50 protein-coding genes (2 of these 50 running past the window's edge) are annotated in these 57,671 nt (G+C 68.1%); 25 read left to right on the forward strand and 25 right to left on the reverse strand.

The window, feature by feature from the left end:
* From IBJ82_RS28870 to ileS, 3 genes are all read left to right on the forward strand, one after another.
* Positions 1 to 189, forward strand: partial view of a DivIVA domain-containing protein gene (locus IBJ82_RS28870; protein ID WP_194829123.1) — the 3' end only. 669 nt of this gene lie to the left of the window's left edge; the window shows 189 of its 858 coding nt (coding positions 670-858); its start codon lies off the left edge, out of view; the stop codon is at positions 187 to 189.
* A gap of 89 nt (positions 190 to 278) precedes the next feature.
* A complete protein-coding gene (locus tag IBJ82_RS28875) occupies positions 279 to 479 on the forward strand; it encodes a hypothetical protein (RefSeq protein ID WP_194829124.1) in 201 nt (66 codons plus the stop codon).
* Positions 480 to 761: 282 nt separating this feature from the next.
* Entirely contained in the window at positions 762 to 3,896 is a 3,135-nt protein-coding gene (gene ileS / locus IBJ82_RS28880; RefSeq protein WP_194829125.1) for an isoleucine--tRNA ligase, read from the forward strand.
* 60 nt (positions 3,897 to 3,956) lie between these two features.
* Here ileS and IBJ82_RS28885 read toward each other — a convergent pair whose 3' ends face one another.
* On the reverse strand, positions 3,957 to 4,370 hold the full coding sequence (locus tag IBJ82_RS28885; RefSeq protein ID WP_194829126.1) for an organic hydroperoxide resistance protein: 414 nt from the start codon (positions 4,368 to 4,370) through the stop codon (positions 3,957 to 3,959).
* A 109-nt stretch (positions 4,371 to 4,479) separates the two neighbouring features.
* Between IBJ82_RS28885 and IBJ82_RS28890 the strand changes: the two genes are divergently transcribed.
* Both IBJ82_RS28890 and IBJ82_RS28895 read left to right on the forward strand, forming a co-directional pair.
* Positions 4,480 to 5,013, forward strand: coding sequence for a TetR/AcrR family transcriptional regulator (locus IBJ82_RS28890; RefSeq protein WP_194829127.1), 534 nt, complete (start codon positions 4,480 to 4,482; stop codon positions 5,011 to 5,013).
* Between the two features lie 273 nt (positions 5,014 to 5,286).
* Entirely contained in the window at positions 5,287 to 5,817 is a 531-nt protein-coding gene (locus tag IBJ82_RS28895; protein ID WP_228537827.1) for an NlpC/P60 family protein, read from the forward strand.
* On the opposite strand, the gene IBJ82_RS28900 is transcribed toward IBJ82_RS28895, so the two are convergent.
* Positions 5,814 to 6,695, reverse strand: a complete 882-nt coding sequence (locus IBJ82_RS28900) for a UTP--glucose-1-phosphate uridylyltransferase (protein ID WP_056816413.1) — start codon at positions 6,693 to 6,695, stop codon at positions 5,814 to 5,816. The genes IBJ82_RS28895 and IBJ82_RS28900 overlap by 4 nt on opposite strands.
* A gap of 178 nt (positions 6,696 to 6,873) precedes the next feature.
* Between IBJ82_RS28900 and IBJ82_RS28905 the strand changes: the two genes are divergently transcribed.
* The 3 genes from IBJ82_RS28905 to IBJ82_RS28915 all read left to right on the forward strand — a co-directional run bounded on the left by IBJ82_RS28905 (position 6,874) and on the right by IBJ82_RS28915 (position 12,078).
* On the forward strand, positions 6,874 to 8,175 hold the full coding sequence (locus IBJ82_RS28905; protein ID WP_194829181.1) for a DNA polymerase IV: 1,302 nt from the start codon (positions 6,874 to 6,876) through the stop codon (positions 8,173 to 8,175).
* A gap of 60 nt (positions 8,176 to 8,235) precedes the next feature.
* The gene (locus IBJ82_RS28910) at positions 8,236 to 8,733 is read left to right on the forward strand and encodes a hypothetical protein (RefSeq protein ID WP_194829128.1); all 498 of its coding nucleotides are present in this window, start codon (positions 8,236 to 8,238) and stop codon (positions 8,731 to 8,733) included.
* A 105-nt stretch (positions 8,734 to 8,838) separates the two neighbouring features.
* On the forward strand, positions 8,839 to 12,078 hold the full coding sequence (locus tag IBJ82_RS28915; protein WP_194829129.1) for an arabinosyltransferase domain-containing protein: 3,240 nt from the start codon (positions 8,839 to 8,841) through the stop codon (positions 12,076 to 12,078).
* 18 nt (positions 12,079 to 12,096) lie between these two features.
* Here IBJ82_RS28915 and IBJ82_RS28920 read toward each other — a convergent pair whose 3' ends face one another.
* A complete protein-coding gene (locus IBJ82_RS28920) occupies positions 12,097 to 13,026 on the reverse strand; it encodes an ADP-ribosylglycohydrolase family protein (RefSeq protein WP_194829130.1) in 930 nt (309 codons plus the stop codon).
* A 97-nt stretch (positions 13,027 to 13,123) separates the two neighbouring features.
* Positions 13,124 to 14,041, reverse strand: coding sequence for an EamA family transporter RarD (gene rarD, locus IBJ82_RS28925; protein WP_194829131.1), 918 nt, complete (start codon positions 14,039 to 14,041; stop codon positions 13,124 to 13,126).
* Between the two features lie 34 nt (positions 14,042 to 14,075).
* Between rarD and IBJ82_RS28930 the strand changes: the two genes are divergently transcribed.
* Positions 14,076 to 16,499 (forward strand): cation-translocating P-type ATPase, encoded by a 2,424-nt coding sequence (locus tag IBJ82_RS28930; RefSeq protein ID WP_194829132.1) that lies wholly within the window; start codon positions 14,076 to 14,078, stop codon positions 16,497 to 16,499.
* Positions 16,500 to 16,617: 118 nt separating this feature from the next.
* Positions 16,618 to 16,791 carry a hypothetical protein gene (locus IBJ82_RS28935; protein ID WP_194829133.1) on the forward strand — a complete coding sequence of 58 codons (174 nt, stop codon included), beginning with the start codon at positions 16,618 to 16,620 and terminating at the stop codon, positions 16,789 to 16,791.
* A gap of 16 nt (positions 16,792 to 16,807) precedes the next feature.
* On the opposite strand, the gene IBJ82_RS28940 is transcribed toward IBJ82_RS28935, so the two are convergent.
* From IBJ82_RS28940 to lspA, 3 genes are all read right to left on the reverse strand, one after another.
* Positions 16,808 to 17,554 (reverse strand): hypothetical protein, encoded by a 747-nt coding sequence (locus IBJ82_RS28940; protein WP_228537828.1) that lies wholly within the window; start codon positions 17,552 to 17,554, stop codon positions 16,808 to 16,810.
* Positions 17,555 to 17,636: 82 nt separating this feature from the next.
* Positions 17,637 to 18,563 (reverse strand): RluA family pseudouridine synthase, encoded by a 927-nt coding sequence (locus IBJ82_RS28945; RefSeq protein ID WP_194829134.1) that lies wholly within the window; start codon positions 18,561 to 18,563, stop codon positions 17,637 to 17,639.
* Positions 18,560 to 19,177: a signal peptidase II gene (lspA, locus tag IBJ82_RS28950; protein WP_194829135.1), complete on the reverse strand. Its 618-nt coding sequence runs from the start codon at positions 19,175 to 19,177 to the stop codon at positions 18,560 to 18,562. The genes IBJ82_RS28945 and lspA overlap by 4 nt, the downstream gene beginning before the upstream one ends.
* 149 nt (positions 19,178 to 19,326) lie before the next feature.
* Between lspA and IBJ82_RS28955 the strand changes: the two genes are divergently transcribed.
* Both IBJ82_RS28955 and IBJ82_RS28960 read left to right on the forward strand, forming a co-directional pair.
* On the forward strand, positions 19,327 to 20,217 hold the full coding sequence (locus tag IBJ82_RS28955) for a hypothetical protein (RefSeq protein WP_370585532.1): 891 nt from the start codon (positions 19,327 to 19,329) through the stop codon (positions 20,215 to 20,217).
* Positions 20,214 to 20,930: a sensor domain-containing protein gene (locus tag IBJ82_RS28960; protein ID WP_194829136.1), complete on the forward strand. Its 717-nt coding sequence runs from the start codon at positions 20,214 to 20,216 to the stop codon at positions 20,928 to 20,930. The genes IBJ82_RS28955 and IBJ82_RS28960 overlap by 4 nt, the downstream gene beginning before the upstream one ends.
* A 13-nt stretch (positions 20,931 to 20,943) precedes the next feature.
* Here the strand turns inward: IBJ82_RS28960 and IBJ82_RS28965 are convergent, their stop codons facing one another.
* Positions 20,944 to 21,792: a TIGR03619 family F420-dependent LLM class oxidoreductase gene (locus tag IBJ82_RS28965; protein WP_194829137.1), complete on the reverse strand. Its 849-nt coding sequence runs from the start codon at positions 21,790 to 21,792 to the stop codon at positions 20,944 to 20,946.
* Positions 21,793 to 21,983: 191 nt separating this feature from the next.
* On the opposite strand from IBJ82_RS28965, the gene IBJ82_RS28970 reads away from it, so the two are divergent.
* A complete protein-coding gene (locus IBJ82_RS28970) occupies positions 21,984 to 22,454 on the forward strand; it encodes a VOC family protein (protein WP_194829138.1) in 471 nt (156 codons plus the stop codon).
* Positions 22,455 to 22,462: 8 nt separating this feature from the next.
* Here IBJ82_RS28970 and IBJ82_RS28975 read toward each other — a convergent pair whose 3' ends face one another.
* Positions 22,463 to 22,885, reverse strand: coding sequence for a ubiquinol-cytochrome c reductase iron-sulfur subunit (locus tag IBJ82_RS28975; RefSeq protein ID WP_194829139.1), 423 nt, complete (start codon positions 22,883 to 22,885; stop codon positions 22,463 to 22,465).
* Positions 22,886 to 23,125: 240 nt separating this feature from the next.
* Between IBJ82_RS28975 and IBJ82_RS28980 the strand changes: the two genes are divergently transcribed.
* Positions 23,126 to 24,109 (forward strand): NAD(P)-dependent alcohol dehydrogenase, encoded by a 984-nt coding sequence (locus tag IBJ82_RS28980; RefSeq protein ID WP_194829140.1) that lies wholly within the window; start codon positions 23,126 to 23,128, stop codon positions 24,107 to 24,109.
* A 2-nt stretch (positions 24,110 to 24,111) separates the two neighbouring features.
* Here the strand turns inward: IBJ82_RS28980 and IBJ82_RS28985 are convergent, their stop codons facing one another.
* The 8 genes from IBJ82_RS28985 to IBJ82_RS29020 form a co-directional block, all read right to left on the reverse strand.
* On the reverse strand, positions 24,112 to 24,795 hold the full coding sequence (locus IBJ82_RS28985) for an LON peptidase substrate-binding domain-containing protein (protein ID WP_370585533.1): 684 nt from the start codon (positions 24,793 to 24,795) through the stop codon (positions 24,112 to 24,114).
* A gap of 63 nt (positions 24,796 to 24,858) precedes the next feature.
* Complete coding sequence (gene acs / locus IBJ82_RS28990) at positions 24,859 to 26,763, reverse strand: acetate--CoA ligase (RefSeq protein ID WP_370585534.1); 1,905 nt, start codon at positions 26,761 to 26,763, stop codon at positions 24,859 to 24,861.
* A 77-nt stretch (positions 26,764 to 26,840) separates the two neighbouring features.
* A complete protein-coding gene (locus IBJ82_RS28995; RefSeq protein ID WP_194829141.1) occupies positions 26,841 to 28,478 on the reverse strand; it encodes a cation acetate symporter in 1,638 nt (545 codons plus the stop codon).
* Entirely contained in the window at positions 28,475 to 28,828 is a 354-nt protein-coding gene (locus IBJ82_RS29000; protein ID WP_194829142.1) for a DUF485 domain-containing protein, read from the reverse strand. The genes IBJ82_RS28995 and IBJ82_RS29000 overlap by 4 nt, the downstream gene beginning before the upstream one ends.
* 152 nt (positions 28,829 to 28,980) lie before the next feature.
* The gene (locus tag IBJ82_RS29005; protein ID WP_194829143.1) at positions 28,981 to 30,735 is read right to left on the reverse strand and encodes a cation acetate symporter; all 1,755 of its coding nucleotides are present in this window, start codon (positions 30,733 to 30,735) and stop codon (positions 28,981 to 28,983) included.
* A 10-nt stretch (positions 30,736 to 30,745) separates the two neighbouring features.
* Positions 30,746 to 31,111 carry a hypothetical protein gene (locus tag IBJ82_RS29010; protein ID WP_194829144.1) on the reverse strand — a complete coding sequence of 122 codons (366 nt, stop codon included), beginning with the start codon at positions 31,109 to 31,111 and terminating at the stop codon, positions 30,746 to 30,748.
* The gene (locus IBJ82_RS29015) at positions 31,108 to 31,905 is read right to left on the reverse strand and encodes a LytTR family DNA-binding domain-containing protein (protein WP_194829145.1); all 798 of its coding nucleotides are present in this window, start codon (positions 31,903 to 31,905) and stop codon (positions 31,108 to 31,110) included. The genes IBJ82_RS29010 and IBJ82_RS29015 overlap by 4 nt, the downstream gene beginning before the upstream one ends.
* Positions 31,906 to 31,965: 60 nt before the next feature.
* Positions 31,966 to 33,099, reverse strand: coding sequence for a sensor histidine kinase (locus tag IBJ82_RS29020; RefSeq protein ID WP_194829186.1), 1,134 nt, complete (start codon positions 33,097 to 33,099; stop codon positions 31,966 to 31,968).
* Positions 33,100 to 33,300: 201 nt separating this feature from the next.
* Here IBJ82_RS29020 and dnaE point away from each other — a divergent pair, with 201 nt between their 5' ends.
* A complete protein-coding gene (dnaE, locus tag IBJ82_RS29025) occupies positions 33,301 to 36,864 on the forward strand; it encodes a DNA polymerase III subunit alpha (RefSeq protein WP_194829146.1) in 3,564 nt (1,187 codons plus the stop codon).
* A 16-nt stretch (positions 36,865 to 36,880) separates the two neighbouring features.
* Here dnaE and IBJ82_RS29030 read toward each other — a convergent pair whose 3' ends face one another.
* Positions 36,881 to 38,077, reverse strand: coding sequence for a Cmx/CmrA family chloramphenicol efflux MFS transporter (locus tag IBJ82_RS29030; protein ID WP_194829147.1), 1,197 nt, complete (start codon positions 38,075 to 38,077; stop codon positions 36,881 to 36,883).
* Positions 38,078 to 38,161: 84 nt separating this feature from the next.
* Positions 38,162 to 38,734, reverse strand: coding sequence for a TetR/AcrR family transcriptional regulator (locus IBJ82_RS29035; RefSeq protein WP_194829148.1), 573 nt, complete (start codon positions 38,732 to 38,734; stop codon positions 38,162 to 38,164).
* A gap of 130 nt (positions 38,735 to 38,864) precedes the next feature.
* Here IBJ82_RS29035 and IBJ82_RS29040 point away from each other — a divergent pair, with 130 nt between their 5' ends.
* From IBJ82_RS29040 to IBJ82_RS29050, 3 genes are all read left to right on the forward strand, one after another.
* On the forward strand, positions 38,865 to 40,781 hold the full coding sequence (locus IBJ82_RS29040; protein ID WP_370585535.1) for a hypothetical protein: 1,917 nt from the start codon (positions 38,865 to 38,867) through the stop codon (positions 40,779 to 40,781).
* A gap of 45 nt (positions 40,782 to 40,826) precedes the next feature.
* Entirely contained in the window at positions 40,827 to 42,578 is a 1,752-nt protein-coding gene (gene treZ, locus IBJ82_RS29045) for a malto-oligosyltrehalose trehalohydrolase (RefSeq protein WP_194829149.1), read from the forward strand.
* Between the two features lie 75 nt (positions 42,579 to 42,653).
* Positions 42,654 to 43,907, forward strand: coding sequence for a serine hydrolase domain-containing protein (locus IBJ82_RS29050; protein ID WP_194829150.1), 1,254 nt, complete (start codon positions 42,654 to 42,656; stop codon positions 43,905 to 43,907).
* 16 nt (positions 43,908 to 43,923) lie between these two features.
* On the opposite strand, the gene ilvA is transcribed toward IBJ82_RS29050, so the two are convergent.
* Entirely contained in the window at positions 43,924 to 45,276 is a 1,353-nt protein-coding gene (gene ilvA / locus IBJ82_RS29055; RefSeq protein ID WP_370585536.1) for a threonine ammonia-lyase IlvA, read from the reverse strand.
* Positions 45,277 to 45,364: 88 nt separating this feature from the next.
* Positions 45,365 to 45,799, reverse strand: coding sequence for a nitroreductase family deazaflavin-dependent oxidoreductase (locus IBJ82_RS29060; protein ID WP_194829152.1), 435 nt, complete (start codon positions 45,797 to 45,799; stop codon positions 45,365 to 45,367).
* Positions 45,800 to 45,898: 99 nt separating this feature from the next.
* Between IBJ82_RS29060 and IBJ82_RS29065 the strand changes: the two genes are divergently transcribed.
* Entirely contained in the window at positions 45,899 to 46,114 is a 216-nt protein-coding gene (locus IBJ82_RS29065; RefSeq protein WP_194829153.1) for a hypothetical protein, read from the forward strand.
* Positions 46,115 to 46,141: 27 nt separating this feature from the next.
* Here the strand turns inward: IBJ82_RS29065 and IBJ82_RS29070 are convergent, their stop codons facing one another.
* A complete protein-coding gene (locus tag IBJ82_RS29070; protein ID WP_194829154.1) occupies positions 46,142 to 48,844 on the reverse strand; it encodes a LuxR family transcriptional regulator in 2,703 nt (900 codons plus the stop codon).
* 158 nt (positions 48,845 to 49,002) lie between these two features.
* Here IBJ82_RS29070 and IBJ82_RS29075 point away from each other — a divergent pair, with 158 nt between their 5' ends.
* Together IBJ82_RS29075 and IBJ82_RS29080 are read left to right on the forward strand one after the other, a co-directional pair.
* On the forward strand, positions 49,003 to 49,359 hold the full coding sequence (locus IBJ82_RS29075; protein ID WP_056816327.1) for a nuclear transport factor 2 family protein: 357 nt from the start codon (positions 49,003 to 49,005) through the stop codon (positions 49,357 to 49,359).
* A gap of 26 nt (positions 49,360 to 49,385) precedes the next feature.
* Entirely contained in the window at positions 49,386 to 49,805 is a 420-nt protein-coding gene (locus IBJ82_RS29080) for a hypothetical protein (protein WP_194829155.1), read from the forward strand.
* Between the two features lie 73 nt (positions 49,806 to 49,878).
* Here IBJ82_RS29080 and treY read toward each other — a convergent pair whose 3' ends face one another.
* The 3 genes from treY to IBJ82_RS29095 form a co-directional block, all read right to left on the reverse strand.
* Positions 49,879 to 52,266, reverse strand: coding sequence for a malto-oligosyltrehalose synthase (gene treY, locus IBJ82_RS29085; RefSeq protein ID WP_194829188.1), 2,388 nt, complete (start codon positions 52,264 to 52,266; stop codon positions 49,879 to 49,881).
* Positions 52,267 to 52,314: 48 nt separating this feature from the next.
* Positions 52,315 to 54,420, reverse strand: coding sequence for a glycogen debranching protein GlgX (gene glgX, locus IBJ82_RS29090; protein ID WP_194829156.1), 2,106 nt, complete (start codon positions 54,418 to 54,420; stop codon positions 52,315 to 52,317).
* Positions 54,421 to 54,487: 67 nt separating this feature from the next.
* Positions 54,488 to 54,667, reverse strand: a complete 180-nt coding sequence (locus IBJ82_RS29095; protein ID WP_194829157.1) for a hypothetical protein — start codon at positions 54,665 to 54,667, stop codon at positions 54,488 to 54,490.
* A 58-nt stretch (positions 54,668 to 54,725) separates the two neighbouring features.
* Between IBJ82_RS29095 and IBJ82_RS29100 the strand changes: the two genes are divergently transcribed.
* From IBJ82_RS29100 to bioD, 4 genes are all read left to right on the forward strand, one after another.
* On the forward strand, positions 54,726 to 54,992 hold the full coding sequence (locus tag IBJ82_RS29100) for a MarR family winged helix-turn-helix transcriptional regulator (protein WP_194829158.1): 267 nt from the start codon (positions 54,726 to 54,728) through the stop codon (positions 54,990 to 54,992).
* Between the two features lie 60 nt (positions 54,993 to 55,052).
* Entirely contained in the window at positions 55,053 to 56,330 is a 1,278-nt protein-coding gene (locus IBJ82_RS29105) for an adenosylmethionine--8-amino-7-oxononanoate transaminase (protein ID WP_194829159.1), read from the forward strand.
* A 151-nt stretch (positions 56,331 to 56,481) separates the two neighbouring features.
* The gene (locus tag IBJ82_RS29110; protein ID WP_194829189.1) at positions 56,482 to 57,630 is read left to right on the forward strand and encodes an 8-amino-7-oxononanoate synthase; all 1,149 of its coding nucleotides are present in this window, start codon (positions 56,482 to 56,484) and stop codon (positions 57,628 to 57,630) included.
* Positions 57,627 to 57,671: the 5' end (the start) of a dethiobiotin synthase gene (bioD, locus tag IBJ82_RS29115; protein WP_194829160.1), read on the forward strand. 636 nt of this gene lie beyond the right edge of the window; only the first 45 of its 681 coding nucleotides appear in the window; its start codon is at positions 57,627 to 57,629; its stop codon lies off the right edge, out of view. The genes IBJ82_RS29110 and bioD overlap by 4 nt, the downstream gene beginning before the upstream one ends.

The raw sequence follows: 57,671 nt of genomic DNA on the forward strand, positions 1-57,671 counted from the left end.
CGCATCGAGCAGCTCAAGACCTTCGAGCGCGAGTACCGCGTGCGCCTGAAGTCCTACCTGGAATCGCAGCTGGAAGAGCTCGAGAACCGTGGGTCGGCCGTGCCGGTCGACGGCGGCGAGTTCGCGGGCGAGACCAACGGCTCGGCCAACAGTCTGGCTCCCGCTTCCTTCGCCAAGGGCGGCAAGTAAACTAGTTCCCGAGTCGCGCGACGCAGCGCGTCGCGTGATTCGGGAATGCCCAGTTATCGTCGGGCTGCTCGGTTGGCTTGGGAGTCACCATGCTCGTCTTGACGCTTGTTCTTGCGGCGATCGGCTTCGGACTGCTCGTCGCGGCGCTCGCCACCGGTTCGGTGGTATGGGCGTGGGGGTCCATTCTGATCTGCGTTGTCGGTGCCGCGAGTTTGCTCGTGAGTGCGCTGACCAGCCGAAAACCCGAGAACGAACCGGTCCCACCGGGCCGACACGCCCGGCGGAACTGAACGGGCGCGGAATATCGACTGGACGCACCCGGTTAGAATCGAACTACACATGGCGCTGATCCGGCTATCACCGGGGAGCCTTCGGAAGAACGGCGCGCAGCGCTCAGTAGAACCGAACGGGTGAGCCCGTCACAGCTCACACAACGAGAGGCTCGTGCCGCTCCCCGGCGAGGGACAGCGCGAGCAAACGGGGTGGTACCGCGGTACGGCGCACCGGCGCCGACATCGTCCCCGTGCCCATATTCCGCGCTCACGGCGCGGCGGCACGAGGAGCAATCCGCGATGGCGGACGAGACAACTACCGGTAGCGCATACCCCCGGGTCGATTTCGGCGCGGCTTCGGGCGCGACGTTCCCGGAGCTCGAAACCCAGGTGCTCGACTACTGGGCCCGCGACGACACCTTCCGCGCCAGCATCGACAACCGCGACGGTGAGGGTGAGTTCGTCTTCTACGACGGGCCCCCCTTCGCCAACGGCCTGCCCCATTACGGGCACCTGCTGACCGGCTACGTGAAGGACCTGATCCCGCGCTTCCAGACCATGCGCGGCAAGTTGGTCGACCGCCGCTTCGGCTGGGACACCCACGGCCTGCCCGCCGAGATCGAAGCCGAGAAGCAGCTCGGCATCACCGACAAGGCTCAGATCGACGAGATGGGGCTGGCCGAGTTCAACGCCGCCTGTAAGTCGTCGGTGCTGCGCTACACCGGTGAGTGGCGCGACTACGTCACCCGCCAGGCCCGCTGGGTCGACTTCGACAACGACTACAAGACCCTCGACCTCGACTTCATGGAGTCGGTCATGTGGGCGTTCAAGTCGCTGCACGAGAAGGGCCTGATCTACCAGGGCTTCCGCGTGCTGCCCTACAGCTGGTACGAGCAGACGCCGCTGTCGAACCAGGAGACCCGCCTCGACGACGCGTACAAGATGCGTCAGGACCCCGCGGTCACCGTCGACATGCGCCTGTCCGTCCCCGCCGAGCACCCGTTCGCCGCGCTGGACGGTGCGAACGCGTTGATCTGGACCACCACGCCGTGGACCCTGCCGTCCAACCTCGCGATCGCGGTGCACCCCGACGTGCGGTATGTGCACGTGCGCGGCGCCGATGACAAGCGCTATCTGCTTGCCGCCGAGCGTCTTTCGCACTACAGCCGCGAACTGGGCGAGGAGCCGGAAGTGCTCGGCGAGTACGACGGCGCGGCACTGGCCGACCTGTCCTACGCCCCGCCGTTCGACTTCTTCGTCGGCCACCCGAACTCGCACCGCGTGCTCACCGCCGACTACGTCACCACCGACTCCGGCACCGGAATCGTCCACCTCGCACCGGCTTTCGGTGAAGAGGACATGGATGTCGCCGCGGCCAACGGCATCGAGATCGTCCAGCCACTCGATCCGGCGGGCAAGTTCACCTCGATGGTGCCGCCGTACGAGGGCCTGATGGTGTTCGATGCCAACCCGGTGATCATCAAGGACCTCAAGGCCGCCGGGAAGCTGCTGCGGCACGAGACGATCGAGCACTCCTACCCGCACAGCTGGCGCTCCGGTCAGCCGCTGATCTACATGGCCGTGCCGTCGTGGTTCGTCGCGGTCACCAAGTTCCGCGACCGCATGGTCGAGCTCAACCAGCAGATCAGCTGGGTGCCCGAGCACATCCGCGACGGCCAGTTCGGCAAGTGGCTCGAAGGCGCGCGCGACTGGAACATCAGCCGAAACCGCTACTGGGGCAGCCCGATCCCGGTCTGGGTCTCCGACGACCCGGCCTACCCGCGCGTGGACGTCTACGGATCGCTGGACCAGCTCGAAGCCGACTTCGGCGTGCGCCCCACCGACCTGCACCGCCCGCACATCGACGAGCTCACCCGGCCCAATCCCGATGACCCGACCGGGAACTCGACCATGCGCCGGGTGCCCGAGGTGCTCGACTGCTGGTTCGAATCGGGCTCGATGCCCTACGCCCAGGTGCACTACCCGTTCGAGAACAAGGAGTGGTTCGACAGCCACTTCCCCGGCGATTTCATCGTCGAGTACAACGGGCAGACCCGTGGCTGGTTCTACACGCTGCACGTGCTCTCGACCGCGCTGTTCGACTCGCCCTCGTTCAAAACTGTTGCGGCGCACGGCATCGTGCTCGGTGACGACGGTCTGAAGATGTCGAAGTCGAAGGGCAACTACCCCGACGTCAACGAGGTCTTCGACCGCGACGGCTCCGACGCCATGCGCTGGTTCCTGATGAGCTCGCCGATCCTGCGCGGCGGCAACCTCATCGTCACCGAGCGCGGTATCCGCGAAGGCGTGAGCCACGCGATGCGGCCGCTGTGGAACGCGTGGACGTTCCTGCAGCTCTACGCCTCGAAGCCCGGCGTATGGCGCACGGATTCGCCGAACGTGCTCGATCGCTACATCCTCGCCAAGCTCGCGGTCACCCGCGACGTGGTCACCGAGGCGCTGGAGACCTACGACATCGCCGGTGCCGCCGACGAGTTGCGTGGGTTCGCCGACGCGCTCACCAATTGGTATGTGCGCCGGTCGCGTTCGCGGTTCTGGTCCGAGGACCGCGAAGCGGTCGACACCCTGCACACGGTGCTGGAGGTGGTCACCCGCCTCGCCGCACCGCTGCTGCCGCTCATCACCGAGGTCATCTGGCGTGGGCTCACCGGCGAGCGCTCGGTGCACCTCACCGACTGGCCGACCGAGACCGAGCTGCCGCACGATCCCGAACTCGTCGCCGCGATGGACGAGGTGCGGGTGGTCTGCTCCACCGTGCTGAGTCTGCGCAAGGCGCAGAACCTGCGGGTGCGGCTGCCCCTGGCCGAGGTCACCATCGCCGCGGCCGATGCCGAGCGGCTCGCGCCGTTCACCGAGCTGATCGCCGACGAGGTCAACGTCAAGAAGGTCGACCTGACCACCGACGTCTCCGCGCACGGCCGGTTCGAGCTGGTCGTCAATGCGCGCGCCGCGGGCCCGCGCATCGGTAAGCAGGTCCAGACGGTGATCAAGGCCGTCAAGGCGGGGGAGTGGAGCGAATCGGCCGACGGTGTCGTCACCGCCGCCGGAATCACCCTGCTGCCGGAGGAGTACACCCAGCGCCTGGTGGCCGCCGAGCCCGAGTCCACCGCCGCCCTGCCCGGCAATGCCGGCCTGGTGGTGCTGAACTCGGTGGTCACCGAGGAGCTCGAGGCCGAGGGCTGGGCCCGTGACCTGATCCGCGACCTGCAGGAAACCCGCAAGTCGCAGGGTCTGGAGGTGTCCGACCGGATCAGTGTGGTCCTGGATGTGCCCGCCGAACGGGCGGAGTGGGCCGCGACCCATCGCGACCTGATCGCCGGGGAAATCCTCGCCACCGCACTGACTTTCGGTGACGCCGGTGCCGATGCCGCCGAGATCACGGGCGGCGTGAAGGTGTCGGTCGCGAAGGTCTAGTTATTCGTGACAGCGAAAGGGCGGGACCTGTTGGTCCCGCCCTTTTTCGCGTGAATTCGGTTACTCGACAACCAGTTCCACCGGGATATTGCCCCGCGTGGCGTTGGAGTACGGGCACACCTGGTGGGTGGCTTCGATGAGCTGCTGCCCCTGCTCGTTGTGCAGGTGCTCCGGCAGTTCCACGCGCAGCACGACCGAGAGTCCGAACCGGCCGCCTTCCAGGGGGTTCAGGCCGACCTCGGCGGTCACCGAGGCGTCGTCGGCGTCGAGCTTCATCCGCTTGGCGACCAACTGCAGCGCACTGGCGAAACAGGCCGAATAACCCGCCGCGAAGAGCTGCTCCGGGTTGGTGCCCGCGCCGTCGCCGCCCATCTCCTTGGGGCGGGCGAGCGTCAGATCGAGGACGCCGTCATCGGTGTAGGAACGGCCGTCGCGGCCGATCGAGGTTGCGACCGCGGTGTAGATGGGTGCCATGTTGTCCTCCTAGACAGACTTGTCTGTTCGCTTGTGATCCCAGAGTAGACAGACCTGTCTGGTATCGTCAAGGGGAAGCGCTGATTCCCTGAAAGGACGCAGGTCACCGATGAGTGCGGCTCGTGAACGTCTACTCGACACGGCAACCCGGTTGTTCTATACCGAGGGTGTCCACACGGTGGGTATCGACCGGATCATCGCCGAGGCCGGCATCGCCAAGGCCACGTTCTATCGGCACTTCAAGACCAAAGAAGACCTGGTGGTCGCCTATTTGCAGCGCGAATACGCCCGCCAGCGCGACGCGCTGGAATCGGTGCAGGGCGAGGGCTTCGCCACCATCACCACCATCTTCGACACCCTCAGCGACATCAGCTGCGGTCCCGGCTTCCGTGGCTGCCCCTTTCTCAATGCCGCCGTCGAATTCCCCGACCCGCAACACCCGGTGCGTCGCGTCGTTGACGAATACCGCGCCTGGTTTCGCGAACTGATGGCCGAACACCTCCGTGCGGGCGGCCATTCCGCCCCCGACGACGCGGCCCGCGCCCTGCTGCTCACCCGTGACGGCGTCACCATCAGTGGCGGTGTCGGTGACAGCGACACGGTGCGCGCCGGTATTCGGGCGGCGCTGACCCACATCGCCTGAGCGTTCTCAAAAATATGCTGGAAAGTTGCTGAAGTTGGTGACATCGGCGAGCCTGTCCGGCACAATCGTGATGTTACTGCTGATGCGCATGGAACCGCTGAGGCGACAGTGACTGCTCGTGACGATTGTCCTGTGGAAACGGTGCCGCGCCGGTGATGGCGACATCCCGGCGCGACACCGGATCAGTGGGTGGCTCACCCGAGGATCAGGCGATGCCGCCCGATAGCCGACCAGCCGGAAGCTCAGCTCCCGGCCGTGAGGAAGGGCGCGCACATGAAGCGAAAAATTCTGAGACGGATGGCCCTGGGCTTCGTCGCCACCGTCACCACGACAGCAGCCCTCGCCGGTCCCGCCTTTTCGCAGCCGGGTAGCGCGTCGGGCTCGGGAGGGTCGGGCTCCGGAGCGTCGGGATCATCGTCGGGGAGTTCCAGTGGCTCCGGCATGATTCCGTTTCCCAGCGCCACCGGTATCGGCGCACTCACCGCCGCCATGACCCAGCTCGGCAAACCCTACGAGTGGGGCGCCGTGGGCCCGCACTCCTGGGACTGCTCGGCGCTGGTCCAGTGGGCGTTCCGGCAGGTCGGCGTCACCCTGCCGCGTACCACCTGGGAGCAGGCGAAGGTCGGCCTCCCGGTGACCTTCGGCGGTCTGGCACCCGGCGACGTCGTCATCCTCAACGGCGACGGCTCCCATGTCGGCATCTACGCGGGCATGGGCCAACTCCTCGACGCCCACGACTGGGGCGTCCCCGTCGGCCTGCACCCGCTGCGCGAATTCGATATCTTCGCGATTCGCCGGTTCTAGTTCTCGTCCACCAGCTGACGCAACAACGGGCCGTATTCGGGATGGGCCAGGGCCGAGGCGAACTGGGCCACCAGGTAGTCGGCCGGGTTGCCGGTGTCGTACCAGCGGCCCTGGATGACCTGGCCGTACACCGCGTGCTCGGCGGCGTAGTTGTTGATCGCGTCGGTCAGGTACACCTCGCCGGTCTGGTGGGTGTACCAGTTCTCGGTCTGGATACGCAGCTCGTCGATGATGCCGGGCGTCACGACATACCCACCGATCGCCGCGAAGGCCGACGGCGCGTCTTCGGGCTTGGGCTTCTCCATCAGGCCGGAGATGCGGAGCAGCCCGTCGTCGAGGTCCTCGCGCACCACCGGCACGCCGTAGCGTTGCGATTCACCCGGCGACATCGGCAGCAGCGCCAACACCGGGCACCCCGTCGATTCGTAGGCGGTGATCAGCTGCTGGGCGCGCGGTACCTCGGCGACGAACACGTCGTCGGGCCACAGCACCAGCATCGGTTCGTCGCCGAGGTGGCGTGCCGCGTTGAGCACCGGCGTGCCGTTGCCGTACGGACCGTGCTGGTCGAGGTAGGTGATGTGACCCTCGCGGGAGAGCTCGCCCACCTCCTCCACGGCATCGGCGTAGGCGGACTTGCCGTCGGCGCGCAGCTGCGCCACGAGCGCCGGATTCGGCCGGAAGTGATCCTGGATCAGCGACTTGCCGCTGCTCACGACGATGGTGATGTCGGTGATGCCGGAGGCCACCAGCTCACGCACGGTGTGCTCGATCACCGGTTTGTCGCCGACCGGCAGCATCTCCTTCGGCGTCGCCTTGGTCAGCGGAAGCAGCCGGGAGCCGATTCCCGCCGCCGGAATGACAGCCTTGCGGATCTTCATCTCCCGATCATCACATATTCGGCTGTGTCATCTGTGTGCGACGGCTGGCAATGTGCTCGAGAAATTTGTCGGTGGCCCGGCGTAGATTGCGCCCGTGAGCACCCACACCCCTGCCGCCGGGGCTCCGGCCAGGCCCGATGCGGCGGTCACCGCCCGTCGCTGGGTGCTGCACATCGATATGGATGCTTTCTTCGCCTCGGTAGAACAACTGACCAGACCCACCTTGCGCGGCCGCCCGGTCCTTGTCGGCGGGGCGACTCAGCGCGGTGTCGTCGCGGGGGCCAGCTACGAGGCCCGGGTCTACGGCGCGCGCTCGGCCATGCCGATGCATCAGGCCCGGCGCTTGATCGGCGTGTCGGCGGTGGTCGTGCCGCCGCGTGGCGCGCTGTACTCGGTGCTGAGCGCGCAGGTGTTCGACGCGTTGCGCAGCTGTGTTCCGGTGCTCGAGACGCTGTCGTTCGACGAGGCCTTCGCCGAACCGGCCGAGTTGGTGGGCGCGAGTGTCGCGCAGGTCGAGGACTACTGCGCGATGCTGCGCGCACTGGTGCGGGCGCAGACCGGGCTCACTGCTTCGATCGGCGCGGCGACCGGGAAACAACTCGCCAAAATCGGGTCCGGCTTGGCCAAACCCGATGGTATGCGGGTCATTTCGCCCTCGGAACAGGGCGAGTTGCTCGCCGCGCTGCCGGTGCGCAAACTGTGGGGGATCGGTCCGGTGGCCGAGGCAAGGCTGCGCAGCCTCGGTATCGAGACGGTCGGCGCGTTCGCCGCACTGCCGGAGTCGGAGGCGGTCTCCACCCTCGGTGGCAGCATGGGCGCCGCCCTGCACCGGCTCGCGCGCGGGATCGACGACCGCCCGGTCACCGAACGCGCCGAGGCCAAGCAGATCAGCGCCGAGAACACCTACGAGCGCGACATCGTCACCATGGCCGACCTGCGCGCCGCCGTCACCGCGATGGCCGCGTCGGCGCATCGCAGGCTCGAACGCGACGGCCGCGCCGCCCGCACCGTGGTCCTCAAACTCAAGAAGTCGGATATGGGCATCGTGACCAGGTCGTTCACCCTGCCCTACGCCACCGCCGACCTGACCACCCTGGCCGCGGCCGCGCAACGCTCGGCGATCGATCCCGCCGAGCTCGGCCCGATCCGCCTAGTCGGCGTCGGTTACGGCGGACTGTCGCTGGTGCGCCAGGAATCGCTGTTCCCCGAACTGGATCAGGCGGTACCCGCCGATGTCGGCACAGTCGAGGACCCGCCACCGCCGTCGCCGGAGGGCAAGTCGAATCTGCCTGTGGGACTGTGGTTTCCGGGTATGGACGTGCGTCATCCGGAATTCGGGCACGGCTGGGTGCAGGGTGCGGGGTACGGCGTGGTGACCGTGCGTTTCGAGACCAGTTCGACAGGCCCCGGCGCGGCGCGTACCTTTCCAGCCGACGACACGGGGCTGACACGGGCCGATCCGCTCGCCAGTCTCGCGTGAGCGAGTAGCCTCGTCTACCGCGATGGAACCACTCCCACCTCGAACGCAAAGGACGAGCAGTTGAAGCTTCGTACGACCGGACGTGTAGCGATCGCCGGACTGGCCGTGGTCGCCGCCCTCGGCCTGAGCGCGTGCAGCGACGACAAGGGTGACAAGCCCGCCGCCAAAACCACCACCAGCGCGAAGGCTTCGGGCTCGGCGGCAGCGAACCTGCCCCCCGTGCCGACCGTGGAGCAGCTCAACGAGCAGCTCAACACCGCGTTGGATCCGGCGGTCCCCAACGATCAGAAGCTGGACTTCGTGCAGGGCGGCGAGGCCGATCCCGAGCTGCCGAACCGCTTGGCCCAGGCGGCCTCGGACGCCAATGTTCAGGTGCAGGTCACCGAGGTGACCTCCTTCGGTGACAGCGTCAACGCCAAGGCCAACTTCACCGTCAACGGTCAGACCAATGTCGTCGACGTGCCGTTCGTGGCCGAGGACGGCAAGTGGAAGGTCCAGAAGTCGTGGGCCTGCGGCATGATGACCAACCTGGGTCAGACCTCGGTCGCCTGCCCCTGATCTTCCCCGCTCCGGCCCCGTTCGGTTGTTTCCGAACGGGGCTTTTGCGTGCGAGTCGAGACGGTGTTTCGCCTGCTGTCGGTGCCACGGCTACTATCGGGCCCCGTGGTAGAGACGATCGTGCGGCAGGGGCATCCGCCCAAGGATGTTTCGGGGCCCGCGCGACGTGCTCGCCCGGGGTGGGCGCGCATCGTCGCGATCGTCGCGGGACTGATCGGCATTCTCAGTGCCGCGGTGATCCCGTTCCTGCCCGTGCGGGTCGACGCCGCGACGGTGTCGTGGCCCCAGCAGGGATCGCCCGCCGCGGTCGAATCCCCGCTCGTCGCCTACGCGCCCGCCGCGCTGTCGGCGACGGTGCCGTGTGCCGCGTTGAGTTCCCTGGCCGGAACCGGCGGTGTGGCCGTCTCCACCGTGCCGCGTCAGTCGGCCGACATGGAGAAGTACGGCTTCGTCGTGAAGGTGGTCGCCGATACCGCCGAACGCCCCGGCCGCGTGGACGTGGTCTCGCGCTCGACCCTGGTGTGGACGGCCCCGCTCGCCGACGTGCTCGACCGATCCTGCGCGCTGACGATCGCGATCACTCCGCAGGAATCCACGGTCACCACAACAGGTCTCGGTGAGGGCGCCGCCGTGGCCGCCGATCTGCGTCCGCAGGTCGTGGGCGTGTTCAGCGAGCTGACCGGCGCCGCCCCCGCGGACCTCGCGGTGCGCGTCGACGTCGACGCCCGCTACACGTCTTCCCCGACCTGGCTCAAACTGGCCGCGATCGTGCTGTGCCTGCTGGCAACGGCCGTGTCCCTGTTCGCCCTGCACCGCCTCGACGCCCTCGACGGCCGCTCCGCGCGCCGATTCCTGCCGCAACGCTGGTGGCGGCTGCGCCCGGTCGACTGGCTGGTGTTCTCGGTGCTGGTCGTCTGGCATTTCATCGGCGCCAACACCTCCGACGACGGCTACATCCTCGGCATGGCGAGGGGTGCGCGCAGTTCGGGCAACATGTCCAACTACTACCGCTGGTTCAGCGTGGACGAGGGCCCGTTCTACACCCCCTACGTCGACATCATCGGTTGGCTCACCCACATCTCCGCGGTCAGCCCGCTGGTTCGGCTGCCCGCACTCGGCGCGGGCGTGCTCACCTGGTGGTTGATCAGCCGCGAAGTGCTGCCGCGCCTCGGCGTGGCCGTGCGCCGCGAACGCGTCGCCACCTGGACCGCGGCCTTCGTCTTCCTCGCCTTCTGGCTGCCCTACAACAATGGTCTGCGCGCGGAATTCGTTGTCGCGCTAGGTGTTCTGGTCACCTGGGTCTCGGTCGAACGAGCGATCGCGACCCGGCGACTCGTGCCGTTCGCCGTCGCGGTGATCGTGGCCGCGTTCACCCTCACGGGCGCACCCTCTGGCCTGATCTGCCTCGGCGCGCTGGTGGCCGGTGCGCGCGTGGTCACCGCGATAATCGTGCAGCGGTCGAAGTCGGTGGGCTATTCGGCGCAGTTGCTGCCGATCCTGGCCGCGGGCACGGTGGTGCTCACTGTCGTCTTCGCGGACCGGACCTTCGCCGGCGTGCGGGAGATGTTCGCCGTGCACAGCGTGATCGGGCCGGGGGAGTCCTGGTTCTTCGAATTCATGCGCTACCAGTACCTGCTGCAACTCAACGCCGATGGCTGGCTGACCAGGCGATTCGGCGTCTTCGTGATGCTGATCGGCCTGATCGTCTGCACCGCGGTCATGCTGCGGCGCGGTGGCCACATCCCCGGCACCGCGGTCGGCCCGGTCCGGCGCATGCTGGGCATCACCCTCGCCGCCATGGTGCTGATGATGTTCTCGCCGACGAAGTGGACCCACCAGTTCGGTGTGTTCGCGGGCCTGGCCACCTGCGTCGCCGCGGTCACGGCGGTCGCGGTGAGTTCGGACGTACTGCGACCGTTGCGCAATCGCGCGCTGTTCGCCGCGGGTGTCTTCTTCACCCTCGCGATGACCTGGGTGGGCGCCAACGGGTACTGGTACGTCTCCTCGTGGGGAATTCCCTGGTGGGACAAGCCGCCGACCGTCGCCGGCTACGGCGTCTCGACCTTGTTCGTCGGCCTGACCCTGCTGGCGCTCGCGGTGGCGGCGTGGTTCCACGTCCACCCGAATCCGAATCCGAAGGCCGAGGTAGGACGCTTCGCCGGGACACCCGTCCTCGCCGTCGCCGCCGCGATGATGGTGCTGTTCGAAGTGGCCTCCTTCGCCAAGGCCACCGTCTCTCAGTACCCCGCGTACTCCCTCGCCGGCTCCAACCTCTCCGCGGCCTTCGCCGGCGGGTGTGGGATGGCCGACGAGGTTCTCGTCGAAACCGACCCGAACGCCTCGATGCTCGCGCCGCTGTCCGGTGACCTGACCACCACGATGAACGGCACCGACTCGACCGGCTTCCGGGCCGACGGTGTCGCGCCGGTGCTCACCTCCGACGAGGTGGAATCGACCACCGGCCAAGCGAATTCGGTGTCCGACGATCCCGACAAGCTCCGGGACGCCTCGACCTCGGCGGGTTCGGAATCGCGGCAGGGCTCGTTGCAACTGCCGTTCGGTCTCGACCCCGCGACTACCCCCGTCCTCGGTAGCTACCGCTCCGGCGCCCAGGAACCCGCCGCGCTGACAACGGGCTGGTTCCGCCTGCCGGACGGCCCGCGCGGCCCGCTGCTGGCGATGTCGGTGGCAGGCCGGATCCGCTCGGTCGACGCCGACGGCATCGTCCACCCCGGCCAGGAACTGGCCGTCGAATACGGCACCGCCGCGGCCGACGGCGCCGTCACCGTGACCGGCCAGATCGCTCCGACCGATATCGGCCCGGCGCCGATGTGGCGCAATCTGCGGGTCCCGATGGATCAGCTGCCCTCGGACACGAGCGTCGTCCGCCTGGTCGCCGCCGACAAGGATCTCGGCGCCGACCAGTGGCTGGCGCTCACCCCGCCGCGCATGCCGCAAACCACCACGCTCAGCGCGGTCGTCGGACGCACGGCCCCGGTCCTGCTGGATTGGGCTGTGGGACTGCACTTCCCGTGCCAGAACCAGATGCCGACCTATAACGGCATCGCCGAACTCCCCGAATACCGCATCCTGCCCGACCGCAACGGCGCCACCATCACCAACCTCTGGCAGGGCCACGACGGTGGCGGTCCACTGGGCTGGACCCAACTCCTGTTCACCGCCCGCACCCTGCCGACGTACCTGAACAACGACTGGGACAGGGACTGGGGCTCCCTCGAGCAATACCTGCCCCTCGACACCACCGCCACTCCCGCGAAGGTCACCGTCGACTCCGAAAACCGTTGGGGCACCTGGACCCCCGGCCCCGTCAGCTCGGCCTGGTAGTCGCGGTTCGCGGATTGCCTACCGGGAATTGGTGGCGATGCGCAGGGCGAGGTCCGGGAGGTCGGCGCCCGTGAGCCCTGGGTAGCCGTGGAGGATGGCGCGCCAGCGGGCAGGCACGGCCGAGGCGCCCCAGCGGGCGCCGAGCAGTCCGCCCGCGATGGCCGCGGTGGTGTCGGTGTCGTTTCCCGCGCGCACGCACGCCTCCAAGGCGAGCGGAAGCTGTTCGGGCGTAGCGGGATCGGTGGTGGTGATCGCCCACCACGCGGTCTGCAGGGCATGCACCACCCAGCCGTTGTTCGGGAAGTCGGCGGGCGTGCCCTTCTCCGCTTCGTCGAGCCGTTCGGTCCAGTACGCGGATTGTGGTGAGCCGCTGACATATTCGCGAACGCCGTCGAAATCGGCGTTGAGCACCGCGTGCCGGATCGCGTAGGTCCACAGCTTGCAAGCCTCGACGGCGTTCTCGTCGTGGTGCGTGAGTAACCCGACCCGGCCCGCCGCCGCGACGCATTCCGCGGCGTCGTCGAGATAGGCCAACGCGACCGGCGCGGTGCGCATCAGCGACCCGTTTCCGCCGGTTCGTCCTGTCAGCGACATCGCGACGGCTTGCATGTCCAGCGCGGACGACGGCCTGGCAGACAACACAGTTCGAGTCTGATTCCCGATGTCAGGCGGCTTCGAGTCGTACCAGGAGACGAACCCTGCCGCGACCGCGTCGAGATCGATCCCCGGCCCGTTGGCAGCGGCTACCGCTACGGCCACGGCCATCGACGTATCGTCGGTCCACTCACCCGGCGCCCAGTTGAACATCCCGCCGCCGATCATGTCGATCACGGTGTCCGGCGCCGGATGAGTGAACTCGTATCCGGCCCCCAACGCATCACCGGCCGCAGTGCCGACCAGTACTCCGGCAACCCGATCCGAAAAGCCCGCATCGTGCACAGAACCCACCCCTCTCGGGTGACCACTATCCGATTGTCCGACTAGCGAGCCTACCGGTCGGCTTGTGATCCACCCGCGAGTCACGCCGGTGTGACACCGAATCGAGCTATTGCGCGATCACGCCGGTCGCCGCGGCCGTCGAGAGGTTGCGCTTGCGACGACCCCGCAGCAGGGCGTCGGTGGTGAACACCGCCAGCGCCGTCCAGATCAGGGCGAATCCCGCCCAGCGGGAGGCGGGCATGGGTTCGTGCATGACCGCCACGCCCCAGGCCATCTGCAGGGCGGGGGTGAGGTACTGCAGGATGCCCATGGTCGAGAGCGGGACCCGCTTGGCCGCGACAGCGAACAGCAGCAGCGGCAGCAGGGTAACCGGCCCGGTGGCGAGCATGAGGCCGAAATGGGCGGGGCCGGAGGTCATTTCGCTGCGGCCGGTCGCCACCGAGACGATCAGGAACGCCAGCGCGAACGGGACGGCCACGATGCCCTCGGCCGCGATGCCGGGCAACGCGTCGAGCCGGATCACCTTCTTCACCAGCCCGTAGGCGGCGAACGAGCAGGCCAGGATGAGCGCGATCACCGGCGGCCTGCCGTAATCGACGGTCAACACCACCACCGCCAGCGCACCCAACCCCAATGCCACCCACTGCGCCCTGGTGAGCCGTTCCCGGAACAGCAGCACGCCGATGGCGACCGTGACCGGAGGGTTGATGAAATAGCCGAGCGCGCATTCCACGATGTGTCCGGTGGTGACGCCGAAGACGTACACGCCCCAGTTCAGCGACAACGCCGCCGAGGCCGCGGCGGCCATTCGCCAGGTCTTGGCATCGATCCCGCGCAAGTCACCGAGGCGGCCTGTCAGCGTGAGCACGAGCAGTACGACGACCAGCGTCCAGACGATCCGCTGCGCCACCACTTCGGCAGGCGAGGCGAACGACAGCAGCCCGAAGAAAGCGGCGAACGAGCCCCAGATGAGATAGGCCCCCGCCCCGAAAACGACGCCGGGCGGGGATGAGCTGCGCTGCATTCATCCCATGATACGACCGGCTAATCTGGCGAGCATGTCCATATCCGTGCAGGAACCCGCGGCCGCCGGGCTCACCGCAGCACAGGTCGATGAGCGCCGCCGCGACGGGCGCACCAACGACGTCCCGGCCAGGGCGAGTCGTTCGGTCCGCGAGATCGTTCGCGCGAATGTCTTCACTCGCATCAATGCCATTCTCGGCGTGCTGTTCCTGCTCGTACTGTCGACGGGCTCGATCATCGACGGCATGTTCGGGCTGCTCATCGTGGCCAACAGCGCGGTCGGCATCATCCAGGAGATCAGGGCCAAGCGGACCCTGGACGAGCTGGCGATCGTCAGCCAGGCCAAGCCGACCGTGCGCCGCGACGGCCTCGCCCATCAGGTCGCGCCCGGCGAGGTGGTCCTGGACGATCTGATCGAGCTCGGCCCCGGTGATCAGATCGTGGTCGACGGCGAGGTCGAAGAGGCCGCCGCGCTCGAGATCGACGAGTCGCTGCTGACCGGTGAGGCCGACCCGATCGACAAGGGCGTCGGCGCACCGGTGATGTCGGGCAGCTTCGTGGTGTCGGGTTCGGGCGCCTACCGCGCGACCAAGGTCGGCAAGGACGCCTACGCCGCGAAATTGGCCGAGGAAGCCAGCAAGTTCACGCTGGTGCACTCCGAATTGCGTTCGGGTATCAACAAAATCCTGAAGTTCATCACCTACCTGCTCATTCCGGCCGGTCTGCTCAGCATCTACAACCAGCTGGTCTCGAGCGGGGAATCGTGGCGGCCCGCCGTGACCGGGATGGTTGCCGCGCTGGTGCCGATGGTCCCCGAGGGCCTGGTGCTGATGACCTCGATCGCCTTCGCGGTCGGTGTGGTGCGCCTGGGCAAACGCCAGTGCCTGGTCCAGGAACTGCCTGCGATCGAGGGCCTGGCCCGCGTCGACGTGGTGTGTGCCGACAAGACCGGCACCCTCACCGAGAACGGTATGCGCCTGGCACAGGTCGAACCGCTCGGCGCGTTCGACGAGGCACAGGTGAAGACCGCACTGGCCGCGCTCGCCGGTGACGACCCGCGCCCCAACGCCAGCGTGCAGGCCATCGCCGAAGCGCTGCCCGACTCGCCCGGTTGGTCCCAGACCGCCATCGCGCCGTTCTCCTCGGCCAAGAAGTGGAGCGGCATTTCCTATGGCGCCCAGGGGGATTGGCTGCTCGGCGCCGCCGACGTGCTGCTCGATCCCGGCTCCGCCGACGCCGCCCATGCCGAGCAGCTCGGCTCGTCGGGTCTGCGTGTGCTGCTGCTGGCGCGCAGCGACCGCCCGGTCGACGCCGACGACGCGCCCGGCCGGGTGGAGCCCGCCGCGCTGGTGGTGCTCGAGCAGAAGGTGCGGCCGGACGCCAAGGAGACCCTGGAATACTTTGCGAGCCAGCAGGTCTCGATCAAGGTGATCTCCGGCGACAACGCCGTGTCCGTCGGCGCGGTCGCCTCCTCACTCGACCTGCCCGGCGGTGACCACGCCGTCGACGCGCGCACCCTGCCCGACGATCAGGCCGCGCTCGCCGACATCCTCGATCACGAAACCACCTTCGGTCGTGTCCGTCCCGACCAGAAACGCGCCATGGTCGGCGCCTTGCAGTCGCGTGGGCACACCGTCGCCATGACCGGTGACGGCGTCAACGACGTGCTGGCGCTCAAGGATGCCGATATCGGCGTCGCGATGGGCGCGGGCAGCCCGGCCACCCGCGCGGTGGCGCAGATCGTGTTGCTGGACAACAAGTTCGCGACCCTGCCGTACGTGGTGGGGGAGGGCCGCCGGGTGATCGGCAATATCGAGCGCGTCTCGAACCTGTTCCTCACCAAGACCGTGTACTCGGTGCTGCTGGCCTTCCTCGTCGGCATCGCGGGCGTCGGTTCGCAGATCTTCGGCTACGACCCCATCGGGTATCCGTTCCTGCCACGCCACGTCACCATCGCGGCCTGGTTCACCATCGGCATCCCGGCGTTCGTGCTCTCGCTGGCGCCCAACAACGAGCGCGCCCGCACCGGCTTCGTCGGCCGGGTGATGCGCCTGGCCGTGCCGTCGGGTGTGGTGATCGGCATCGCGACGTTCGTGTCCTACCTCATCGCCTACGCCGGACCGGAAGCCTCCGAGACGCAGAAGGTGCAGGCCGGCACCACCGCGCTGATCACGCTGATCATGATCGCGATGTGGGTGCTCGTGCTGGTGGCGCGGCCGTATGTGTGGTGGAAGGTGGTGCTGATCGCGGTATCCGTACTCGCCTACGTCGCGCTGTTCACGATTCCGTTCACCCGCGAGTTCTTCAAACTCGACCCGTCCAACCCGCGGCTGACGCTGGCCGCGGTGGTGTGCGGGGCGATCGGCATCGTGCTGGTCGAGCTGGCATGGTGGGTGCAGTCCCGGCGCTCCGGCGGTGCGGGCAAGCTCTTTCCTCCGGTGGGCGCGCAGGGGGCGTGAGGAGTCGCTGACCCCGCCGTAACCGATTCCAGAACCCTTGTGCCGGACCGACATTCGGTGTTGGAGTACCTTTGCCGGTTATGGAGGTAACGCTGTCGCACCGTCTCGGGACCACCCGGTGACCCCCGACGAACTGGACGATCTTTTTTCCGATCTCATCGTGGCTATCGACCGGCTCGATGCCGGTGCGCTCGAATTGATGGCGGATGCCTACGACCAGGCCGGCGATGTGGACCGGGCACGCACGCTGTGGGAGCTGGCCGATACGCGCCGTGCCATAGATCAGCCGTAGGTCGTCGGTCGGAGTGCTACTCGGTCGGAACCGGGCCGTCGTCGGGATTCGGAGCGACGGTATCGCTGCTGCCCGGCAGTAACGGGCTCACCGCGAACCGGCCCGCGACGGCGTCGGCCGGGAGCGCCTGCACCGCCCGGACTCCGGATCGTGCTGCGAGGTCACGTAATTGGGGCAGCGTGCCGCGTACGACGAGGCCTGCCGTGCACGCGCAGCCCGCGCGCAGGCGCGACTCGGTGAGATGGGCGATCTCGGCGCTGCGCTGATCGCGGAACTGTTGTGCCGCCACCAGACCCGCTGCCGCGTCGGCGGATCTCACCGCGGGCTCGTCGCCGGCCGGAGTGGCGACCGTGATCACCGGTGTCTGCACCCGATCGACCGGCACGTGCTGGATCACCCCGGAGACCCGCAACCCTTCGGCGGTAGCCGGAATCTGTTGGGGCGTCAGGTATTCGGAGAACGACACCAGCGCCCAGTGCTGGTCGGCATCGTCACCACCGAGCGAGGCCCGTGCGTCGCCGAGGTATTGCTGAACCTGCTCGCCGGGTGCGGGTCCGAGCCGGTCGGTCGCCACCGCCGACGCGGGCGGCGGCTCGCGGAACGCGACGACCAGCAGGATCACCGCACCGATCGCCGCGATCCCGTAGACGGCGGCATTGCGTAGGGAGAGTCGCCGATCGTCCGAATCGCCGTCGTCGGCCTGCGATCCCGGCTCGGCGGGCATGTTCCCGAGAGTTTCGGATGTGGGTGCGCTGTCGTCCATCGGTGCTCCCGCCGGTTCGGCGGGCGGTTCCCCGCGGTCGTCCGGCGCCGTGTCCGGCGCCGGTTCGGACGACCGCGGGTCGTCAGGCATTGCGTAATACGTCCAAGGCGCCCGCTAGATCGTCGGGGTACTCGCTGGTGATCTCGAGCCAGCGACCGTCGGCGGGATGGTGGAAGCCGAGCTGACGCGCGTGCAGCCACTGCCGTTCCAGGCCGAGGCGTTTGGCCAGCGTCGGATCGGCGCCGTAGGTGAGGTCACCCGCGCAGGGGTGGCGCACCGCCGAGAAGTGCACCCGGATCTGGTGCGTGCGGCCGGTTTCGAGGTGGACGTCGAGCAGACTGGCCGCTTGGAACGCCTCGATGGTGTCGTAGTGGGTGACGCTCGGCCTGCCGTCGGCGGTCACCGCGAACTTCCAGGCATTGCCCCGCGCGCGCCCGATCGGCGCGTCGATGGTGCCGCTGCTCGGATCGGGGTGTCCCTGCACGAGTGCATGGTATTGCTTGTCGACCGTGCGTTCCTTGAAGGCGCGCTTGAGCATCGTGTAAGCGTGTTCGGATTGTGCCACCACCATCACACCGGAGGTGCCCACGTCGAGCCGGTGCACGATGCCCTGCCGTTCGTGCGCGCCCGAGGTGGAGATGCGATAGCCCATCGCCGCCAGGCCGCCGACCACGGTCGGTCCGGTCCAGCCGACGCCGGAGTGCGCGGCGACGCCGATCGGCTTGTCCACGGCGACGATGTCGTCGTCGGCGTAGAGGATGTTCATCCCGTCGACCGGGGCGGCCTCGACCGTCAGTTCGCGCTTGGGTTCGGGGAAGATCACTTCCAGCCACGCGCCCGCGGTGAGTCGGTCGGACTTACCCGCGGCGACCCCGTCGATCTGCACCGAGCCGTCCTCGGTCAGTGCCACGACCGCGGTCCGCGAGAGGCCGAGCAGGCGGGCGAGTCCCGCGTCCACCCGCATCCCGTCGAGTCCATCGGGGACGGGCATGGTTCTGGTTTCTCTCATACGGTCTCCTCGGTGTGTTTGCGACCGCTGCGGGTGCCGTCCGGTTCGAAACCGAACACGGTGAGCGCGACCAGCAGGATCGCCCCGCACACGATGGCCGAGTCGGCGACGTTGAAGACCGGCCACCAGCCGACGGCGACGAAGTCGACCACATGGCCCTGCAGCGGGCCTGGGTATCGGAAGATCCGGTCGACCAGGTTGCCCAGCGCCCCACCCAGCACCATGCCGAGGCCGATGGCCCACCACAGCGAACGCAGGGTGCGCCCGATCCGGATCACGCCGATCACCACCGCGGCGGCGATCAGGGTGAGCAGCCAGGTCATGCCGGTCGCCATCGAGAACGCCGCGCCCGGGTTGCGAACCAGGGTGAACCGCGCGAAATCGCCGATGATCGGCACCGATTCGCCCGGGTCGATGAAGGCGACGGCGAGGCATTTGGTCAGCAGGTCGAGCCCGAACAGGACGGCGGCGATGATCAGCAGCGTCGTCAAACGGCGGCGACCAGCGGGTTTCGCCGTCTCGGCGGCCTCGGGTATGGCAGCGGCCGAGGGGGTGGCTGAGTCGTCACCGGTCTCGGGGACGGCAGCGTTGTCGGTGGGCCGGTCTTCACTCACGCGTCCATCATTCCCTAGTGGTGATCTGGCCTGCGCCGCGGTGCCGAGGGAGTCCCAGGTGTTACTCAGGAAGCGGTCGTACCCTGATGGCTGTGACGGTGTTGTCTAGATCTCGCTTACCCCGCATCGCGCGCCCCGGGGTGTTACTGGTGGCGCTCGTGCTCGGGTTCGCGACATTCGGCGCCGGGTGCGCCGACCGCTCGGCCCCGGCCGCGGAGGTCGACGGCACCGAGCCGCTCGGCATCGGCAAGGAAGTCACCGTGCCGATCTCGGCCGCGGTCACCACGATCGTCTCGCCCGGCGAGGAGCCGCGCGATCTGTTGCGGCCACGCTATGCCGCGGGCACCACCCAGGAAGTGACGCTGCGCACCGACTACCGGATCCAGCAGCAGGTCAACGATCAGCCTGCCCGCGACTTCTCGCCCGCCGCGCTGACCATCCCGATGACCGCGCGCGCGGGCAGCGATGGCGTCGACCTCACCGTCGGCGCGGTCACCACCCCCGACCCCGCGCTCAACAAGGCGTTCACTTCTGCCGACGGTTCACACGCCGGTTTGGGGATGAGCGACTTCGGTGCGATCACCGAGCTACGCATGGCCCCGTCGCCGGATACCCCGAATACCGCGCGGGCCGCGCTCGAACAGGCCTTCTACCAGGCTGTGTATCAGTCGATCGCGTTCCCGGACCAGCCCGTCGGGGTCGGTGCGGTGTGGACGGTGCACCAGACGATCACCGGCGGGGTCACCTTGGACCAGATCACCACGGCCACGCTCACCAGCCGGGAGGGCGACCGGCTCACCATCGATCTGCAGGTGAATCAGACGCCCACCGACAATGTGTGGGAGTTGCCCAACGACGCGGGTGAGCTCGACATCGACGGTTACGTGATGGAAGGCGTCGGCTCGATCACCATCGATCTCGGTATGCCGCTGCCGGTTTCGGGTTCCATCGAGATCGGTGGACAGCAGACCTATCGGGACGCGCGCAGCGTGAGCACCTTGGTGCAGACGCAGTCGACCCGCGTTTCCTGGACGGAATGATGCGAGGAGGTGCGCTGCGCCTCGGCGCGGCTGTTTCGGCATGTGTCGGATTGGCCGCGGTCGCTGGCTGTGGGTCCGACGACGCGGCGGATTCGCCGGGATCGGGTCCGTTCTCCGCCCCCGCCACGGCCGCCCCCGGAACCGGCGCTGTCGTTCGCGATGCGGCGCAGTTGTCGGCCGGTCTGCTCGCCGCTACGGACCTACCCGGTGATTTCGCGGTGGTGCCGCCGCGCGGTGACTCCGCGGAGCCCGCGGTACCGCCTGCGGCGCTGACGGATCCGCCGGACTGTGGGCGTCTGCTCTCGCCGATCGCGCAGCAATGGCCGGGGTCGTCCGCCGCCGCGTCGGTGCAGTTCGCGGGGCCCAGCTTCGCCACCATCGACATCGACGCCGCGAGTTACCCGGACGCGGCGCTGGCCCCGGCCTTCGACGCGCTCCAGGCCCAGCCCCGGCGCTGTACCAGCTACTCCGGTGACGACGCGGGCGTGCGGATCGAGTATCGAACCAGCGGGCTCGCGCAGCCGCCCGCGGGCGACGCGGGCTCGGCGTTCACCCTGACCGCGACGAGTGACGGGCTCACCCTCACCTCGGCGACAGCACTGGTCCAGGTGGGCAACACGCTGGTTCAGGTGGTCGTCACCGCGCCGGAAGTCGTCGACCCCGGCGTGCTCTCCGATCTCACCGCGGCGCAGGTGCGCAAGCTGCGCGGCTGAAACCGGTTCGGACTCACGCCGAGACGGCGAGCTTCCCGCCGAGGTGGCCGAGATAGCCACGGACGTCGTCGGCGCTCTTGTCAGGAAGGCCGAAGACCACCTCGGTGACGCCGAGGTCGGCCCAGCGAGCGAGTTGCTCGGCATCGTGGCGACCCGCCAGCGCGATCACCCGCGGGGTGCCGTCGCGACCCGCGTCCTTCCAGACACGGTGCAGCAGTTCGACTTTGGCGCCCAGATCGCCTTCGGTCGGGGTGGTGATCCACCCGTCCGCGTTGGCCGCGAGCCAACCGAACGATTTCTCGGTACCGCCCGCGCCGAGCAGTACAGGGACCCCGGCGCGTACCGGCTTGGGCCAGGACCAGCTCGCTCCGAACTTCACGAAGTCACCGGAGAATTCGGCCTCCTCCTGCGACCACAGTGCCCGCATCGCGTCGAGGTTCTCGCGCAACACCGTCCGTCGCTTGTTCGCGGGAACGCCGTGATGAGCGAGTTCGTCGGTGTTCCAACCGAAACCCACACCCAGCTCCACCCGGCCGCCGGACAGGTGATCGAGCGAGGCGATGGTCTTGGCGAGGGAGATCGGATGGTGCTCGGCGGGCAGCGCCACCGCCGTCGACAGGGTGATCCGCTCGGTGACCGCGGCGGCGGTGGCCAACGCGACCCACGGGTCGAGCGTGCGCAGGTACCGGTCGTCGGGGAGTGAGGAGTCCCCGGTCTGCGGATGGGCCGCGGCCCGCACGACCGGAATATGGGTGTGCTCGGGGACGTAGAACGCGTCGAACCCGGCGTCCTCGGCGGCCTTGGCCGCATCGGCGGGCGTGATGCCCCGGTCACTGGTGAACAACACAACCCCGTAGCGCACGTCCAGGCCCTCCGACTTCGACAGCAAAACTGAAACAGGTTCTACAACCTGAAACCAGTTCTACATGAGTAGAACCAGTTCTACTAGTCCTGATCTCGAGGGATGGCCGAACGGGTGATGGCCTTTCCCCGATCGGGCGAGGGGAATACGCTGTTCTCGTCCGAGCATCACTCTCGACACGGAGGTATCCGATGTCTGATGTTTCCCCCTTCCCCGACGGCTATCCGCGGATCTGTCCCGGACTGGCGTGCGCGGGAGCGGCCGCCGCGATCGACTTCTACATCGCGATCTTCGGCGCGACCGTGCGCATGAAGATGGACGGGCCGGGCGGCACTGTCGTCCACAGCGAACTGCTCGTCGGCGACTCGATGCTCATGGTCGGTGACCCGGTCCCCGAGATCGGCTTCGTCGACCCGAAGGCCGTCGGTGGCTCTCCGGTGAACCTGATGGTCTACGTCGCCGACGCCGACGCCGCGTTCGCCGCGGCGCTCGCCGCGGGCGCCACGGCGACCACCCCCATGACCGACCAGTTCTACGGCGACCGTAGCGGCGCCTTCGAGGACCCGTGGGGTCACCGCTGGACCGTGGCCACCCACATCGAAGACGTCTCGCCGGAAGAAATGGAACGGCGTATGTCCGAGATGATGGACGCCGCGGGCTGATCGTCCGCTCACGCGGGAACGATCGAGTCTCCTTCGACGCGAACGGGTTCGGCGGCTAGCGGCTTCGTGGCCGGCCCGCCACGCACGGCACCGTCGAGCTCGAATCGGCTGCCGTGACACGGGCAGTTGATCGTGCCCCTGGCCACGGTCGCGACCTTGCATCCGGCATGCGTGCAGGTCGACGACAGCCCGACGAAGTTGCCCGGGGTCGGCTGGGTGACCACCGTGTCGCCGACGATCACCCCGCCGCCCACCGGGACATCCGCCACCTTGACCAGCGCACCGGCGGGTGCCCCGGGTCCGGGCGGCGCCACAGGTGCCGAGTCGCCCTCCTCGGAGGCGCCACACGCGGTCAGCGTCGCCGCTGCGGCCAACACACCCGCGCCGACGACGACGGCGCGGCGGTTCAGCGAGAAATCGTTGATGGTCATCGCTCGTTCTCCGATTCAGTCAGTACCCACCGGTCCGCCGACCGGCTCTTTCCCTGTCAACGTCGGACATCCCCTCCCGGTTCGACCGAACCCGATTCCGAGCGTTGCTCGACGCGTAGGTCCTCGGTTCGCCGCCGGGCCGGTGCCTCGAGGGCAGGTCCGCATCTCATGTGAAATCTCCGGGTGGATCGGGGGATTCCCCTGATGTGGTTGGCGGTCGGAGAGCCTAGCGTTTTCGGTGTGAGGGCGATTGCGCAGCAGGTATACGGGTCAGCGGCGACGTTGGCGGCGGTGGAGGTCGGGCGGCCGTCGGCGGGCGCGGGTGAGGTGCTGGTTCGGGTGCGTGCCGCGTCGGTGAATGCGCGGGATTGGCATGTGATGCGGGGGGATCCGAAGATCGCGCGGTGGATGGATCGGTCGGTGTTCGGTCGCCATGGGCCGACGAACCCGGTGCAGGGTGGGGACTTCGCGGGGACCGTCGAGGCGGTGGGGGACGGTGTCTCGGACCTGGCCGAGGGTGCGGAGGTATACGGGGAGGCGGTCAGCGGTGCGTTCGCGGAGTACATCGCGGTGCCGCGGGCGTTGCTCGACCGGAAACCGGCGAATCTGAGCTTCGAGGAAGCCGCGGCGGTGCCGTTGGCCGCCAATACCGCCCTGACCTGCCTGCGTCACGTCGGCGAGGGCGAGCGGGTGCTGATCATCGGCGCGTCCGGTGGGGTCGGCACCTTCGCGGTCCAGATCGCCCGAGCACGGGGCGCGCAGGTCACCGGGGTGTGCAGCACCCGCAACGTCGAGGCGGCGCGCTCGCTCGGCGCGGAGCACGTCGTCGACTACACCCGCGACACCGTGACCGGCCGCTACGACACCGTCCTCGACCTGGCCGGAACACGAACCCTGCGGGCACTGCTGCGCCTGGTCGAACCCACCGGCACGCTGGTGCTGTCCGGTGGCGGCAACTTCGACGGGGGCAGCTGGTTCGGTCCGGTCGGCCTGCTCGCGCGCGGTCGGCTGGCTCGACCGTTCGTGAAACCCGCTATCCGGGTTCCCACGGCCGAGCAGACTCCGGAGTCGCTGACCGAACTGCGGGAACTGATCGAGTCGGGCATGGTCCGCCCGGCAATCGACCGGACCTATCCGCTGGCCGAAACGCCCGCCGCGATCGAGTACATGGAGACCGAACACGCGCGCGCGAAAATCGTGATCGCCGTCGCGTCGACGGACTGACCTCACAGCAGGCGGAACTCCATCATCGCGATCGCGTCATCGACGGAGGTGGACAGCGCCGTGAGCCGACTGAGTGGATCCGGCGCGGCCAGGGCCGACTGGCGGTCGGTCGGGCCGATCGGCAGTCGCGCGGCCAGCTCATAGGAGCGGGTGGTCGGATCGTCGGACAGATCATTCAGCGATGCCGACGGCGGCGGCCTGCGGATGCCGTTGCGCCGCGCGAACTGGGCTGTCAGCGAGTGAAGCCGGTCCGCACGTTCACGCAAGCCCGCCAGCAACTCGCCGTCGTCGGCACCGGCGCCGTCCGGCCAGAGCTCGGCTTCCGCCCGGGGATACGGGGCGTCGTCGAGCCACTTCTCGATCCGGATGCGGTCGGTTCCCTTGCAGCGCAGCCGGTATCGCGAGCCGGGCAGTTCGATCACCTCGGTGATCCTGGCGACGGTGCCCACCTCCGTGCGCACCTCACCACCTCCTACCTCGTGCCCGCGCGCGATCAACACGACACCGAATTCCGGCTCCCGCCGCCCATCCGTGCAGTCCTCGACCAGCGCGACGTACCGGGGCTCGAAGATCTGCAACGACAGCGACTCACCGGGTAGCAGCACCGCGCCCAGCGGGAATATTGGTATCTCCACCGTTCCAGCATGCCCGGTGTCGCGCGGACTACGTCCATCCGGCGCGCTCACGCTGTGTCCTTTCGGCAGGGTCGGGCACGCTCCATGGTGACGAGGGACCGCGTCGCCGACCGCTCACGTGGTGGCGATCGACTCGAACACCGTCGGGTCGACCAGTGTCGAGGTGTCGCCGAGTTCGCGACCTTCGGCGACATCGCGCAGCAATCGGCGCATGATCTTGCCGCTGCGCGTCTTGGGCAGCTCCGGCACGATGTGGATCTCGCGCGGCCTGGCGATCGGACTGATCTCCAGCGAGACCGCCGCCTTCAGTTCGGCCACGAGCGACTCATTCGCACCGGCCGCGCCGGTGAGAATGACGAAGGCCACGATCCCCTGACCGGTGGTCTCGTCGGACGCGCCGACCACGGCGGCCTCGGCGACGGCCGGGTGCCCGACGAGCGCGGATTCCACCTCGGCGGTGGAGATACGGTGACCGGACACATTCATGACGTCGTCGACGCGCCCCAGGATCCACAGATCGCCGTCGGTGTCGAGCTTGGCGCCGTCGCCCGCGAAGTACCAGCCCTCGGAAGCGAAACGCTGCCAATAGGTTTCGCGGTAGCGGTCCATGTCGTTCCAGATGCCGCGCAGCATCGACGGCCACGGCTGATCCAGGACGAGCAGACCGGATCCGTCGGGACCCAGTGGTGTGCCGTCGTCGTCGACGACCGCGGCGGAGATGCCCGGTAGGGGGCCCATCGCCGCGCCGGGCTTGGTCGAGGTGACTCCGGGCAGCGGGGAGATCATGATGGCGCCGGTCTCGGTCTGCCACCAGGTGTCGACGATCGGAGTTGTGTTCGCGCCGATCACTTCTCGGTACCAGCGCCATGCTTCGGGGTTGATCGGTTCGCCGACGGAGCCGAGCATTCGCAGGGTGCTCAGATCGTGTGCGTCGGGGATCTCGCGGCCCCACTTCATGAAGGTGCGGATCAGCGTGGGCGCGGTGTAATAGATGGTGACGCCGTATTTTTCGATGATCTGGAAGTGTCGGTGTTCGTCGGGGGAGTTGGGGGTGCCCTCGTAGACGACCTGGGTGGCGCGGTTGGCGAGTGGTCCGTAGACGATGTAGCTGTGTCCGGTGACCCAGCCGATGTCGGCGGTGCACCAGTAGACGTCGTGTCCGGCTTTGTGGTCGAAGACGTTGTGGTGGGTGTAGGCGGTTTGGGTGAGGTAGCCGCCGGTGGTGTGCAGGATTCCCTTGGGCTTACCGGTGGTGCCGGAGGTGTAGAGGATGAACAGCGGGTGTTCGGCGGGGAAGGGCTGGGCCTCGTGCGAAGGCGAAGCGACAGCGACGGTTTCGTCCCACCACAGGTCACGTACCTCGGTCCACGGCACGTCGAGTCCCACCCGGCGCACCACCAGCACATGCTCGACGCTCGACGGATCCGAACCCAGCGCCTCGTCGACGGCGTACTTCAGCGCGGCGGGCTTCCCGCGACGCCACTGTCCGTCGGTGGTCACGATCAGCTTGGCCTCGGCGTCGTCGACCCGCTGCCGCAATGCCGTGGGGGAGAACCCGGCGAACACCACCGAGTGGGTGAGCCCGAGTCGCGCGCACGCCAGCATCGTCACGATGGCTTCGGGCACCATCGGCATGTAGATCGCGACCCGATCACCGGCGACGAGGCCGAGCGTGGTGAAAGTATTGGCCGCCCTGCACACTTCATCGAGGAGCTCCGCGTAGGTGATCGCACGCGAGTCGCCCGGTTCGCCCTCCCAGTGGATGGCGACCTGGTCGCCGTGCCCGTCGATGACGTGGCGGTCGACGCAGTTGTAGGAGACGTTGAGCTCGCCGTCGCCGAACCAGCGCGCGACCGGCGCGTCGGACCAGTCGAGCACCTCGGTGAAGGGCTTGTGCCAGTGCAACCGCTTGGCCTGCTCCGCCCAGAAACCGTCGCGGTCGGTGTGCGCCCGCTCGTACAGCGAGGCATCGGCATTGGCCTGCGCGATGAACTCCGGGGCGGGCGGATAACTGGTCACAAGAATCTCTCCTTCGAAAAGCTGGGGGACACAACCCGTGCCGGTGGGGCGAGCCACCGGCACGGGCAGGGTGGGCGTCAGTGCGAGATCGCCTTCTCCGCACCGACGCCGGTCAGCGACCGGACTTCCATCTCCGCGGCCTTGGCCTGATCGACCTGCTCGCCACGTCCACCGAGGAACGTACCGAGCACGCCGAGCGCGAACGCCAGCGGAATGGACACGATGCCCGGGTTGGACAGCGGGAAGTAGTCGAAGTCGGCACCCTTGATCATCGCGGTCTTGCTGCCCGACACCGCGGGCGAGAACACGATGAGCACGATGGTCGAGATCAGGCCGCCGTACATCGACCACAGCGCGCCGGAGGTGTTGAAGCGCTTCCAGAACAGCGAGAACAGGATTGTCGGCAGGTTCGCCGCCGCCGCGACCGCGAACGCCAGCGCCACCAGGAACGCGATGTTCTGGCCGTTGGCGAGGATGCCGAGACCGATCGCGAGCACACCGATCACCACCGCGGTGATCCGCGAGACCCGCACCTGCTTGACCTCGTCGACATTGCTCTTCTTGATGACACTGGCGTAGATGTCGTGGGCGAACGAGGCCGAGGCGGTGATGGTGAGTCCGGCCACGACCGCGAGGATCGTCGCGAAAGCGACCGCCGAGATCACCCCGAGCAGGAGCACCCCGCCGAGTTCGAACGCCAGCAGCGGAGCCGCCGAGTTCTGGCCACCCGCCGCGGCGAGGATCTTGTCCGGGCCGACGATGGCCGCCGCGCCGTAACCGAGCACCAGGGTGAACAGGTAGAAGGCGCCGATCAGGCCGATCGCCCACACCACCGAGCGCCGAGCCTCTTTCGCGGTCGGCACCGTGTAGAAGCGCATCAGCACGTGCGGCAGACCCGCGGTGCCCAGCACCAGGGCCAGGCCGAGCGACAGGAAGTTCAGCTTGGACATCTCGCTGCCGCCGTATTGCGCGCCGGGCGCGAGCACGTCGCGGGCGGCGACCGCCTTGTTGGTGGATTCGCTCACCGATTCCTGTGCGGCACCGAGGATGTCGGAGAAGTTGAAGCCGAACTTGGCCAGCACCATCACCGTCATCAGCGCGGCGCCCGCGATCAGCAGCACCGCCTTGATGATCTGCACCCAGGTGGTGCCCTTCATTCCGCCGACCAGCACGTACACGATCATCAGCACACCGACGGCCGCGATCACGACGGATTGTCCCGCGCGACTGGAGATATCGAGCAGCAGCGCGACCAGGCCACCGGCGCCCGCCATCTGCGCGAGCAGGTAGAACAGCGAGACGGTGAGGGTGGTCAGCGCGGCCGCGGTGCGCACCGGGCCTTCCTTCAATCGGAAGCTGAGCACGTCGGCCATGGTGAATTTGCCGGTGTTGCGCAGCATTTCGGCCACCAGCAGCAGCGCGACGAGCCAGGCGACGAGGAACCCGATCGAATACAGGAACCCGTCGTAGCCATAGACGGCGATCGCGCCCGCGATGCCGAGGAAGCTCGCGGCCGACAGGTAGTCACCGGCGATGGCGACGCCGTTCTGCGGGCCCGAGAAGCCGCGTCCGCCGGTGAAATAGTCGGCGGCACTGGCATTGTTGCGGCTGGCCCGGATCACCACGACCATCGTGACCGCGACGAACAGCAGGAAGATGGCGATATTGGCGATGGGATTGCCCACCGTCGAAGACGCGGCAAGGGTGACGCTCATGCCTGGCCCCCTTCGAGTTCTTCGCGGATGGCCGCGGCGCGCGGATCCAGCTCACGATTGGCGAAACGGACGTAGAGCCCGGTGATGAGGAACGTGGAGACGAACTGCCCGAGGCCGAGCAGCAGACCCACATTGACGTTGCCGAAGACTTTCTGTGCCATGAAGTCGTGCGCGTAGGCGCCGAGCAACACATAGCTCAGGTACCACGTCAGAAACAGGGCGGTCATCGGGAAAACGAAGCGGCGCAGTCGGTTTCGCAGATCTTGGAACTGCGGACTCGCTTGTACCGCGAGCCATTCGTCGGCACTCGGCGTGCGCGGATCTGGCGCCTCGGTGTCGGTTTGGGTCATGCCGGTCGTCCTAGCGTGAAGGGGGGTCGTGCGTGGAGATGACGGTAGGTCCCCGGACGTGAGCGCATGATGGTGTGGCGTGAGTCACTCGGTGAAGGTGGCCGCTCGTGCGGTGAGCGGTCGGTGCGGCGCGACGAACGGTCGTCTCGAGATCACCGGTGGGTGGCTGTTTCGGGGTCGCGGTCGGCGCTCATGCCGAGCCGTTCGGGAGCGTGCATGCGCAGGAAGACCCCCGCGACCGCCCGGGGATCCTGACCCCTGGTGGCCAGGCTCACCAGGATCGTCACCGCGAAGGCCAAGGGCACGCTGACCGCGCCGGGATAGTCCACGATCGCGGCGGGCCAGCCGTTCGCCAGATCGGGGGAGACGCCACCGAGCACCGCCAGCACGGTCGCTCCACCTGCGGTGACACCGCCGGTGAGCATGCCTGCCGCCGCGCCGGTCGCGGTGAGTCCGCGCCACCAGATACCGAGGACCAGCAGTGGACACAGGGTCGACGCGGCCACCGAGAAAGCCAGTGCGACAGTGCGCGACAGATCGAGGGACGCGACGGTCACCGCGAGCGTCAGCGGGACCAGACCCGCGACCAGCGCGGCCAGTCGGAAGTCGCGGATGCGCCCGCGCAGCACGTCGGTGCTGAGCACGCCCGCCAGGCTGACCAGCAGCCCCGACGAGGTGGACAGGAACGCCGCGATCGCCCCGGCCGCCGCCAGCGCGGCCAGCAGTTGTCCACCGAGCCCGCCGAGCACGGCACCGGGCAGCAGCACGACCGCCGCGTCGGAGGCGCCGGTGATCAGCAGTTGTGGCACGTAGAGGCGGGCGAAGACGCCGAGCAGGATCGGGAACAGGTAGAAGACGCCGACCAGCCCGATCACCGTCAGCGCGGTTCGGCGAGCGGACGGGCCGTCGCGGTTGGTGTAGAACCGGACGAGTACGTGTGGCAGGCCCATGGTGCCAAGGAAGGTCGCCACGATCAGCGAAAACACCTGGTACTGCGGGTGTTCCCCGCCGAAGCCGCCACCGGCCGCCACCCAGCTCGCGCCGTCGGCCGGTGCGCCTGCCACCACCGGAACGGCCGAACCCGGCGCGAGGATCAACTCGGTCCCTTCGGCGAGGGTGTGATCACCCGGCGCCAGCACGACCGGACCTGCGATGGGGTGACCGTCGAGCGTTCCGGTGATCGTGACCTGCTGCGAAACATCGAGGTGCACGACGACATCGGTGGAGATGTCGACGGTGGTGCGCTCGTCGACGGTCGGCGGTACGGGGGTGTCGACCGGTCGTTCGTCGGCGAGGAAATGCATTCCGAGCACCAGCGCGGGCACCGCCACGGCGGTCAATTTCAGCCAATACTGGAAGGCCTGCACCAAGGTCACCGACCGCATTCCGCCGCCGATCACATTCGCCAGCACGATCGCGCCCACCGAGACCGCGCCCACCCAGGCGGGCACTCCGAGCAGAATGTGCAGGGTGAGTCCGGCCCCTTGGAATTGCGGGATCAGGTAGACCGCGCACACCAAGACGACGAGACCGGCGGCCATGCGCCGCAATCGAATCGACCCCAACCGGAATTCGGCGAAGTCCGGCACGGTGTAGGCGCCGGAGCGGCGCAGCGGCGCGGCCACGAACATCAACAGGCCCAGATAACCCGCGGTGAATCCCACCGGATACCAGAGGGCATCGGCGCCGTATTTGGCGATCAATCCGGCGACGCCGAGAAATGAAGCCGCGGAGAGATATTCACCGGAAATCGCCGCCGCGTTCCATCGTGACCCCACCGTGCGCGACGCGACCAGGAAGTCCGAAGTCGTGCGGGAAAGGCGCACCCCATAGAACCCGATGCCGACGGTGGCAAGCGCCGCCAGCAGCAGCGCGACGACCGTGAGCGCGGGATTGTCGGGGCTCATGAGCTCGGCGTCAGTCCCCGGCCAGTTCCAGGAAATCGTCTTCGTTGCGTTGGGCGAGGCGAACATACGACCACCCCACCGCGTACAGCGTCGGGAACGCGAGCACGCCGAGAATCAGCCAGGGCAGCCCGATGCCGACCACCGTGGCCTCGCCGATCGCGTCGACGCGGAACAGCACCGGCAGCATGCCGAACCCGACCGCCACCACCAGTCCCAGGCGCAAGGCCAGACCCAGCTGCGCTCGGATCAACCCACCGATCAACGCCGCGCCCAGATCGGTCTGCTCGACCACTTCCGTGCGGGTGCGCACCTGACGCGCCCCACGCCGCTGCGCCAACACCACCCGTTCGCGCGGTGGCCGCTGTGGACCCGTCACCGCTGCGACCAGTTCTGTCGAGGTCCGTGCACCAGCCGCTGCTTGAGTTCGCGCACCTGCCGCCGACTCACCGGCAACTCCACCGCTCCGGCCGCCCCCTCGGCCCGCAAACACACCACCGTCCCATTGCCCGCGCTCCGCAATCCGGTCACCAAGCGCAATGCCACCAGATACGACCGATGCACTCGAAGAAAGCCGGCGTCCTCCCACCGTGATTCCAATGCCGACAACGGAATCCGCACCAGATGCGACCCGCTCCCGGTATGCAGCCGCGCGTAATCCCCGTCCGCCTCGACCCACGCCACATCGGCCCGATTCACCAGCGTGGTGACCCCACCGAGCTCCACCGGAATCACCTCACTGGGATGGGCGGACTCCGCGACCACCGTCGCGGGCACCGAAATCCGCCCCGCCAGAATCCGCCGCACCGCCTCGCCCAATCGAGCGCCCCGCAGCGGTTTGAGCAGATAATCCACCGCCCCCAAATCGAAGGCGGCCACCGCATGGTCATCGTGGGCGGTCACGAAAACCACCGCGGGCGGCTCCGCGAACTCCGACAGAATTCCCGCCAACTCCATTCCCGTGAGTCCCGGCATATCGATATCGAGAAACACCGCGTCGATCGGATGCGCCCGCAACAATCGCAACGCCCCGGTCGCCTCACCCGCCCGATAGATCTCACCGACTCCAGCCTGGGTGCTCAGCAGATACACGAGCTCGTCCAGCGCCGGTTTCTCGTCATCGACGGCGAGCACCCGCAGAGCGGTCGAGGGTTCATCGGTGTTCCAAGTCACAGCCCATCCATCGTAACCGGCACTGTTGGCGCGGTGTCGAACACTGCCCCGAGAGGTGGATCAGGCGCGAATTCCGGCGCGGAATTTCGGGACGCGCATGCTGACCTTCGTCCCGGCGCCCGGAGCGGTTTCCACCACCAGGCCGTAGTCGTTGCCGAAGGCGGCGCGCAGGCGGTCGTCGACGTTGGCCAGGCCGACGTGGGCGGCCTCACCGGTGCGGGCGGGGCCGGAATCGGTGTCGACGGCATCGAGGGCACCGGAGCGCAAGAGGTCGGGGTCCATGCCGATGCCGTCGTCTTCGACGCTGATCAGGCAGTCGGTGCCCGCGTCGGTGGCGACGATGCTCAGTTGGCCGCCGCGACCGCCGCCGGCGAGGCCGTGTCGGACCGCGTTCTCGACCAGTGGCTGCAAGGCGAGGAAGGGCAGTACGACGCCGAGGACTTCCGGCGCGATGCGCAGGCGCACATCGAGGGCGTCGCCGAAGCGGGCCTGTTCCAATGCCAGATATCGCTCGATATTGCGCAATTCGTCGGCCAGGACGGTGAATTCGCCTGCGGCGCGGAAGGAATAACGGGTGAAGTCGGCGAATTCGAGGATCAGTTCGCGGGCCCGGTCCGGGTCGGTGCGGACGAACGAGGCGATCGTGTTGAGCGCGTTGTAGATGAAGTGTGGGCTGATCTGGGCTCGCAGCGCCCGCAATTCGGCCCGGTCGACCCGAGCCCTCGACGCATCCAACTCGGCGAGTTCCAACTGCCCGCACGCGTACCGCGCCACCTCCGCGGCCGCCCCGAGCATGCCTGGTCCAGGCTTCCCGGTCGTCACCATGCCGAGCACACCGACCGCCGCCCCCGTGTCGATCAGCAACGGTTGCGCGATCAACGTGTGCTCGTCACCGGTCACCAACACCGGCCGCTCATCGGCGACGGCCCGCCGCGCCGCATCGGCGAACAGCGCGAGCATCCCGGTGTGCAGCCCATCCCAGGCGAGCAGCGTCGCGTCGGCGTCGGCCACGCCCAACGCCTCGGCACCGGCGAGAGCACGCAGATGCGGCGCCGCCTCGCTCGCGGACTCCTCGGTCAATCCGCGCCGCAACGGCACGGCCGCCAGCGACGCGGTGTGCAGCGCCTGATGGACGGCGCGCTGGGCGGGTGTGGTGACGACACGCTGGGTCCGCCGCCAGACCAGCAATGCCATGACCAGCAGGGCTGCGATCACAGCGGCCACGATGACGGTAGTCAACGAGTGAGCCGATCGGAGTACACCCACCGAGTATGCCGGTGACGTTCACCACGACACGCCGGTCCATGCCGAGGTGCCGTTCGAGGCGCGCGCGCCGAGTGCGAATTCTGTCGGACCCCCGTGCATAGAATGCCAAGGCCAACCCCCGCCGACTCTATGGGAGGAAGGACCGTCTTGGCTCCGTCCGGATCGTTCGTTCACCTGCACAACCACACCGAGTACTCGATGCTCGATGGAGCGGCGAAGATCTCGCCGCTGTTCGCGGAGGCGGATCGGTTGGGCATGACCGCGGTCGGCATGACCGACCACGGCAACATGTACGGTGCCTCGGAGTTCTATAACTCGGCCAAGAAGGCGGGCATCAAGCCGATCATCGGCATCGAGGCCTACATCGCACCGGGCTCGCGCTTCGACACCAAGCGAGTGAAGTGGGGCGATCCGGGCCAGAAGGGCGACGACGTCTCCGGCTCGGGCGCCTACACCCACATGACCATGGTCGCCGAGAACGCGACCGGTCTGCGCAACCTGTTCAAGCTGTCGAGCCTGGCCTCCATCGAGGGTCAGCTGGGCAAGTGGGCGCGGATGGACGAGGAGATCATCGCCCAGCACGCCGAGGGCATCATCGCGACCACCGGCTGCCCGTCGGGTGAGGTACAGACGCGCCTTCGCCTCGGCCACGAGCGCGAAGCGCTCGAAGCCGCCGCGAAGTGGCAGGAGATCTTCGGCGCCGACAACTTCTTCCTCGAGGTGATGGACCACGGTCTGTCCATCGAGCGCCGGGTCCGTGAGGGCCTGATCGATATCAGCAAGCAACTCGGCATCCCGCCGATCGCCACCAACGACTGCCACTACGTCACCAAAGACCAGTCGGTCAACCACGAAGCGCTGCTGTGCATTCAGACCGGCAAGACGCTGTCGGACCCGACCCGCTTCAAGTTCGACGGTGACGGCTACTACCTCAAGTCCGCCGCGGAGATGCGCGCCATCTGGGATGCCGAAGTCCCCGGCGCCTGCGACAACACCGAGCTCATCGGCGCGCGCGTACAGCCCTACGACGACGTCTGGGAACACCGCGACCGGATGCCGATCTTCCCGGTGCCCGAAGGTCACACCCAGGCCACCTGGCTGCGCCAGGAAGTCTTCGACGGTCTCGATCGTCGGTTCCCCGACGGCCCGTCGCAGGAGTACATGGCGCGTGCCGACTTCGAACTCGGCGTCATCTGCGAAATGGGTTTCCCCGCCTACTTCCTCGTCGTCGGTGACCTGATCAAGCACGCGCTCGAGGTCGGCATCCGCGTCGGTCCCGGCCGTGGTTCGGCCGCGGGCTCGCTGGTCGCCTACGCGATGGGCATCACCAATATCGACCCCATCCCGCACGGTCTGCTCTTCGAGCGATTCCTCAACCCCGAGCGCGTGTCGATGCCCGATATCGATATCGACTTCGATGATCGCCGCCGCGGTGAGATGGTCCGCTACGCCACCGAGAAGTGGGGCACCGACCGTGTCGCCCAGGTGATCACCTTCGGCACCATCAAGACCAAGGCCGCGATCAAGGACTCCGCGCGAGTCCTGTTCGGCCAGCCCGGTTTCGCCATCGCCGACCAGATCTCCAAGGCGTTGCCGCCGCCGATCATGGCCAAGGACATCTCGGTCTCGGGCATCACCGATCCCGACCACGAGCGGTACAAGGAAGCCGCCGAGGTGCGTGAGCTCATCGGCTCCAACCCCGACATCGCCAAGATCTACGAGACCGCGAAAGGTCTGGAAGGCCTGATCCGCAACGCGGGCGTGCACGCCTGCGCGGTCATCATGTCGTCGGAGCCGCTCACCGACGCGATACCGGTGTGGAAGCGCGCCCAGGACGGCGCGATCATCACCGGCTGGGACTACCCGTCGTGTGAGGCCATCGGGCTGCTGAAGATGGACTTCCTCGGTCTGCGCAACCTCACCGTCATCGGTGATGCCCTGGAGAACATCAAGGCCAACCGTGGCATCGATCTGGACATGGACAACCTGCCGCTCGACGACCCGGCCACCTACGAACTGCTCGCCCGCGGCGACACCCTCGGCGTGTTCCAGCTCGACGGCAGCGCCATGCGCGACCTGCTGCGTCGCATGCAGCCCACCGGCTTCGGCGATATCGTCGCCGTCCTCGCGCTGTATCGCCCCGGCCCGATGGGCATGAACGCCCACAACGACTACGCCGACCGCAAGAACAACCGGCAAGAAGTCAAACCGATCCACCCCGAGCTCGAAGAGCCACTGAAAGAGATCCTCGCCGACACCTTCGGCCTGATCGTCTATCAGGAACAGATCATGCAGATCGCGCAGAAGGTGGCCGGGTACTCGCTCGGCCAAGCCGATATCCTGCGCCGCGCCATGGGTAAGAAGAAGCTGTCGGTGCTGGAAGAGGCCTATGCGGGCTTCCGCGACGGCATGCTGGCCAACGACTTCTCCGAGCCCGCCATCAAGGCGCTCTGGGACACGATTCTCCCGTTCGCCGGGTACGCGTTCAACAAATCGCACGCCGCCGGCTACGGCCTCGTCTCCTTCTGGACCGCCTACCTCAAGGCCAACTACCCGGCCGAGTACATGGCCGGTCTGCTCACCTCCGTCGGTGACGACAAGGACAAGGCCGCGATCTACCTGTCGGATTGCCGCAAGATGGGCATCACGGTGCTGCCGCCCGACGTCAACGAATCGGAGCTGAACTTCGCCTCCGTCGGCACCGATATCCGGTTCGGCCTCGGCGCGGTCCGCAACGTCGGCACCAACGTGGTCGGCTCGATCATCAACGCGCGCAAGGAGAAGTCGAAGTTCACCGACTTCTCCGATTATCTGAACAAGATCGACGCGATCGCCTGTTCCAAGAAAGTCACCGAATCCCTCATCAAGGCAGGGGGTTTCGACTCACTCGGGCATCCGCGTAAGGGCCTGCTGCTGATCCATTCCGATGCGATCGACGCGGTGATGTCGACCAAGAAGGCCGAGGCGATCGGCCAGTTCGACCTGTTCGGCGGCCTCGGCGACGGCGACGATTCGATGGCGTCGGTGTTCAACGTCAAAGTGCCGGAGGACGAATGGGAGACCAAGCACAAGCTCGCCCTCGAACGAGAGATGCTCGGACTCTACGTGTCCGGGCATCCGCTCAACGGCGTCGAGCACGTGCTGGCCGCCCAGGTCGACACCCCCATCCCGGCGATCCTGGAAGGCGACGTCAAGGACGGCGCGCAGGTGACCATCGGCGGCATTCTCGCCTCGGTGAACCGCCGTATCAACAAGAACGGCCTGGCCTGGGCTTCGGCCCAGCTCGAGGACCTCACCGGTGGTGTGGAAGTGCTGTTCTTCCCGCAGTCGTACTCGGTGTACGGCATGGATGTGGTCGAAGATGCCGTGGTGCTGGTGAAGGCCCGCGTCTCCGTGCGTGACGACCGCATCTCGCTGATCGCCAATGACCTTGTCGTGCCCGATCTCTCGGCTATCGGCGTGGCCAAGCCGGTGGCGGTCGTGATGACCACTCGCATGTGCACGCCCGACAAGCTCGGCGAACTCAAGAAGGTCCTCTCCCGCCACCAGGGCACCTCGGATGTCTTCATCCGCCACGTCGGCGCCCGCGAGAAGACCACCATGCTCAAACTCGACGACGCATGGCGGGTCTCCCCGTCCTCGGCTTTGATGGGCGATCTGAAAGCACTGCTCGGACCGGGCTGCCTGGGCTGAGCAAACTACTTCGGGTCTACTGAGGGATGACCTCAGCCACGCGAGGCTCGTAAGCAGCAGCGGCCGTGGCGGGTTCACGCTCGAGTCGGTGCGACAGCGCCACGGTGGCGACCATAGCCAGGCCGAGCCCGGCGCCGATCCAGCCCACCGAGGTGAAGCCGAGCCCGGCGCCGATGGCCAGTCCGCCGAGCCACGGGCCGACCGTGATCCCGATGTTGAACGCCGAATAGTTGGTCGCCGCGGCCAGCGTCGGCGCGCCGTCGGCGAGTGTGAAGACGCGGGTGTTCAAGGCCGGGTTCGTGGCGAAACCGAAAGCGCCGAGCAGCAGGACGAGCACGATCATCGCCGCGGGGGAGTGCGCGGTGACGGCGATCGCGGCCGCGGCCACTGTCATCCCGGTGGCCCCCACGTACAGGGTGCGGAACGGGTGCGCGTCGGCGAAGCGTCCACCGATCGTGATGCCGATCAACCCGCCGACGCCGTACAGGCCCAGCACCGCCGGGATCCACGCCGCCGAGATACCGGTGGTGTCGGCCAGCAACGCACCGAGATAGGCGAAGGTGACGAACGCCGAACCCGTCGACAGCGCGGTGGCGCCGTAGGACACCCACAGGCGCGGGTTCGCCATCACCCGCAATTCGCCGCGCAGCGCCGCGACCGTGCTCGGCCGACCGCCGGGAATCTTTGCGAACACACCGATCATGGTCAGCGCGGACAGTCCGGCGACCGCCCAGAAGGCCGCGCGCCAGCCCCAGTGCTGGCCGATCACGGTGCCTGCGGGCACGCCGACGATCGTGGCGATGGTGAGTCCGCCCGCGACGATGCTCATCGCCCGTCCGCGCAACTGTGGCGCCACCAGCCTCACCGCGGTCGCCGCCGCCAGTGCCCAGAACCCGGCGTAGACGAAGGCGCTCACCACTCTGGTCCCGAAGATCACCCAGTAGTCCTCGCTCAGCGCGCCGACGACATGGGCGACGACGAAGATCGCGAGGAAGGCGAGCAGTGCGTCGCGGCGCGGCCAGCGCAGCGTCACCACCGCCAGCAGTGGCGCGCCGACCAGCATGCCCAGCGCGAAGGCCGAGATGAGCAGTCCGGCACTGGGAATGGAGACACCCAGGTCGGCGGCCATTTCAGGGAGGAGGCCGGCGAGCATCAGCTCGGAGGTACCCTGCGCGAAGATGGACAGGCCGAGGATGTAGACAGCGGTCGGCATGACAAACCTTTCTGACGTCGAACAGTTTTGAATCAATCAGTCCAAAATGAGAGCATGGCGAAAGAGGGCTCGGGTTCGGCGAGCTCAGAGGCAGCGCATCGCGGTGTCGGCGATCGAGGTGAGGGTGGCGTGGTCCGCGCCGCCGCGCGCCGCGACCCGGAGGCCGCTGATCGTGGCGATCAGGAACTCGGCGATGGCGCGGGGATCGCGATCGTCGGCGAATTCGCCTGCGCGCTGGCCGCTGACGATCGTCGCGGTGAGCGCGTCGAGGCGGCGCTCCTGATCGGCGCGCAGAGTGGCCTTGATGTCGGCGTCGTGCGGCGCGAGTTCGACGATCGAGTTCACGACGAGGCAGCCCGTCGGTTCGGTGTCGGGTGCGTCGGCGGCCCGGTGCAGGGCGGCGCTGATCCGCTCCCTGGCCGGTGCGTCGCTGTCGAGGAGGTCGAACAGGGGTGTGTTCTTCATGGTGATGTAGTGCTGCAGCGCGCGATCGAACAGGTCGCGTTTGCTGGTGAAGGTGTTGTAGATGCTGCTGCGACCCAAACCTGTTGCGGCGCAGAGATCCTGGGTGGACGTCGCCTCGTAGCCCGCGGACCAGAACGCACGCATCGCGGCATCCACCGCGCGAAGCTCGTCGAATTCCTTGGGTCGGGCCATGGCGACGACCGTAGCATGTTTTGAACAGATCGGTCCAAAATTGAGCTGTGTACGGGCACAGGCTATCGGCGGCTTCCCTGTGGTGGGTCGTGATGGCCGCCCCGCGAACTACGAGCTAGCGTCGAGAGACGTGACGTCCGTGCCGCTGCTCGACTCGCCATCGCCCGCCGAGATGTCGTCTCGGCCGGGGCGGCTCGCGTTGTCGAGGCGGGCAATGCTGATCGCCGCGGCCTGTCTGATCGTGGCGCAGCTGGTACTGCGCGGGTGGGTGGCCGGTTCCGGGTTCTTCTACTGGGACGATTTCCTGCTGATCGGGCGGGTGAGCAGTCAACCGGTGTTCTCGACGGAATTGCTGTTCACCAGTCACGACGGGCACGTGATGCCGCTGACCTTCGTGCTGACCTGGCTGGTCACCGAGGTGGCGCCGCTGAATTGGACGTTGGCGGTCATCGTGTTGGTGGCGTTGCAGTTGCTCGCGTCGCTGGCGGTGTTGCGCCTGGTCGTCGTGCTGCTCGGAGTTCGGGCGCGGATGCTGGGACCGTTGGCGTTCTACCTGTTCGTGCCGTTGACGGTGCCCGCGTTCGTCTGGTGGGCGGCGGCGGTGAACACGCTGCCGTTGCAGATCGCGCTGGCGTGGGTGAGCGCGGACGCTGTGCGGCTGGTGCGGACCGGGCGGCGCGGGTACGCGGTGTCGGGGGCAGTGGTGTTCGCGGTGGCGTTGCTGTTCTTCGAGAAATCGGTGGTCGTGCTACCGGTGGCTTTCGCGGTGGCCGTGCTCGTGGCCCACGTCTCGGGAGGGTCGGTGCGCGACACCGCCCGCCGCGGTGCCGCACTGTGGACGGCGGCCGGTGCCGTATTGCTGGTGTGGTCGGCGGGCTTCCTGCTCGTGATCCAACGCCCGCGCGGACTCTCGGCTCCCGAACACCCCGGATCGCTGTGGAGCCGGGCGCTGTCGGACGGGCTGGTGCCCGCCCTGCTCGGCGGTCCGTGGCGCTGGGAGCGCTGGCAGCCCGCCACTCCGTGGGCCGATCCTCCCGGCCTGTCGGTCGCGCTGAGCTGGCTGCTGCTGATCCTGTTCGCGGCGTGGACGATTCGCACCCGTCGCCGGGTGGTCGCGGTCTGGGCGTGCACCGCCGCGTACGCGGTCCTGACCATCGCACCCGTCGTCCTCCTGCGCGACGGCCCGAGCACCGCGGGTCTCCTGCTCCAATCCCTGCGCTACTTCGCCGACTTCGCCGTCATCGCCACCGTCGCGCTCGCGCTGATCGCTGCGGCGCCCGGTCGGTCACGGTCGAGTTCGGTGGTCGGATCGAACAAGCTCGCACGACAACGGGTTCTGTCGATCGGCCGTGGTTCGGGCGCTGGAGGTGGGTCGGCTTCGATCGAGAGGAGCGAAAGTCGAGCGCGGCAGATAGTTGGAGTCGTGGCCATCACCCTGTTCCTCGCGAGCAGCGTGTACTCGACGATCACCTTCACCGGATCGTGGGAACCGAGCCCGGCGCGCACCTATGTCACCGGAGTGCGAGCCGCTCTTCCCGAAGTCACCGACGCGCCGCTGCTGCCACAGGAGGTGCCGTGGAATGTCTTGAACCCGTTGGCCTTCCCCGAGAACATGACCGACCGCGTCTTCGCCCCGATCGCGACACCCACCACCTTCGCCCTGTCGACCCCACGCCTGCGCATGATCACCGACGAAGGCGACATCGTCGACGCCCAGGTCTGGTGGAACCGCGCCATCGTCACGGGCCCCGAACCCCGCTGCGGCCACCGCGTGCGCGGCACCGCCGCCGCCAACCTCCCACTCGACGGACCCATGCAGATCCGTGACTGGACCGCCCAGCTGAACTACAACGCCGACCGTGACGGCCGGATCGCCCTGTCCTTCGAAGGCGAGACCGAAACGATCGCCGACGTGCGCGCGGGCCTGAACACCGTGTACGTCCGGCTGCTCGGGGGCGGCGACACCCTGCGCATCAGGTCCCTCGACGAGCGGCAGTCGCTGTGTGTCGGCGCCGGACCTGTCGGGGTCGCCGCATACCCGCGGTGATTCGTTGATCGAGCACACCGGCGCGGGGCATGCGATGCTGGGCCGATGAGGCAGTTTCGGGTGTGGGCACCGGACGCGGGAGCGGTGTGGCTGCAACTGGACGGGGTGCAGCACCCGATGCGCAGAAACGGCGGCGGCAACTGGTCGGTGCGCGTCGACGCAGGTCAGGGTGCCCGATACGGCTTCCTGGTCGATGACGATCCGACGGTACTGCCCGACCCGCGCTCGGCCCGTCAACCCGACGGTGTGCACGAGACCTCCGCGGTCCACGACCTCGACCCGACGGCCTGGACCGACCGGAACTGGACCGGTCGCCCCCTGGCCGGCTCGGTGTTCTACGAACTCCACCTCGGCACCTTCACCCCCGACGGCACCTTCGACGCGGCGATCGCGCGCCTCGACCACCTCGTCAACCTCGGCGTGACCACCGTCGAACTCATGCCGGTCAACGCGTTCGACGGCACCCACAACTGGGGCTACGACGGCGTCCTCTGGTACGCGGTGCAGGAGAGTTACGGCGGCCCCGACGGCCTGCAACGCTTCGTCGACGCCTGCCACGCCCGCGGCCTGGCCGTCTGCCTCGACGTGGTCTACAACCACCTCGGCCCCTGCGGCAACTACCTGCCGCGCTTCGGCCCCTACCTCGCCACCGGCCGCAACACCTGGGGCCAGAGCCTCAATCTCGATGGTCCCGGCTCGGACGCGGTCCGCGCCTACATCATCGACAACGCCCTGCGCTGGCTGCGCGAGTTCCACATCGACGCGCTGCGCATCGACGCCGTCCACGCGCTGGTCGACCGCACCGCCACCCACCTGCTCGACGAGCTCACCGTCGAAACGACCGCGCTGGCAGCACATCTGGGCCGACCGCTCAGCCTGATCGCCGAGAGCGACCTCAACGATCCCCGATTGATCACCCCCCGCGCGGCGGGCGGCTACGGACTGACCGGCCAGTGGAACGACGACCTGCATCACGCCGTCCACACCGCTGTTTCCGGCGAAAGGCAGGGCTACTACGCCGATTTCGGCTCGCTGGCCTGCCTCATGCAGACGCTCACCCACGGGTTCTTCCACGCCGCTACCTATTCCAGCTTCCGCGGTCGCACCCACGGGGCGCCCATTCCCCGCGACCTCGTCCCCGGCAGCGCCCTGCTCGGCTACACCTGCAACCACGATCAAATCGGCAATCGGGCGATCGGTGACCGTCCCAGCGACTACCTCACCCCCGGCCAACTCGCGGTGAAGGCGGCGCTGGTGCTGCTCTCGGCGAGCACCCCGATGCTGTTCATGGGGGAGGAGTGGGGCGCGCGCACCCCGTTCCAGTTCTTCACCTCCCACACCGACCCCGTCGTCGCCGCGGCCACCGCCACCGGGCGCCGCGCCGAATTCGCCCAGCACGGGTGGTCCAGCGAGGAGGTGCCGGACCCGCAGGACCCGGCCACCTTCACCCGCTCCAAGCTCGACTGGACCGAGGTCGGTCGCGAACCGCACGCCCGGTTGCTCGCCTGCTATCGCGGCCTGCTCGCGCTGCGCAAATCGAGGCCGGAGTTCACCGACCCATGGCTGCAACGAGTGTGGGCCGACTATGACGAAGCACAGCGTTGGTTCATCCTGCGTCGTGGTCGAATCTCGGTGGTGTGCAACCTCGCCGAGGACGAAGTGGTCATCCCGGTGCACGGTCGTGTGTTGCTCGCCTGGTCGCCTGCCACCGAAAGTGGTGCGGGAACACTCATTTCGGGTCACAGTTTCGCCGTGCTCGAAGAAGGCGACCACGCGAGCACGGTGGTCACCGAGTGATGACGACAGGGCACGGGTCGGCCACAGTCCGAAACGCGCCATTGCCGAATCGGCCTAACGCCGTATAGTTGGATGATGAGCAACGACGCTTACGGGCAGGATAGCGCTGCCCTCCCGGCCGGTGTCGGGGGCTTCGCCCCTGCCGGGTTCGGCCCGCTGGTGCGGGCTTTCGCCGGCTTGATCGGCCACCGCCGCGGCGCGGGTGGCGCCCTCGCGGTATATCGGCACGGTGAACCACTCGCCCATTTCTGGATCGGCAGTGCTGGTGGTGACTCCGCGTGGACCGCGAACACCGGTTCCATCGTGTTCTCCGCGACCAAGGGCGTCACCGCCACCGTCATCCACCGGCTCGCCGACCGCGGACTCATCGACTATCAGGCGCCGATCGCCGAATACTGGCCGCGTTTCGCCGCGCACGGCAAGGGGTCGATCACCGTCGCCGACGTCCTCACCCACCGCGCCGGGCTGTCGTCGCTGTCCGCGGTCGCCAACAGCGCCCAGGAATCCCTCGATCACGAGCTGATGGAGGACCGTCTGGCGATGGCGGCTCCCGACCGGATGCTCGGCGTGCCCACCTATCACGCCCTGACCTACGGTTGGCTGCTCGCGGGCCTGGCCAGAGGCGTCACCGGCCGGAGCATGAGCGAGCTGATCCGCACCGAGGTCACCGACCCGCTCGGCATCGACGGGATCCACCTCGGGCACCCCGGCGCGGGCTCCTCGACCGAGTACGCCCGGCTGGCAGGCGCGCACCTGAGCTTCACCGCGCATCCCCTCGCCGCCGCGTTCCTCGGCAAGGTCGGCTTCCGGCTGCCCGGCCCGCTCGGCGCGGCTGCCCGCTGCCTGTTCGTGCCCGGCCTCGACAGCATTCTCGACGGCGACCACCCACCGATCCTGAGCACCGAGATGCCCGCGGGCAACGGGGTCGCCACCGCTACCGGCCTCGCGAAGATGTATGCCGCGCTGGCCGACGGTGTGACCGTCGACGGTTCGCCTTTCCTGCAGCCGAGCACGCACGCCGCGATCCGCAAGGTCCAGACCTACCGGCTCGACCACGCATTGTTCTACCTGCCGATGATGTGGCACCTGGGCTACCACTCGATGCCCGCGCCCGGTGCCCGGCACGGGTTCGGCCACATCGGCCTCGGTGGTTCTTTCGGCTGGGTCGACCCGCAGTCGGGGCTTTCGGTGGCCTACGTCCACAACCGTCTCGACCAGATCCTGCTGCCCTACGACCAGGTCGCCATGGGTTGGCTGCTGCCGCTGGTCCTGTCGAGCGTGCGCGCGAGCCGCGAGTCCGGACATCGCGAGGATCGCGCGGCGGCATAACCGCCGCGCGGGCTCCCTACGTGAGGTAGCGGTAGGCCGGGGAACCCGGTTCCAGGCGTTCGGCCTGGATCGGGGACTCCTCGATGCGGTGCATCAGCGAGGCCAAGTTGTCGGTGGCGCCGAGTTCGATGCCGACGAGCGCCGCCCCGGTATCCCGGTTGTTGCGCTTGACGTACTCGAACATGGTGATGTCGTCGTCGGGGCCGAGGACATCGTCGAGGAAGCGGCGCAGCGCACCGGGCTCCTGCGGGAAGTCCACCAGGAAGTAGTGCTTGAGACCGCGGTGCACCAGTGAGCGTTCGATGATCTCGCCGTAGCGCGAGACATCGTTGTTACCGCCCGAGACCAGCACCACGACCGTGCTGCCGGGCTCGATGTCGATCTCGGCCAGTGCCGCGGTGGCCAGCGCGCCCGCGGGTTCGGCGATGATGCCTTCGCTCTGGTAGAGGTCGAGCATGGCGGTGCAGATGGCGCCCTCGTCGACCAGCATCACCCGGAAAGGTGCTGTGCCGGTGTGGTCTTCGGGTGTCGTGAGCAGGGGCAGCGAGGCGTGCGAGACCATCCGCCCGCCGAACGACGCGGCCGCCCGGTAGGGCAGTTCGCCGATGCGGCGCACGGCGGCACCGTCGACGAACGGGTCGATCTCGGGCAGCGTCACCGGAGCACCGGCGACCAGTGCGGCGGTGAGCGAGGCCGCGCCCGCGGGTTCCACGCCGAGCAGACCGGTGTGCGGTGCTCGTTCGCGCAGGTAGGTGCCGATGCCGGCGAGGCAGCCGCCGCCGCCGACCGGCACGACCACCAGATCGGGCGCGGTGCCGAGCTGCTCGAGGAATTCCGCGGCGATGGTGCCCTGGCCCGCGGCGGTGCGCGGGTCGTCGAACGGCGGAACCATCGTGGCGCCGGTGCGGGCCACATCGTCGGCAGCGGCCGCGGCTGCGGCGTCGTAGGTCTCGCCGACGGCGATCAGCTCGACGAACTCGCCGCCGTGCACGCGGATGCGGTCACGCTTCTGCTTGGGGGTGGTGGTCGGCACGTAGATGCGCCCGCGCACGCCCATCGTTCGACAGGCGAAGGCCACGCCCTGCGCGTGATTGCCCGCGCTGGCGGCCACCACACCGGCCGCGCGCTCGGCGGCGGTGAGTTGCACCATCAGGTTGTAGGCGCCGCGCAGCTTGTAGGAGCGGACCGCGGTCAGGTCTTCGCGCTTGAGGTATACCTGCGCACCGGTGCCGGCCGACAGTCGCGCGCTGTACTGCAGCGGCGTCGGCTCGATGATCCCGGAAATTCGCTTCGCGGCGGCGTCGATCTCGTCCGCGGTGAGCGGCGGACGGGTTACGGGCACTTCGGCGACGTCAGCGATGTGGGACACCCCGACCATGCTACCGAGGCTCCTCGCACGCTCGGTCAGCGGAACCACCCGCCGTGGTTGTCACGGCGGGTGTGCTCCGACCTGCGGATCAGCGCGGGGTGAGGACGAAGACCGGGATCACGCGATCGGTCTTCTTCGTGTACTCGTCGTAGTCGGGCCACACGGCGACCGCGCGCTCCCACCACTGCGCTCGCTCGTCGCCGACGACCTCGCGTGCGGTGTAGTCCTTGGTGGTGGTGCCGTCGCGCAGTTCGACGTGCGGATCGGCCTTGATGTTGTAGTACCAGACGGGATTCTTCGGCGCCCCGCCCAGCGAAGCCACGACGGCGTACTCGCCGTCGTGCTCGACCCGCATCAGCGGCGTCTTGCGCAGCTTGCCGGACTTGGCGCCCTTGGTGGTGAGCAGGATGACGGGTTTGCCTTGCAGCGAAGTGCCCTCGGCGCCGCCGGAATTCTCGTAGGTCTCGGCCTGTTCGCGTGCCCAGTCCGAAGTGCTCGGTGCGTACTCTCCTGTCAGTGGCATGACCTGCACAACGAATCCTCGCTTTGTGATGTTCCCGACAGAGTGACGCACATCGAAGTTCGGTGGCCCGAACTTCGATGTGCGCCTATCCTGGTCTGCATGGCAGTGCTCACCTCATCGGCAGCATCCGCGACCGTCGATATCGCGGGTAGCGCTTGGCCGGTCTACAAGCTCGAGGCGCTGGTCGCCGCGCTCGTGGTCGGTGCGCTGTTGCTGCTTGTCGTCGGATCACCGCAGGTCGCGGTGCTCGCCGCGGCAGTGGTCGCCGCCGTCCGCTGGGCTGTGGGCGCGACCCGCACCGCCTCGCGCACTTGATTCGACCGGCCTAGCGCTGTCGCGGATTCACTCCGTCAGGTCGAGCGCGCTCAACTCACCGCGCGAGAGCACACCCAACTTCGGATACGCCTTGTACAGGTGATGGCCGACCGTGCGGTGGCTCAGGAACAGCCGCGCGGCGATCTCCCGATTCGACAAGCCCTGTGCCGCCAGTCGCACGATCTGTGATTCCTGCGGGGTGAGCGAGCTCAGCGGGCCGCCGCTCGCTCTGGCGCCCGTGCCGACGCCGAGTGCGGCCAATTCGGTGCGGGCGCGCTCGCTCCACGGCGTCGCGTCGAGCCGATCGAACAGGTCCATGGCCAGCTCCAGCTGAGTCCGCGCGTCGACCTTGCGTTTGTCGCGGCGCAGCCACTCGCCGTAGAGCAGCCGGGTGCGGGCCTCGTCGAACGGGCGGTTCGCGGCGAGCGCGGCCACGAAGTGCTGCTCGGCGTCGGATCCGTCGGCCAGCAGCGCACGACCCCGGGCCGCCAGCGCCGCGATCCACTCCTGTCCGGCGCGCTGTGCCCAGTGGGTGAGTCGATCCAGTGCTTCGGTCGCCCGGTCCGTCGCGCCGAGGCGAACCGCCACTTCGATCTGATCCGGGAGCGTGCGCAGCCCGATGACGTGGTGGCGAGCCGGCTCGATCGTCATATGCGCGAGCTCTGTCTGTGCCTGCTCCAGCCTGCCTTCGCCGAGTGCGAGCAGCGCCACGGCCGCGTGCGCCCACGACGCGCCCACCGCGCCCGGCCCACCGAATTCCTCGGCCACCGCACGATCGGCATGGTCGCGACTGGATGTCGAATCACCCTGCAGTGCGGCGAGATACGCCAGGAACGCGTGGATCTGACTGACCCATTGCGCCTGCCCGATGTCCTGTGCGATCCGCAACCCTTCCTCGGCCGCGATCCGGCTCTCCCGTGGCCGCCCACCGAACGACAAACCCTCGGAGCGGAAGAACAACAGCGGCGCCAGCAACCCGATCCGACCCTGCTCCCGGCATTCCCTGACCAACTCGCCGGCCAACTCTTCGACCTGCGCGTCCTGGCCGACAACCAAGCCGCTGCCACACAGCTGCACGAGGTCGGCCGGACTGTCCGCTCCGCCCGCCCGGGCGGCAGCCGCCGCGTCGCGCAGGTCGGCGACCCGGTGTCCGGTCACCGACCCGGTCAGATATCGCACAATCGGCGTCGCGGGATCGTCCTCCACCAGCCGCAGCGTCGTCAGAACGGCGGCGACCTCGTCGAGCTCATCGGGCCCGAGGTACCACGCGGTGTGGACGGCCTTGGTCAGAATCCGGGCAGCGCCACGGGGATCGGTCTCACGCGCCGCGACGGCCGCCGACATCAGCCGTCGATGCGCGGAACCCGGTTTGCCACCGGCGAATTCGGCCTGCGCGCGTACCAACTCCAGCCGCAGTTCGAACGCGGACCCGTCGGCATCGAATTCGACCCGGTGGGACAAGGACTCGGCTCGCTCGGCCAGTCGCTCCGCTCGGTCGGTGAGGCCGGCCTCGGTCGCGGTCTCGGCGGCGAGGACGAGTCTGCGCACCCGCGCACCGGTGTCGGTACTCAACGCCGCCGCGCGATCGTAGGCGGCCACCGCGCCGTGGAAGCCGTGACGGCGTCGGGCGCGATCGGCTGTTCGCTCCAGCGCGGTCGCGGTGTGTTCGTCGGGACCTGTTGCCGCGCAAGCGAGGTGCCACGCGCGCAGGTCGGCGGCGTCGTCGTCGACCAGTGCGTCGGCGAGCGCGCGATGGGCGGCGAGGCGGTCGGTGAGCGCTGAGCCCTGGTACACCGCCGAGCGCAACAGTGGATGGCGCCAGGTGAGCACCTGACCGTCGGTGGCCACCATGCCCGCGTCCTGCGCGGGTTGCAGATCCGGTAGCGACGCGCCGAGTGCGGACGCGGCACGCAGAACCGGGGCGAGGTCTGCCGCGCCTGCCGCCGCGGCGATCAGGAGCACTGCTCTGGTCGCGGCGGGCAGGCGGGTGACCCGCCCGTGGAAGGCCAGTTGCAACCGCTGGGTCAGCGGCAGTGGATTGCTCTCGTCGAGGATGCTCTCACCGACCACAGCCGGAAGTTCCAGCAGCGCGAGCGGATTACCGCCCGACTCGGCGAGCAGCCGATACCGCATGGCCGGACTCAACGCGGTGGTACCGGCGTCGAGCAGTGCCGCCGCGGCATCGGGACGCAACCCCGCCAGCGCGAGTTCCGTCAGCCCGGGAGCGGGAAAATCCTGCGGTCCCGAGCGAGTCGCGAACAGCATCACCACCCCTTCGGCATCGAGTCTGCGGGCCGCGAACAGCAGTGCCTCCGCGGTGGCCCGGTCCAGCCAGTGCGCGTCGTCGATCACACACAGCAGCGGCCCCTGCGCCGCCTCCTCGGCGAGCAGGGTCAGCACCGCCAGCCCGATCAGCATCCGGTCGGCGGGGGCGCCCTCGCCCAGTCCGAACGCCGCCTCGAGTGCGTCGCGCTGGCGCGACGGCAGTTGCCGCACCAGTTCCATGCCGGGGCGGACCAACAGATGTAGTGCCGCGAAGGGCAATTCGGCCTCGGACTCGATGCCCGCACTACGCACGGTCGGAATACCTTGCGCCGCTGCGTAATCCATCAGCGCGGTTTTCCCGATCCCGGCCTCGCCGCGCAGTACCAGGGCCCCGCTCCGGCCCGCGCGCGCCCCGCTGAGCAGGTCATCGATCATGGCCTGTTCGGTGTCGCGTCCGTGCAGCATGGGCTCCACCGTATCGCCGTACCGGTATCGCCAGTAGTCGCGACGGGAAAAGTACCTATAGGCGACTGATTCGACCGACCCCCCTCGCGCCATAACGTTGGTGTCATCGCAGGAACAACCCGCGAAGTACCAGCTCAAAGCCTATTTCGGAGGTCGAGATGAACACCGTCGTCGCACAGTACCTGGAAGCCTGGAATACCCGCGAGCCCGCCGCCCGCCGCTCCGCGGTCGCCCGTCTGTTCACCCCGGACGCCCGCTACGTCGACCCGTTGGTCGCGGTCACCGGCCACGCCGAACTCGAAGCCGCCATCGCGGGAGTGCAGTCGCAGTTCCCCGACTGGACCTTCACCCTGGCCGGCCCCGTCGACGCCCATCACGACCAGGTCCGCTTCACCTGGGGTCTAGGCCCTGCCGACGCCCCCGCCGTGGTGATCGGCTTCGACGTCGCCGTCCTCACCGACGGCCGCATCGACAGCGTCTACGGCTTCCTCGACCAGGTCCCCGCCACCACATAACCCCTTCGCAGCCAAGGAGATTCGCCATGACCACCACCGCCCCGTCCCGACTGTCCGCACTGTTCGCCTCCGGCGAGAACCTGCTGCGGGTGTCGTTGCGCCTCGACGCGGTCGTCACCACCGCCAACGGCGTCGCCTATCTGGCGCTGGCGCAACCGCTGGAACGGCTACTCGGACTCGATGCCGGCGTCGGCCTCGCGATCGGCGCGTTCCTCACCGTTTACGGCCTGGCCGTCGCGTTCGTCGGCCGCTCGTCGCCCGTCAATCGGGCCGCTGCGTCGGTGGTGGCGATCGGCAACACCGCCTGGGTCGTGGCCAGCCTCGCCGCGCTGTCGACCGGCGCGCTCGGTCTCACCACGGTGGGCGCGGTGTGGGCGGTGATGCAGTCGGTGACCGTCGGTGGTTTCGCCGCCCTGCAGTACCTCGGCCTGCGCCGCAGCCACTGAGCCGGACCCGAAGGACCGACGCACACCGCGTCGGTCCTTCGCCTGTGCCCGGGCAGTACGTGATGCGCGGCGTTCAGCGCACCAGCAATGCGACAGGCAGCCGGGCGAACAGTTTGTCCACGCGCGCACTACCCGCGAAGGTGTTCCCGGTGAGTCGATCGGTCCAATTACCCTGCGGCAACGGCAATGTGGTGTCGAGCCAGCCCGTCGTGGCGAGCCCCACCGAATGCCGGGTCGCCGCCACGATCACCTCCGGCGCCTCACCCGCGGGCCCTCGACCGTAGGCGATGAACCGATGCGCGTGCTCACCGATGGCATAGAGCGGCCGGTACATCCCGCCGACGAAGCACTCCGGCCGCTCCCTGCGCAACCACAGCGCATAGGCCACCACCCACATCTTCGCCGCCCCGGTGGTGTCCAGAGTCGGTGTGTCGGTGAGTGATTGGAGCATTCCCACGCGGGTGGCGAAGTTGACCGGCCGCCGATTGTCCGGGTCGACGAGGGAGTCCTCCCACAATTCGGTGCCCTGATAGATATCGGGAATCCCCGGCGCGCCCAGCTGCAAGAGCTTCTGCGCCACCGCGTCCGACCACGCGTGCGGTGCGAGCTCGTGCGCCAGGTCGCCGATGCCGGTACCCACCGGTCCGTCGATCACCGCGTCGAGCCAACCGTGCACGGCCGATTCGAACTCCGCGTCGGGCTCCTCCCACGATGTCTTGGTCCCGGCCTCGCGAATCGACTTCTCCGCGAACATGTGCAGCCGATCGCGCAGCCCCGGCACCGAGGAGGCAGGCCGTCCGTCGGCAGGCCAGACCCCGAACATGTTCTGCAACAGGAACAGTGCCGTCGCACCGTCGGGCGCGGGGGTCGTCTCCAGCCAGCCGCGAACCCGCTGCGACCAGACATCGGCGACCTGCGACAGCACCCCGATCCGGGCGCGCACATCCTCGCCACGTTTGGTGTCGTGGGTCGAGATCGTCGTCATGGTCGCGGGCCAGCGCTGCGCGCGTTCACTGTTGGACAGGTGGAAGTCGTTGACGGTGTGGCCGAATCGCGCCGGATTGCCGCCCACCTCCTGCAACGAGACCAGTCGCGCACCCTGATAGAACATGGTGTCCTCGACCGACTTCGCGGTGATCGCCCCACACACCTGTGAGAACCTGGTCGCCGCTTCGCCGCCCACCGACAGTGCGGTCACCAGCACCGACAGTGGCACCGTCAGTTCGGCATTGCGTTTCTCCACCTCCGCCACGACCGCGGCCGTCATCCCGGCCAGCGGCGCGTAGTCCACCCGGTACACCGGCATGAAGGCCAGTACCTCGATGGTCGCGTTGGTCACCGCGAGGGTGTCGAAACTGCCCGCGTTGCCGTCGCGTTTGATCGCGGCCACCAACCGCCGGATCTCCGGCGCCAGAATGGTCTCCGCGACAGCCCGCTTGATCCGATGCTCGGTCTCGCCGAACCACGCCCGGTCGCTACCGTGTCCCGCGACGTGCTGGGACAGTTCGGTCAGCGTCGTCTCACCCGCCGGATCGATGAGCACCCCACCGAGATCGGCCAGCGCGTCATAGCCGGTGGTTCCGTCGATCGGCAGCGTCGCGTCGAGGGGTTCGCGATTGGCGAGGATCTTCTCGACGAGCAGCAACCGCTGCGGTCCGATCAGCCTGCGCAACCGGGTCAGATAGGCACTCGGATAGGACAATCCGTCCGGATGGTCGACCCGAACGCCATCGATCAGATCGTGTTCGCACCACGCCGCCAGCTCCCGATGCGTCGCCTCGAACACCTCCGGGTCTTCCTGCCGGATCGCCGCCAGGCTGTTCACCGCGAAGAACCGCCGATAGGTACACACCCCTGCCTTCCAGCTCACCAGCCGGTAGTGCTGGCGGTCGTGGATGCGCAGCGCGTTGTCGCCGTCGGTGCCCGCCGCGATCGGGAACCGCAGATCGTGCAGCGCCAGCATCGGCTCCGCCCCCGACCGGTCGACGGTCAGCGCGGCCGGGTCGTTCTCGTTCTGCAGGACCGGCAGCGCCAGCCGCCCGCCCGCGCCGTTGCCCGAGCTCCAGTCGATGTCGAAATACTTGGCGTACTGCGACTTCTGCCCGTTGCGCAGCACATCCCACCACCACGGATTCTGTCGCGGATCGCCGACGCCCACATGGTTGGGCACCATGTCGACGATCAATCCCATTCCGCGACTGCGTACTTCGTCGGAGAGGACCTTGAGCCCCGTGGGCCCGCCGAGGGCGGCCGAGACCGTGGTCGGATCGGTGACGTCGTAACCGTGCGTCGACCCGTGCGCCGCGGTCAGGATCGGCGACAGGTACAGGTGCGAGATGCCCAACTGCTGGAGGTATTCGGCGATGGCGCGGGCATCGGCGAACGTGAGCGCGTCGGGGCGCAGCTGCAACCGGTAGGTGCTGCGCACCGTGCCCGCTCGCACGGGCGCGCGATGCAGCATGGTCAGCGGGTCGGTCACATAGGTCTCGGTCATGATCTCGCTCGGCGGCTAGGCGGTTCGGCGCAATACGAGCAGGCAGCGGCCGACAACTGGCAGCGTCGCCGCCGCGGCATGCACCGCGTCGGCCGCGCCGGTAGGGGTCGAACAATCCAGGGCGAGCGACCATTGCGCACCGAAGTCCGGGCCGGGCAGTACGAAATCGATCGCTTCGTCGTGCGCATTGAAGCACAGCAGGAACGAGTCGTCGGTGATGCGCTCACCACGCGGACCCGGTTCGGCGATGCCGTCGCCGTCGAGCAGCACGGCCAGTGACTTCCCGAAGCCGCTGTCCCAGTCGTCGTCGGTCATCTCGCTGCCCGCGGGCGTGAACCAGGCGATCTCGCGCCGGTGTCCCTGGTCGTCGCTCGGACCGGCGGCCAGGAATCGGCGCCGCCGGAAGATCGGATGCTCGGTGCGCAGGGCGATCACCGTGCGGGTGAACTCGAGCAGGTCGGCATTGGCCTGCGCCAGCGACCAGTCCATCCACGCCAGCGGCGAATCCTGGCAGTACACATTGTTGTTGCCGAGCTGAGTGCGTCCGATCTCGTCACCGTGGGCGAGCATCGGCGTGCCCTGGCTCAGGATCAGCGTGGCCAGCAGATTGCGTTGCTGACGAGCACGCAGCGCCAGGACCCGCGGATCGTCGGTCTCGCCTTCGACGCCACAATTCCACGATCGATTGTGGCTTTCGCCGTCGCGATTGTCCTCGCCGTTGGCATCGTTGTGTTTCTCGTTGTAGGACACCAGGTCTCGCAGCGTGAAGCCGTCGTGCGCGGTGACGAAGTTGATGCTGGCGCCCGGCCGACGGCCCGTCGACTCGTACAGATCCGACGACCCAGTGAGCCGGGAGGCGAACTCGCCCAACGTCGCAGGCTCCCCACGCCAGTAATCACGCACCGTGTCGCGGTATTTGCCGTTCCACTCGGTCCACAGGCTGGGGAAGTTGCCGACCTGGTAGCCGCCCTCGCCGACGTCCCACGGTTCGGCGATGAGCTTGACCTGACTCACCACCGGATCCTGGTGCACCAGGTCGAAGAACGCGGAAAGCCGGTCCACATCGTGTAATTCGCGTGCCAGCGTCGCGGCGAGGTCGAAGCGGAAACCGTCGACGTGCATGTCCAGAATCCAGTACCGCAGCGAGTCCATGATCAGCTGCAGCGTGTGCGGATGGCGGACATTGAGGCTGTTGCCGGTGCCGGTGTAGTCCTTGTAGTGCTCGGGAGTGGTGTCGTCGAGCCGGTAGTAGGCGGCATTGTCGATCCCGCGCAGGCTCAGTGTCGGGCCGTTGTGGTTGCCCTCGCCGGTGTGGTTGTAGACGACGTCGAGAATCACCTCGATGCCCTCGGCGTGCATCGCACGCACCATCGCCTTGAACTCGGCGACCGCACCGTCGCCGCGCGGCCGGGCCGAATACTGGTTGTGCGGTGCGAGATACCCGATGCTGTTGTAGCCCCAGTAGTTCCGCAGTCCCTGATCGGTGAGCACGTGATCGTGGAAGAACTGGTGCACCGGCATGAGCTCGATCGCGGTGACGCCCAACGACTTCAGATGTCCGATGATCGCCGGATGCGCCAGGCCCGCATAGGTGCCGCGCAGATCCTCCGGGATATCCGGGTGCGTCATCGTCAGACCCTTGACGTGCGCTTCGTAGATCACCGTCTCGTGATAGGGCCGGTTCGGCGGCCGGTCGGGACCCCAGTCGAAGAACGGGTTGATCACCACCCCGGTCATCGTGTGGCCCAGCGAATCCAGTCCGTAGGTATAGAGCGAGGGGTCGTTGACGAACTCGCCGTCGAACGCCTTCCCATACGGGTCGAGCAGCAGTTTGCTGGGATCGCAGCGCAATCCGAGCTCCGGCTCGTACTCACCGTGGATGCGGAAGCCGTAGCGCTGGCCCGGCATGACGGAGGGGAGATAGGCGTGCCAGACATATCCGTCGACTTCGTCGAGATCGACGCGGGTCTCGGAGCCGTCTTTGGCGATCAGGCAGAGCTCGACCTTCGTGGCGACTTCGGAGAACACCGAGAAGTTCGTGCCCCCGCCGTCATAGGTGGCGCCGAGCGGATACGCGGTGCCCGGCCACACCTCATCGGATCGGTCGTTCGGGCTCGACATGCTACGACAGTAATGGAACCCATGGCCCCACCGCGCACCATGTGACCGGCCGCTCGCTGACCGCTGCTCAGGCGGAGGTGGTCGCGAGCAACCGCCGGGCGTAGCCCGTGCGCCGCGCGAGCCCGGCCGATCCACCGAAGATCAACCGCTGCAGCGACGCGGGCGGACCGGCGAGATAGCCGTCCTGGTACTCCCAGAGCAGTCCGAGGGCGAGCGGATTGCGGGGGAGTTTGCTCGCTGTCGTCATTGTTCGCGTTGTCGAGGTCGCTCCAGAACGCGAACATCTCCCAGTGCTGTAGCGGTCGATGGGGGAGTTGGTCACCCACTTGGAGAAGTGCGGTTACGTGGAGCGCGCGCCCGATCCTGCGGACGGGCGTGCGCGGCTGGTCGTCACCACGGCGGCCGGGCGGGAGGTCGTGGCGCTGGCCGGGCGGCACGTCCAGCGGATCGAACAGGTGATCGCCGCCGAGGTCGGCACGGAATCGCTCGCCGTGGTCCGCGACGTACTCGCCCGACTGCCCGCCGTGCTCGCGAATCAGTCGGACACTCGGTCCGCGAGCGGCGGCAAGTGATAACTTGAACAGCGTTCAAGGCTGTCGTCTCGGCAGCCCCGGGCGACGACGAGGAAACCTGTGGACCTGAGCCCCGAGCAGATCACCGCCCTCGATGCCGAGCATGTCTGGCATCCCTACGGCGGATTTCCGGCAACGACCGAACCACTGGTTGTGGCGAGCGCGGCAGGTACGCGGCTCACCCTCGCCGACGGCCGCGAACTCGTCGACGGGATGAGCTCGTGGTGGGCAGCCGTCCACGGCTACTGTCACCCGGTCCTGGACGCGGCGCTACTCGCGCAATCGCAGCGGATGAGTCACGTGATGTTCGGTGGCCTCACCCACGAACCCGCCACCCGCCTTGCCCAATTGCTGGTCGAACTCACGCCCGCAGGCCTGGACAAGGTCTTCCTCTGTGATTCGGGCTCGGTATCGGTCGAGGTCGCGACGAAGATGTGCCTGCAGTACTGGCGCAGCGTCGGTCGCCCGGCGAAGAACCAGCTGCTCACCTGGCGTGGGGGATACCACGGCGACACCTTCACGCCGATGAGTGTCTGCGACCCCGACGGCGGAATGCACGCGCTGTGGACCGACGTCCTGACCGAGCAGGTCTTCGTCCCCGCGCCGCCGCGCGACTTCGAATCCGACTATGTCGCCGAACTCGAGCACGCGGTGGCCACCCATCGTGACGAGCTCGCCGCGGTGATCGTCGAACCGGTCGTGCAGGGCGCGGGCGGCATGCGCTGGCACGACCCCCGCTACCTCACCGAACTGCGTCGGATCTGCGACGACAACGACGTCCTGCTCGTTTTCGACGAGATCGCCACCGGATTCGGCCGCACCGGCGAGCTGTTCGCCGCCGACCACGCGGGCGTCGCGCCGGACGTGATGTGCGTCGGTAAAGCGCTGACCGGGGGCTATCTCACCCTCGCCGCGGCGCTGTGTACCGCGCGGATCGCGGAGACGATCAGTGCGGCGCACGGCGGGCTGATGCACGGGCCGACCTTCATGGGCAATCCGCTGGCCTGTGCCGTCGCGGTCGCCTCGATCGAATTGCTGCGCTCGCGAGACTGGCGCGGCGAGGTGGCCAGGATCGAGTCCGAACTCCGGGCGGGCCTCGCGCCGCTCGTCGAGGTGCCCGGCGTCGCCGAGGTCCGCGTGCTCGGTGCGATCGGCGTCGTCGAACTCGACGAACCCGTCGAGATGCGCACCGCGACCGATGCCGCCGTCGACGCGGGCGCCTGGCTGCGCCCGTTCCGCAACCTCGTCTACACGATGCCCCCGTTCATCAGCACCACCGCCGACATCGCCACCATCACCGAGGCTGTGCGCGCGGCGGTAAAGGCCTCGGTCGCATGAACCTCGCGGCGGATCGGCGCCGTGGGCGACACAGTGCAGCTCGGATGACCGACTGGTCGAGCGTCACGCCGACCGCGGTGACGGCAGCGCTCAGATGAGTGCGCGGGCGACCGTCCTGAACGGTGTTCAAGTATGCTGCTCAACTGTGAGTATGGATCCGTTGAGCTGGTTGGACGAGCGCGCGGCCGAGCGGGTCGACGCCGGGCTACGCAGGCACTTGCGCGAGCGCGCCGCTGAGTCGCCCGCGATCGACCTCGCCTCCAATGACTACCTGGGGTTGCACCGGCACCCCGAAGTCGTCGAGGGTGCGATCGCGGCTGTGCGCCGGTGGGGAGCGGGGGCCACGGGTTCGCGACTGGTCACCGGAACCACCACCGAGCACGCGCTCCTCGAAGCCGAACTGGCCGAATTCGTCGGCGCCGAAACGGGATTAGTCTTCGCCACCGGCTACGCCGCCAATCTGGGTGTGGTTACCGCACTCGCCGGACGCGGCACTCTCGTGGTCTCCGACGCCGGCTCGCACGCCTCACTGGTCGACGCGTGCAGGCTCTCCCGCGCCAGAGTCGCGATCGCACCGCACCGCGATGTCGCCGCGGTCGAACGATTGCTAGCCGACCGCACCGAGGAGCGCGCGCTGGTCCTCACCGATTCGGTCTTCAGCGCCGACGGTGACCTCGCGCCACTGGCCGAACTCCATCGCGTCACCCGGGCGAACGGCGCCATCCTGATCGTCGACGAGGCCCACGGACTCGGCGTGCGCGGCGCGGGCGGGCGCGGGCTCGTGCACGAGCTGGGCTTGGCCGGCGAACCGGACCTCGTGGTCACCGCGACTCTGTCGAAGGCATTCGCCGCCCAGGGCGGGGTAGTCCTGGCCGATGCCAGGATCCGCGCCCACCTCATCGACACCGCCCGCACCTTCATCTTCGACACCGGTCTCGCTCCCGCCGCGGTCGGCGCGGCGCGCGCCGCGCTGGCGCTGCTGCGCCGCGACCCGTCGATGGCCACCCGTGTCCTCGACCGCGCCGCCGACATCGCCCGGATCGCCGGAGTCTCCGACCCGGATTCCGCAGTGGTCTCGGTGGTTCTCGGAGAAGCCCAAGTCGCGTTCGACGCCGCGCAGACCTGCCGTGCCCGCGGTCTCGACGTCGGCTGCTTCCGACCGCCCTCGGTCCCCGAAGGCACCTCGCGACTGCGCCTCACCGCTCGTGCCGACCTCACATCCGCAGAACTGGAGACGATCGCCGAGGTCCTCGGCGATGTTCTCGCGTCGGCTCGCGGCAAGGAATCGGTGACGGCATGACTGTCCTACTGATCAGCGGCACCTCGACAGACGTCGGCAAA

The sequence above is a fragment of the Nocardia sp. XZ_19_231 genome (assembly GCF_015355705.1).
Classification (GTDB): domain Bacteria; phylum Actinomycetota; class Actinomycetes; order Mycobacteriales; family Mycobacteriaceae; genus Nocardia; species Nocardia salmonicida.

What these genes read in the sequence shown, in the direction of transcription:
- IBJ82_RS28875 (WP_194829124.1), top strand. Translation starts at nt 279, where the DNA reads ATGCTCGTCTTGACGCTTGTTCTTGCGGCGATCGGCTTCGGACTGCTC.
- ileS (WP_194829125.1), top strand. Translation starts at nt 762, where the DNA reads ATGGCGGACGAGACAACTACCGGTAGCGCATACCCCCGGGTCGATTTC.
- IBJ82_RS28885 (WP_194829126.1), bottom strand. Translation starts at nt 4,370, where the DNA reads ATGGCACCCATCTACACCGCGGTCGCAACCTCGATCGGCCGCGACGGC.
- IBJ82_RS28890 (WP_194829127.1), top strand. Translation starts at nt 4,480, where the DNA reads ATGAGTGCGGCTCGTGAACGTCTACTCGACACGGCAACCCGGTTGTTC.
- IBJ82_RS28895 (WP_228537827.1), top strand. Translation starts at nt 5,287, where the DNA reads ATGAAGCGAAAAATTCTGAGACGGATGGCCCTGGGCTTCGTCGCCACC.
- IBJ82_RS28900 (WP_056816413.1), bottom strand. Translation starts at nt 6,695, where the DNA reads ATGAAGATCCGCAAGGCTGTCATTCCGGCGGCGGGAATCGGCTCCCGG.
- IBJ82_RS28905 (WP_194829181.1), top strand. Translation starts at nt 6,874, where the DNA reads ATGGATGCTTTCTTCGCCTCGGTAGAACAACTGACCAGACCCACCTTG.
- rarD (WP_194829131.1), bottom strand. Translation starts at nt 14,041, where the DNA reads ATGCAGCGCAGCTCATCCCCGCCCGGCGTCGTTTTCGGGGCGGGGGCC.
- IBJ82_RS28930 (WP_194829132.1), top strand. Translation starts at nt 14,076, where the DNA reads ATGTCCATATCCGTGCAGGAACCCGCGGCCGCCGGGCTCACCGCAGCA.
- IBJ82_RS28940 (WP_228537828.1), bottom strand. Translation starts at nt 17,554, where the DNA reads ATGGACGACAGCGCACCCACATCCGAAACTCTCGGGAACATGCCCGCC.
- IBJ82_RS28945 (WP_194829134.1), bottom strand. Translation starts at nt 18,563, where the DNA reads ATGAGAGAAACCAGAACCATGCCCGTCCCCGATGGACTCGACGGGATG.
- IBJ82_RS28960 (WP_194829136.1), top strand. Translation starts at nt 20,214, where the DNA reads ATGATGCGAGGAGGTGCGCTGCGCCTCGGCGCGGCTGTTTCGGCATGT.
- IBJ82_RS28970 (WP_194829138.1), top strand. Translation starts at nt 21,984, where the DNA reads ATGTCTGATGTTTCCCCCTTCCCCGACGGCTATCCGCGGATCTGTCCC.
- IBJ82_RS28975 (WP_194829139.1), bottom strand. Translation starts at nt 22,885, where the DNA reads ATGACCATCAACGATTTCTCGCTGAACCGCCGCGCCGTCGTCGTCGGC.
- IBJ82_RS28995 (WP_194829141.1), bottom strand. Translation starts at nt 28,478, where the DNA reads ATGAGCGTCACCCTTGCCGCGTCTTCGACGGTGGGCAATCCCATCGCC.
- IBJ82_RS29000 (WP_194829142.1), bottom strand. Translation starts at nt 28,828, where the DNA reads ATGACCCAAACCGACACCGAGGCGCCAGATCCGCGCACGCCGAGTGCC.
- IBJ82_RS29005 (WP_194829143.1), bottom strand. Translation starts at nt 30,735, where the DNA reads ATGAGCCCCGACAATCCCGCGCTCACGGTCGTCGCGCTGCTGCTGGCG.
- IBJ82_RS29020 (WP_194829186.1), bottom strand. Translation starts at nt 33,099, where the DNA reads ATGGCATTGCTGGTCTGGCGGCGGACCCAGCGTGTCGTCACCACACCC.
- dnaE (WP_194829146.1), top strand. Translation starts at nt 33,301, where the DNA reads ATGGGAGGAAGGACCGTCTTGGCTCCGTCCGGATCGTTCGTTCACCTG.
- IBJ82_RS29030 (WP_194829147.1), bottom strand. Translation starts at nt 38,077, where the DNA reads ATGCCGACCGCTGTCTACATCCTCGGCCTGTCCATCTTCGCGCAGGGT.
- IBJ82_RS29035 (WP_194829148.1), bottom strand. Translation starts at nt 38,734, where the DNA reads ATGGCCCGACCCAAGGAATTCGACGAGCTTCGCGCGGTGGATGCCGCG.
- treZ (WP_194829149.1), top strand. Translation starts at nt 40,827, where the DNA reads ATGAGGCAGTTTCGGGTGTGGGCACCGGACGCGGGAGCGGTGTGGCTG.
- IBJ82_RS29050 (WP_194829150.1), top strand. Translation starts at nt 42,654, where the DNA reads ATGAGCAACGACGCTTACGGGCAGGATAGCGCTGCCCTCCCGGCCGGT.
- IBJ82_RS29060 (WP_194829152.1), bottom strand. Translation starts at nt 45,799, where the DNA reads ATGCCACTGACAGGAGAGTACGCACCGAGCACTTCGGACTGGGCACGC.
- IBJ82_RS29065 (WP_194829153.1), top strand. Translation starts at nt 45,899, where the DNA reads ATGGCAGTGCTCACCTCATCGGCAGCATCCGCGACCGTCGATATCGCG.
- IBJ82_RS29070 (WP_194829154.1), bottom strand. Translation starts at nt 48,844, where the DNA reads ATGCTGCACGGACGCGACACCGAACAGGCCATGATCGATGACCTGCTC.
- IBJ82_RS29075 (WP_056816327.1), top strand. Translation starts at nt 49,003, where the DNA reads ATGAACACCGTCGTCGCACAGTACCTGGAAGCCTGGAATACCCGCGAG.
- IBJ82_RS29080 (WP_194829155.1), top strand. Translation starts at nt 49,386, where the DNA reads ATGACCACCACCGCCCCGTCCCGACTGTCCGCACTGTTCGCCTCCGGC.
- treY (WP_194829188.1), bottom strand. Translation starts at nt 52,266, where the DNA reads ATGCTGCATCGCGCGCCCGTGCGAGCGGGCACGGTGCGCAGCACCTAC.
- glgX (WP_194829156.1), bottom strand. Translation starts at nt 54,420, where the DNA reads ATGTCGAGCCCGAACGACCGATCCGATGAGGTGTGGCCGGGCACCGCG.
- IBJ82_RS29095 (WP_194829157.1), bottom strand. Translation starts at nt 54,667, where the DNA reads ATGACGACAGCGAGCAAACTCCCCCGCAATCCGCTCGCCCTCGGACTG.
- IBJ82_RS29100 (WP_194829158.1), top strand. Translation starts at nt 54,726, where the DNA reads ATGGGGGAGTTGGTCACCCACTTGGAGAAGTGCGGTTACGTGGAGCGC.
- IBJ82_RS29110 (WP_194829189.1), top strand. Translation starts at nt 56,482, where the DNA reads ATGGATCCGTTGAGCTGGTTGGACGAGCGCGCGGCCGAGCGGGTCGAC.